This is a genomic window from Flavobacterium sp. 38, from assembly GCF_057799715.1.
Genome location: NZ_JBYNWZ010000005.1, coordinates 173015 through 230685, shown reverse-complemented (window position 1 = coordinate 230685; position 57671 = coordinate 173015). Strand labels below are relative to the sequence as shown.

At 36.2% G+C, this 57671-nt stretch carries 37 protein-coding genes (2 of these 37 running past the window's edge); 35 read left to right on the top strand and 2 right to left on the bottom strand.

Going from position 1 to position 57671, the window contains the following annotated elements; all coding sequences use genetic code 11:
* The 3 genes from infB to AC3E9W_RS14635 form a co-directional block, all read left to right on the top strand.
* Positions 1–1374 carry the final stretch of a translation initiation factor IF-2 gene (infB, locus tag AC3E9W_RS14645; protein ID WP_488768902.1) on the top strand. The gene continues 1500 nt to the left of window position 1, outside the view, so the window shows 1374 of its 2874 coding nt (coding positions 1501–2874); the start codon falls outside the window, past its left edge; its stop codon occupies positions 1372–1374.
* 263 nt (positions 1375–1637) lie between these two features.
* Complete coding sequence (locus AC3E9W_RS14640) at positions 1638–2420, top strand: acid phosphatase (RefSeq protein WP_488768901.1); 783 nt, start codon at positions 1638–1640, stop codon at positions 2418–2420.
* A gap of 72 nt (positions 2421–2492) precedes the next feature.
* Positions 2493–3002, top strand: a complete 510-nt coding sequence (locus tag AC3E9W_RS14635) for a DUF4920 domain-containing protein (RefSeq protein ID WP_488768900.1) — start codon at positions 2493–2495, stop codon at positions 3000–3002.
* Positions 3003–3125: 123 nt separating this feature from the next.
* Here AC3E9W_RS14635 and AC3E9W_RS14630 read toward each other — a convergent pair whose 3' ends face one another.
* Complete coding sequence (locus AC3E9W_RS14630; protein WP_306161294.1) at positions 3126–3515, bottom strand: SPOR domain-containing protein; 390 nt, start codon at positions 3513–3515, stop codon at positions 3126–3128.
* Between the two features lie 221 nt (positions 3516–3736).
* Here AC3E9W_RS14630 and AC3E9W_RS14625 point away from each other — a divergent pair, with 221 nt between their 5' ends.
* From AC3E9W_RS14625 to AC3E9W_RS14480, 30 genes are all read left to right on the top strand, one after another.
* Positions 3737–5071 (top strand): c-type cytochrome, encoded by a 1335-nt coding sequence (locus AC3E9W_RS14625; RefSeq protein WP_488769033.1) that lies wholly within the window; start codon positions 3737–3739, stop codon positions 5069–5071.
* Between the two features lie 32 nt (positions 5072–5103).
* Complete coding sequence (locus AC3E9W_RS14620; protein ID WP_488768899.1) at positions 5104–8160, top strand: TAT-variant-translocated molybdopterin oxidoreductase; 3057 nt, start codon at positions 5104–5106, stop codon at positions 8158–8160.
* Between the two features lie 32 nt (positions 8161–8192).
* A complete protein-coding gene (gene nrfD, locus AC3E9W_RS14615; protein WP_008466839.1) occupies positions 8193–9596 on the top strand; it encodes an NrfD/PsrC family molybdoenzyme membrane anchor subunit in 1404 nt (467 codons plus the stop codon).
* Complete coding sequence (locus AC3E9W_RS14610) at positions 9589–10113, top strand: DUF3341 domain-containing protein (protein ID WP_008466841.1); 525 nt, start codon at positions 9589–9591, stop codon at positions 10111–10113. Before nrfD ends, AC3E9W_RS14610 begins: the two co-directional genes overlap by 8 nt.
* Positions 10114–10121: 8 nt before the next feature.
* Positions 10122–10667 (top strand): c-type cytochrome, encoded by a 546-nt coding sequence (locus AC3E9W_RS14605; protein WP_057117453.1) that lies wholly within the window; start codon positions 10122–10124, stop codon positions 10665–10667.
* A 27-nt stretch (positions 10668–10694) separates the two neighbouring features.
* Positions 10695–12089 carry a quinol:cytochrome C oxidoreductase gene (locus AC3E9W_RS14600; RefSeq protein WP_488768898.1) on the top strand — a complete coding sequence of 465 codons (1395 nt, stop codon included), beginning with the start codon at positions 10695–10697 and terminating at the stop codon, positions 12087–12089.
* A 19-nt stretch (positions 12090–12108) separates the two neighbouring features.
* Positions 12109–13299: a cytochrome c oxidase subunit II gene (locus AC3E9W_RS14595; RefSeq protein ID WP_456890644.1), complete on the top strand. Its 1191-nt coding sequence runs from the start codon at positions 12109–12111 to the stop codon at positions 13297–13299.
* A gap of 29 nt (positions 13300–13328) precedes the next feature.
* A complete protein-coding gene (locus tag AC3E9W_RS14590) occupies positions 13329–15131 on the top strand; it encodes a cytochrome c oxidase subunit I (protein WP_306161305.1) in 1803 nt (600 codons plus the stop codon).
* Positions 15132–15311: 180 nt separating this feature from the next.
* Positions 15312–16337 carry a Holliday junction branch migration DNA helicase RuvB gene (gene ruvB / locus AC3E9W_RS14585; RefSeq protein ID WP_125722271.1) on the top strand — a complete coding sequence of 342 codons (1026 nt, stop codon included), beginning with the start codon at positions 15312–15314 and terminating at the stop codon, positions 16335–16337.
* An 8-nt stretch (positions 16338–16345) separates the two neighbouring features.
* Complete coding sequence (locus AC3E9W_RS14580) at positions 16346–17692, top strand: cytochrome P450 (protein WP_488768897.1); 1347 nt, start codon at positions 16346–16348, stop codon at positions 17690–17692.
* Positions 17692–18615, top strand: coding sequence for a tRNA epoxyqueuosine(34) reductase QueG (gene queG, locus AC3E9W_RS14575; protein ID WP_488768896.1), 924 nt, complete (start codon positions 17692–17694; stop codon positions 18613–18615). Before AC3E9W_RS14580 ends, queG begins: the two co-directional genes overlap by 1 nt.
* 517 nt (positions 18616–19132) lie before the next feature.
* On the top strand, positions 19133–31288 hold the full coding sequence (locus tag AC3E9W_RS14570) for an Ig-like domain-containing protein (protein ID WP_488768895.1): 12156 nt from the start codon (positions 19133–19135) through the stop codon (positions 31286–31288).
* Between the two features lie 47 nt (positions 31289–31335).
* Complete coding sequence (locus tag AC3E9W_RS14565) at positions 31336–32247, top strand: PorP/SprF family type IX secretion system membrane protein (protein WP_488768894.1); 912 nt, start codon at positions 31336–31338, stop codon at positions 32245–32247.
* Between the two features lie 13 nt (positions 32248–32260).
* Positions 32261–34348: an OmpA family protein gene (locus AC3E9W_RS14560; protein ID WP_488768892.1), complete on the top strand. Its 2088-nt coding sequence runs from the start codon at positions 32261–32263 to the stop codon at positions 34346–34348.
* A 284-nt stretch (positions 34349–34632) separates the two neighbouring features.
* Entirely contained in the window at positions 34633–35058 is a 426-nt protein-coding gene (locus AC3E9W_RS14555; protein WP_456893779.1) for a CBS domain-containing protein, read from the top strand.
* Between the two features lie 154 nt (positions 35059–35212).
* Positions 35213–37504: an NADP-dependent malic enzyme gene (locus AC3E9W_RS14550; protein WP_488768890.1), complete on the top strand. Its 2292-nt coding sequence runs from the start codon at positions 35213–35215 to the stop codon at positions 37502–37504.
* A 79-nt stretch (positions 37505–37583) separates the two neighbouring features.
* On the top strand, positions 37584–38165 hold the full coding sequence (gene ruvA, locus AC3E9W_RS14545) for a Holliday junction branch migration protein RuvA (protein ID WP_306159694.1): 582 nt from the start codon (positions 37584–37586) through the stop codon (positions 38163–38165).
* A gap of 25 nt (positions 38166–38190) precedes the next feature.
* A complete protein-coding gene (gene sov, locus AC3E9W_RS14540; RefSeq protein WP_488768888.1) occupies positions 38191–45405 on the top strand; it encodes a T9SS outer membrane translocon Sov/SprA in 7215 nt (2404 codons plus the stop codon).
* Positions 45406–45491: 86 nt separating this feature from the next.
* Positions 45492–45872: a glycine cleavage system protein GcvH gene (gene gcvH / locus AC3E9W_RS14535; protein ID WP_294782401.1), complete on the top strand. Its 381-nt coding sequence runs from the start codon at positions 45492–45494 to the stop codon at positions 45870–45872.
* A complete protein-coding gene (locus tag AC3E9W_RS14530) occupies positions 45865–46248 on the top strand; it encodes a VanZ family protein (protein ID WP_306159690.1) in 384 nt (127 codons plus the stop codon). Before gcvH ends, AC3E9W_RS14530 begins: the two co-directional genes overlap by 8 nt.
* A 112-nt stretch (positions 46249–46360) precedes the next feature.
* Complete coding sequence (deoC, locus tag AC3E9W_RS14525; RefSeq protein ID WP_488768887.1) at positions 46361–47104, top strand: deoxyribose-phosphate aldolase; 744 nt, start codon at positions 46361–46363, stop codon at positions 47102–47104.
* Between the two features lie 19 nt (positions 47105–47123).
* Entirely contained in the window at positions 47124–49247 is a 2124-nt protein-coding gene (locus tag AC3E9W_RS14520; protein WP_488768886.1) for an energy transducer TonB, read from the top strand.
* Positions 49248–49404: 157 nt separating this feature from the next.
* Positions 49405–50307: a heme o synthase gene (gene cyoE, locus AC3E9W_RS14515; protein ID WP_488768884.1), complete on the top strand. Its 903-nt coding sequence runs from the start codon at positions 49405–49407 to the stop codon at positions 50305–50307.
* A 2-nt stretch (positions 50308–50309) separates the two neighbouring features.
* Positions 50310–50894 carry a cytochrome c oxidase subunit 3 gene (locus AC3E9W_RS14510; protein WP_488768883.1) on the top strand — a complete coding sequence of 195 codons (585 nt, stop codon included), beginning with the start codon at positions 50310–50312 and terminating at the stop codon, positions 50892–50894.
* A gap of 42 nt (positions 50895–50936) precedes the next feature.
* Positions 50937–51920, top strand: coding sequence for a cytochrome c oxidase subunit 3 (locus AC3E9W_RS14505; protein WP_095927908.1), 984 nt, complete (start codon positions 50937–50939; stop codon positions 51918–51920).
* Positions 51921–51938: 18 nt separating this feature from the next.
* Positions 51939–52289 (top strand): cytochrome C oxidase subunit IV family protein, encoded by a 351-nt coding sequence (locus AC3E9W_RS14500; protein WP_306159682.1) that lies wholly within the window; start codon positions 51939–51941, stop codon positions 52287–52289.
* Positions 52290–52368: 79 nt separating this feature from the next.
* Positions 52369–53010: a hypothetical protein gene (locus AC3E9W_RS14495; RefSeq protein WP_488768882.1), complete on the top strand. Its 642-nt coding sequence runs from the start codon at positions 52369–52371 to the stop codon at positions 53008–53010.
* A gap of 11 nt (positions 53011–53021) precedes the next feature.
* Entirely contained in the window at positions 53022–53708 is a 687-nt protein-coding gene (locus AC3E9W_RS14490; protein WP_488768881.1) for an SCO family protein, read from the top strand.
* A 2-nt stretch (positions 53709–53710) separates the two neighbouring features.
* A complete protein-coding gene (locus tag AC3E9W_RS14485; protein ID WP_306159676.1) occupies positions 53711–54253 on the top strand; it encodes a DUF420 domain-containing protein in 543 nt (180 codons plus the stop codon).
* Positions 54243–54503, top strand: a complete 261-nt coding sequence (locus tag AC3E9W_RS14480; RefSeq protein WP_488768880.1) for a hypothetical protein — start codon at positions 54243–54245, stop codon at positions 54501–54503. Before AC3E9W_RS14485 ends, AC3E9W_RS14480 begins: the two co-directional genes overlap by 11 nt.
* A gap of 15 nt (positions 54504–54518) precedes the next feature.
* On the opposite strand, the gene AC3E9W_RS14475 is transcribed toward AC3E9W_RS14480, so the two are convergent.
* A complete protein-coding gene (locus AC3E9W_RS14475) occupies positions 54519–55925 on the bottom strand; it encodes a DUF4403 family protein (protein ID WP_488768879.1) in 1407 nt (468 codons plus the stop codon).
* Between the two features lie 178 nt (positions 55926–56103).
* Here AC3E9W_RS14475 and AC3E9W_RS14470 point away from each other — a divergent pair, with 178 nt between their 5' ends.
* On the top strand, positions 56104–56805 hold the full coding sequence (locus AC3E9W_RS14470; RefSeq protein WP_306159670.1) for an ABC transporter ATP-binding protein: 702 nt from the start codon (positions 56104–56106) through the stop codon (positions 56803–56805).
* Positions 56798–57671, top strand: partial view of an ABC transporter permease gene (locus AC3E9W_RS14465; protein WP_306159668.1) — the 5' portion only. It continues 371 nt past the right edge of the window; only the first 874 of its 1245 coding nucleotides appear in the window; its start codon is at positions 56798–56800; its stop codon lies beyond the right edge, outside the window. Before AC3E9W_RS14470 ends, AC3E9W_RS14465 begins: the two co-directional genes overlap by 8 nt.

The following is a 57671-nucleotide window of genomic DNA, read 5'->3' as shown; positions in this document are numbered from 1 at the left end:
TTAGATAACGGGCAAAAAATTGCATTCTTAGATACTCCGGGTCACGAGGCGTTTACCGCGATGCGTGCACGTGGAGCTCAAGTTACCGATATCGCAATTATTGTGGTAGCGGCGGATGATGATATCATGCCACAGACAAAAGAGGCAATTTCTCACGCACAAGCGGCAGGAGTTCCGATTATTTTCGCAATCAATAAAATTGATAAACCAAACGCAAATGTTGATAAAATCAAAGAACGTTTGGCTGGTATGAATTTACTTGTTGAAGATTGGGGTGGAAAAATTCAGTCACATGATATTTCTGCAAAAGTGGGAACAGGTGTAAAAGAATTGCTTGAAAAAGTTTTATTAGAAGCTGAAATCTTAGATTTAAAAGCAAATCCAAATAAAGCAGCGCAGGGAACTGTTGTTGAGGCTTTTCTAGATAAAGGAAAAGGTTATGTTTCTACAATTTTAGTACAGCAAGGTACTTTGAAAATTGGAGATTACATGTTAGCAGGTAAGCATCATGGAAAAGTGAAAGCGATGCATGATGAAAGAGGACATATTGTTCTTCAAGCTGGCCCTTCGACACCAGTATCTGTTTTAGGTTTAGACGGAGCTGCTACTGCGGGAGATAAGTTCAATGTATTTGAAGATGAAAAAGAAGCAAAACAAATTGCATCTAAACGTTCTCAATTAATGCGTGAGCAATCTGTACGTACACAAAGACATATTACACTTGATGAAATTGGACGTCGTATTGCACTTGGTCAGTTTAAAGAATTAAATGTAATCCTTAAAGGAGACGTGGATGGTTCTGTTGAAGCATTATCTGATTCGTTCTCTAAACTTTCTACAGAAGAAGTTCAAATCAATATCATTCATAAAGGAGTTGGTGCAATTACAGAAACTGACGTTAACTTGGCTTCTGCATCAGATGCAATCATTATCGGATTTAACGTTCGTCCGGCTGGAAATGCTAGACAGCTTGCTGATAAAGAAGAGATCGATATCCGTTACTATTCTATCATCTATGCTGCTATCGATGACTTGAAAGATGCGATGGAAGGAATGCTTGCTCCTGAGATGAAAGAAGAAATTTTAGGAACAGCTGAAATTCGTGAGATTTTCAAAATTTCTAAAGTGGGTTCTATTGCAGGATGTATGGTAACTGATGGTAAAATCCTTAGAACTTCTAAAATTAGAGTTATTAGAGATGGAGTTGTGGTTCATACTGGTGAGTTAGTGGCGCTGAAACGTTTCAAAGATGACGTAAAAGAAGTAACTAAAGGTTATGATTGCGGTATTCAGATAAAAGGATTTAATGATATCGAAATTAGCGATGTTATTGAAGCTTACCATGAAGTAGCAATCAAAAAGAAATTGAAATAATATTCAGTTATATATTCAAAAGTCCCAATGAAAATTGGGACTTTTTTTGTTCTGTGTGTTTTGAAATGTAAAACAAATTTGTTGCAATTTATAATATGAAACGTATTATTAAAAAACGGGTAGGTTTTGATTTGTGAATTATTTATTCCTTTGCTCAAATTTTTTGATGGTGACTAGGATTTGATGCTTTGGTTTATTTGGCGGAAATCCTATGGTTTAATTGTGATTTTTGAGAAGAAAAAGGAATTAGATGAAAGTTGGATATGAAGCTAAAAATAATTCAGATTATTAATTCGCTCGTTTATAAAAAAGATAGGCGCAATAATGTTATTTCTAAATTCACGACAGTTGAACAGCTAAGAGCGGTCATGCCGGGCTTATTATATGGCTATTTGTCAGAAGAAGAGATGCCAAATAGTTTAAAGCTGCTGTCGCCTCCTCCAGAGATAACTTCTTCCGCTTATCAAATTGATTTAGAACATGCAAAAAGGGCTGTTGAATCAGATAATGAAATTCGGTTTTTAAAAGCGGCCAGCGATGCAGATTTGTCATTTCCTACTGCAGCTAAATGTTTTGAAGCTGTTTTAGGAATTGAGATTAGTGAGCACAAAACGCCTAAATTTTATGTTTTCATGCGCAGAGTAATGACAGATGCAGGATTGTCTACGTATGCTGCTAAGAATTATTATAATCGTGTGCGTCCGTTTGTTGTTAACAATAAAAAAACCTGTACGCCAGATCAGGAAGCAGTTTTAAAGACTGTTGGTTCTTTTCCGTCTGGTCATGCAGCTGTTGGCAGTGCTTGGTCATTAATATTGATCGAAATTTTTCCGCATCATAAAGAAGCGATATTAAAACGAGGGCATGATTTTGGAGAAAGCCGCGTAATTTGTAATGCGCATTGGCATAGCGATGTAGAGATGGGGAGAATTATGGGTAAAGCAACTGTTGAAAGTCTTTTTGCTAACTCAGCTTTTTTGTTGGACTTTGAAGCGGTTAAAAAAGAAATGCTTGATATTGGGCTTGCTGCTACCGATAAGATCTAAGATTTTTGATGTATAAGAGTATGCTTGTTTTGAATTTTTCTTTACTTTAGATGAGATTTAAATATTGAAAATATGAAACTAGCACTATGCTCATTTGTTTTATTTCTAAGTTTTTCTTCTTTATCCTTTTCGCAGGAAGCTGTAGAAAAACCAGCACCGCCAGCAGGCAATGCCATGGTTGGGGATTATTATGGAGAAGATATTTCTAAGGATGTCGTAAGTAAGGCAATTTCTGTTGGCGAATTAGAAAAAGATCTGAAAACGGTAAATAAGATAGAAAACGTTGCGGTAAAAGGAGAAGTAACGGGTGTTTGTCCAAAAAGAGGATGTTGGGTCAGTGTGAAAACTGAAAATGGAGCATCTTTCTTTGTTAAGATGAAAGACTATGCTTTCTTTGTGCCGACAGCATTAAAAGGAAAAAATGTAGTTTTAGAAGGAGTTGTAGAAAGAAAGATTACGTCTGTTGATGAATTAAAGCATTATGCAAAAGATGCTAAAAAAACAAAGGCAGAAATAGATGCTATTACGGCGCCTAAAGAAGAAATTCGTTTTCTGGCGAGCGGAATTAAAGTAGTAAACTAACTAAAAAAAAGAAGTTTTTTTTCAAAGTGATAATTATTGTTTGATTGTTGGCAGAAAAATTTTAAAGTCATAAAAAAAGCGAGATTTTCATCTCGCTTTTTTTTATTTAATCATTTGAATGGATTATCTTCCAGGTTTAAGTAAAAAGACACTTTTGTATCTCTTTTTAATTTCTGCCAAATTCCTTTCGGCTTCAATGCGAGTTTTAAAATTACCAACGATTACCTTGTAATTTGGGGTGCTGAAAATAATGGTTCCGTCTATATCTGAATTTTCTCTTTTGAAATCCGTTAGCGTTTTTTTTGCCTCATCGCTTTTGCCACTAAAGATTTGAATTCTATAAGTATCGTTTGTATTTATTGACGTGTTAATTTTGCGCTTTTCATTTAGTAACTGCTCAAATTTAGGATCTTGATTCAATGTTAAATTTTGGTCTTGAGCGTTAATGTTGTGTGCGAAAGCAATCGTTGTAATTGTTAAGAAAAGGTTTTTTGAAGGACTTAAAATTCTCATAATGTGATGGTTTTTATGCAAAAATACTATTTAAAGTTTGAGTGTAAAATTTTAATATTATTTAGAATTGATATAAATTGATAATTAAGACTATTTTAAGGTTTTGAGAATAGCTCATAAGTCGTATTTTTGTGGCAAGTTTTAAAAAAGGGTATAGATTTATACTGGATTTAGTACAGAAAAAATCATACCAAAAATTAGTAGACAATTATTTATACTATATGAAAAAGGTGGGTAACCATAATTCGATCTCAAGAAAATTACTGCTTGGCTTATCGCTAACGTTAATTTTCTCCCTAACTTCATTTGCTCAAGATGCTGCTGCTCCGGCGGCGCCTGAAGCTGCTGCTGCTGCTCCAGCTGCAGGAGGCGGTGATCCAGTAAAAGGGAAAGAACTTTTTAATGCAAATTGCGCTGCATGTCACAAATTAGATGCTAAATCAACTGGTCCAGCCTTAAGAGGCGTGGCAGATAAGCATGATAAAGCTTGGCTTTACAAGTGGGTGCATAACAGTTCTGACATGATTAAGTCAGGTGATCCTGTTGCTGTTAAACTTTTTGAGGAAAACAACAAAGCTGTTATGACTTCGTTTCCTCAATTGTCTGAAGGAGATATTGATAACATTATAGCATATACTTCTCAGCCAAAAGCTGAGCCTGCTGCAGTTGTAGCGGGTGGTGCAACTCCTCCTGGAACAAATGCTCAGGATGGTGCTATATCAAATAATATTATTTTAGGGGCACTTGCTCTTGTAATGGCTATATTAGTTGTTATGTTGTTCATGGTGAACAAAGTATTGACTAAAGTAGCAAACAAAAATGGTATTGAAGTTGCTCCAAAAGAAGCAAGACTTCCAATTTGGAAAGCTTTCGCTAAAAACCAATTCTTGGTTTTGGTAACAGCAATCTTCTTACTTTTAGCTAGTGGATATTTTGTTTACGGATACTTAATGCAAGTAGGTGTAGATCAGAATTATGAGCCAATTCAGCCAATTCACTACTCTCACAAAATTCACGCTGGTGATAACGAAATCAATTGTAAATATTGCCACTCTGCTGCTCGTGTAAGTAAAACGGCTGGTATTCCTTCATTAAATGTTTGTATGAACTGTCATAAAAATATTTCTGAGGTTGCTGAAACTACTGCTACTCCTGAGTACAGCAAAGCTTTCTACGATGCGCAAATTCAAAAATTATATGATGCTGTTGGATGGGATAAGACGAAACAAGCTTATACTGGAAAAACACAGCCTGTAAAATGGGTTCGTATTCATAATTTGCCTGACTTTGTTTACTTCAATCACTCTCAACACGTTTCTGTTGCTGGTATCGAATGTCAAACTTGTCACGGACCAGTACAAGAATTTGAAATCATGAAGCAATACTCTAAATTAACAATGGGATGGTGTGTTGATTGCCATAGAAAAACTGATGTTAAGATGGAAGGTAATGCTTACTATGACAAAATTCATGCTGAACTTTCTAAAAAATACGGTGTAGAGAAATTAACTGCAGCGCAAATGGGAGGTTTAGAGTGTGGTAAATGCCACTATTAATCGATTTATTAAGATTTTAATATATATATACAATGTCATCAAACAAAAAATACTGGAAAAGTGTTGAAGAGCTAGAAAATAGCTCTATTGTTGAGGCGCTTAGAAATAACGAGTTTGTTGAAGAAATTCCTACTGATGAGTTTTTGGGTAACGCTGATGCTTTATCTACATCAGGAACTTCACGTCGTGACTTTTTAAAGTACGTAGGGTTTAGTACAGCGGCTGTAACATTAGCTGCTTGCGAAGGTCCTGTTCACAAGTCTATCCCTTATGTATTACAACCAGAACAAATCATTCCTGGTGTTGCAGATTATTATGCAACTACAGTTTTTGATGGATTTGATTTTGCTAATCTTTTGGTAAAAACTCGTGAGGGTCGTCCAATTAAAATTGAAAACAATACAATTGCTGGAGCTAAATTTGCAGCTAACGCAAGAATTCATGCATCTATTTTAGGATTGTATGATAGCGCTCGTTTGAAAGAACCAAAAGTAGACGGAAAAGATTCTTCTTGGTCTGCGGTTGATTTAAAAATCAAATCAAGCTTAGCTGATGCAAAAGCAAAAGGCGGACAAGTAGTATTATTAACAAATACTTTAGCGAGTCCATCTACTGAAAAATTAATTGCTGAGTTTATTGCAAAAAATCCAAACGCGAAGCATGTAGTATATGATGCGGTTTCTTCATCTGAAGCTTTAGATGCTTTTGAAGCTGCGTATGGTCAGAGAGCTTTAGTTGATTACGATTTCTCAAAAGCTTCTTTAATTGTATCTGTTGGTGCTGATTTTTTAGGAGACTGGCAAGGTGGTGGATACGATTCTGGATATGCAAAAGGGCGTATTCCTCAAAATGGAAAAATGTCTCGTCACTTCCAGTTTGAATCAAATATGACATTGTCTGGAGCTGCTGCTGATAAGCGTGTTCCAATGACTACAGCTGCTCAAAAACAAGCTTTAGTTCAAATTTATAATATCGTTGTAGGTGCTTCTGTTCCTGTTTCTTTGGAAGGTGCATTTAAGGCTGAAGTAGTAAAAGCTGCTCAGCAACTTAAAGCTGCTGGTTCAAAAGGAGTTTTAGTATCTGGAATTGAAGATAAAAATGCTCAATTATTAGTTTTAGCTATCAATCAAGCATTGGCTAGTGAAGCTTTTAATACTGCTGGAGCAAGACAAATTAGAAAAGGTTCTAATGCTGTAGTTGCACAGTTAATTAAAGATTTGAACGCAGGAAGTGTTCACACTTTAATTATGAGTGGAGTTAATCCTGTTTATACATTAGCTGATTCTGAAGCTTTTGTTTCTGGATTGAAAAAAGTTAAAACATCAGTTGCTTTTTCATTAAAAGAAGATGAAACTGCATCAATCGTTTCAGTTGCTGCACCGGCTCCTCACTATTTAGAGTCTTGGGGCGATCTTGAACTTACAAGTGGAACATATAGCTTAACTCAGCCAACAATCCGTCCTATCTTTAATACAAAACAATTTCAAGATGTTTTATTGTCTGTAAATGGTACAGCTGGTACTTTTTATGACTACTTAAAAGCAAATTCTGCAGCTTACACTATAGGAACTTCTTGGAATAAAGTATTACATGATGGTGTAGCTGTTCTTGGATCTTCTGCATTATCTGGAGGCGCTATTGATGCTGCTTCTGCTGCTAATGCTGTTGCAAAATCTAAATCTGCTGGTGAGTTTGAATTAGTATTATATACTAAAACTGGATTAGGAGATGGTCAGCATGCTAACAACCCTTGGTTGCAAGAGTTTCCAGATCCAATTACAAGAGTTTCTTGGGATAACTATGTTACAGTTTCTAATGCAGATGCTAAAAAACTTGGATTATCAAACGAAATTGTTGCTAATGGAGGTTTAGATGGTAGTTATGCTACGCTTACTGTTGATGGAGTTAAATTAGAGAATGTTCCAGTTATCGTTCAGCCAGGACAAGCAGTTGGAACTTTAGGTCTAGCTCTTGGATACGGTCGTAAAGCCGCTCTAAAAGAAGAAATGCAAGTAGGTTTAAATGCTTACGCTTTATATAAAGGTTTCAATAGTGTTCAATCTGTTTCTATTGCAAAGGCTGCTGGAGTACACGAGTTTGCTTGTGTTCAAGGTCAGAAAACTTTGATGGGTAGAGGAGATATTATTAAAGAAACTTCTTTAGAAATATTCAATACTAAAGATGCTGAACATTGGAATGAAAAACCAATGGTATCTTTAGATCACCAAGAAGTTGAAGCTACAACAGTAGATTTATGGGAATCATTTGATCGTACAACTGGTCACCACTTCAACCTTTCAATCGACTTAAATGCTTGTACTGGATGTGGAGCTTGCGTTATCGCTTGTCACGCTGAAAACAACGTTCCAGTTGTAGGTAAAGCAGAGGTAAGAAGAAGCCGTGATATGCACTGGTTACGTATCGATAGATACTATTCTTCTGAAAGCACTTTTGAAGGAGATAACGAAAGAAAAGAAGGAATTGCAGGTTTATCTAGCTCATTATCTACATTTAATGAAATGGAAAAACCAGGAGATAATCCACAAGTAGCATTCCAACCAGTAATGTGTCAGCACTGTAACCACGCACCTTGTGAAACAGTTTGTCCTGTTGCTGCAACTTCTCACGGTCGTCAAGGTCAAAACCACATGGCTTATAACAGATGTGTTGGTACTCGTTACTGTGCAAACAACTGTCCTTATAAAGTTCGTCGTTTCAACTGGTTCTTGTACAACAAAAACAGTGAATTCGATTATCATATGAATGACGATTTAGGTCGTATGGTATTAAACCCAGACGTAAACGTTCGTTCTCGTGGAGTTATGGAAAAATGTTCTTTCTGTATCCAAAGTACTCAAGCTGTAATTCTTCAAGCAAAACGTGAAGGTAGAGTAGTAGCGAAAGATGAGTTCAACAATGCTTGTGCTTGTTCTGCAGCTTGTTCTTCTGGAGCAATGGTCTTTGGAGACGTAAATGATAAAGAGAGTGAAGTTGCTAAATTAGCTGAAAGCGAAAGAGCTTATCACTTATTAGAGCATGTTGGTACAAAACCAAATGTTTTCTATCATGTAAAAGTTAGAAACACTTAGTAAATTATTAATAAGAAACAATATAAAGGATTATGTCGTCTCACTACGAAGCACCCATTAGAAAACCTTTAGTTATAGGTGATAAATCATATCACGATGTAACTGTAGATGTGGCAGCGCCTGTTGAAGGACCTGCAAATAAACAATGGTGGATTGTATTTTCAATCGCATTAATAGCCTTCCTTTGGGGGTTAGGTTGTATAATTTACACCGTATCTACCGGTATCGGAACATGGGGATTAAATAAAACAGTTGGCTGGGCTTGGGATATTACTAACTTCGTTTGGTGGGTTGGTATTGGTCACGCCGGTACATTAATTTCTGCGGTATTATTACTTTTCCGTCAGCGCTGGAGAATGGCGATTAACCGTTCTGCAGAAGCTATGACCATTTTCTCTGTTGTACAGGCAGGTTTATTTCCAATTATTCACATGGGACGTCCATGGTTAGCATACTGGGTATTACCTATTCCAAATCAATTTGGATCTTTATGGGTAAACTTTAACTCACCATTACTTTGGGACGTATTCGCGATTTCAACTTATCTTTCAGTATCATTAGTTTTCTGGTGGACTGGTTTATTGCCTGACTTTGCAATGCTACGTGATAGAGCTATAACTCCATTTAACAAAAGAGTTTATTCTATCTTAAGTTTTGGATGGAGCGGTAGAGCAAAAGATTGGCAGCGTTTTGAAGAAGTATCTTTAGTACTTGCTGGTTTAGCTACTCCTCTTGTACTTTCTGTACACACAATTGTATCTATGGACTTTGCTACTTCGGTAATTCCAGGATGGCATACAACAATTTTCCCTCCATACTTCGTTGCTGGAGCGGTTTTCTCTGGATTTGCGATGGTAAATACATTGTTGATCGTTATGAGAAAAGTTTCTAACCTTGAAGCATACATCACATTACAGCATATCGAGTTAATGAACATCATTATCATGATTACTGGATCTATCGTTGGTGTGGCTTACATCACTGAGTTATTCGTAGCTTGGTATTCAGGTGTAGAATACGAGCAATATGCATTCTTAAACAGAGCTACTGGACCTTACTGGTGGGCATATTGGTCAATGATGACTTGTAACGTGTTCTCTCCTCAGTTCATGTGGTTCAAAAAATTAAGAACAAGTATCATGTTCTCATTTATCATCTCGATTGTGGTAAACATCGGTATGTGGTTTGAAAGATTCGTAATTATTGTTACTTCTTTACATAGAGATTACCTTCCATCTTCTTGGACAATGTTCTCACCAACATTTGTTGATATTGGAATTTTCATTGGAACAATTGGTTTCTTCTTTGTATTGTTTTTATTATACTCTAGAACATTCCCTGTAATTGCTCAGGCAGAGGTTAAAACAATTTTGAAAGGAACTGGAGATAATTACATTAGAGAAAGAGCAAACAGTAAAGATTCACATCATGAGTAATAAAGTAATATACGCCATTTATAATGACGATGACGTTTTGATGAATGCAGTAAAGAAAACTAGAGCTGCTCATCATCATATTGAAGAGGTTTTTACTCCATTCCCAGTTCACGGATTGGATAAAGCCATGGGATTAGCACCAACAAGATTAGCAATATGTGCTTTTTTATATGGATGTGTTGGTATTTCTGTTGCAACGACTATGATGGGATACATCATGATTCATGACTGGCCACAGGATATTGGAGGTAAACCAAGTTTTAGTTTTATCCAAAATATGCCATCCTTCGTGCCAATTATGTTTGAGATGACTGTATTTTTTGCAGCTCACTTAATGGTAATTACTTTTTACATGAGAAGTAGATTATGGCCTTTTAAAGAAGCTGAAAACCCAGATGTAAGAACAACAGATGACCACTTTTTAATGGAGGTTGCTGTAAATGATAACGAGGCTGAATTGGTTTCTTTCTTTGAAGGAACTGGAGCTGTCGAAGTTAAAGTAATAGAAAAGAATTAATTGTAGCTATGAAAAGGATATATAAAATAACACTTTTAGTTGGTATAACTATTTTAGTTTCATCTTGCCACAATAATTCGGCACCGAACTATCAGTATTTCCCAAATATGTATGAGTCTGTTGCTTACGAGCCATATACAGAAGCTAAAATATTTAAGGGAGGAAAAGAAGGACAGCTTCCTGTTGCAGGAACTATCAATAGAGGTTTTGAACCTTATGAATATGAAAATTCAACAGCAGGTTATGAATTAGCAAAAGCTAATTTAAAATCTCCTTTGGATTCTATCGAAAGAAATTCTGGAAAAGGTAAAGAGCTTTTCGAGATTTACTGTATCAGCTGCCACGGTGCTACTGGTAATGGTAAAGGTAAATTGGTTGAAAGAGAGAAATTTCTTGGAGTACCTAGCTATAAAGACAGAGAAATCACAGAAGGAAGTATCTTTCATGTTGAGACTTATGGTTTAAATGCAATGGGTTCACATGCAAATCAATTAAGTGCTCACGAACGTTGGTTAGTTGCTGACTATGTTCTGAAACTAAAAAGCCAATTATAATTGTTGAACAAACTGATCGTAATAGATATGTATACATTTTCAAGTAAATTAAAAACTTTTTCTATCATCTTAATGGCCGTTGGTTTATTAGGAATTGGGTATGGTTTTTTAAGTGCACCAAAAGATATTCAAGAAGTTGAAAAAATACTAGCTGCAGATGAACATGGTTCTCATGGTGCTGCACATGAAGAAAAAGCGGAGGCATCTCACAAAGAAGCAGGACATCATGAAGCAGCTGAAGTAGCACATGATTCTCATAAGGGAGCTGCACATGCAGAAGTTTCTGGTGCAAATGAGCACGAAAAACATTTAGAGCACGTATTGCACCAATTGCAAAATAAGCCTTGGTCTGCTGTATATGTAGCTTGTATTTTCTTCTTATTGCTTTCAATGGGGGTTTTAGCGTTCTACGCTATTCAACAAGTTGCTCAGGCAGGTTGGTCTCCAGTTTTATTTAGAGTTATGCAAGGTATAACAGCTTACTTACCAGCTGGTTCTATCATCTTCTTTATACTTTTAGTATTATGCGGATTACACTTCAATCATATTTTTGTATGGTTAGGTGAAGGAGTTACTGATCCTAAAAGCCCAAATTATGATGCTATCATCGCTGGAAAATCAGGATACTTAAACTTTCCTTTCTGGATTGTAAGAGCTGCTATTTTCTTAGCAGGATGGAATTTATACCGTCATTTTTCTAGAAAAAACTGTTTAGCTCAAGATGAAGCTAATGATGATCTTTACTACAAAAAGAACTTCAAAGCTTCTGCAGGATTCTTAGTATTCTTCATTGTTTCTGAGTCTATCATGGCTTGGGACTGGATTATGTCTTTCGATCCTCACTGGTTTAGTACTTTATTTGCTTGGTATGTATTTGCTTCTTTCTTTGTAAGCGGTATTACAGCTATTGCATTAGTAACAATTTATCTAAAATCTAAAGGATATTTAGAGTATGTAAATACAAGTCATATCCATGATTTAGCTAAGTTCATGTTTGGTATTAGTGTATTCTGGACTTATTTATGGTTCTCTCAATTCATGTTGATTTGGTACGCTAACATTCCAGAAGAGGTAACTTATTTTGTAACAAGAATTCAATTATATAACCTTCCTTTCTTTGGAGCGGTTGTTATGAACTTTGTTTTCCCATTATTAATATTAATCAATACTGACTTTAAACGTCTTAACTGGGTTGTTGTTATGGCTGGTATTGTGATATTATTAGGTCATTATGTTGATTTCTTTAATATGATTATGCCTGGTACTGTAGGAGACAAATGGTTTATTGGAGTTCCTGAAATTGCATCGATTCTTTTCTTCTTAGGTCTATTTATATTTGTTGTATTTACTGCATTAACTAAATCTCCTTTGCTTGCAAAAAGAAATCCTTTCATCGAAGAAAGTAAACATTTTCATTATTAATATTTAAAGAAGTAAACAGATGACAAGTTTGTTGGTAATTATAGTTTTAGTTTTATTAGCGGTTGCATTATGGCAATTGACGAAGATATTTGATCTTACGCAGGTCGGAACTTCTTCGGATGATTCTCAGGTTGCATCGGATAATGATAATAACATTCAAGGATATATTATGTTTGGCTTTTTAGCTTTCATCTATATATTTACGATTTATGGTTTACTAAAATGGGGTAATTTGGCACTTCATACCCCTGCTTCTGAGCATGGTGGTTTAGTAGATAATTTAATGAATATTACTTGGGTTTTAATTTTTACAGTTCAAGTAATCACGCAAGGTTTATTATACTGGTTTTCTTTTAAATATAAAGGTAACAAAGATAAAAAAGCGTTGTTTTTTGCTGATAGTAATAAATTAGAAGCAATTTGGAGTATCATTCCTTCTGTTGTTTTAGCTTGTTTAATTCTTTATGGATTATATGCTTGGAATAACATTATGTTCGTTGATAAAGATGAAGATGTAATCGAGATTGAATTATATGCTCAGCAATTTAAATGGACTGCAAGATACGCTGGACAAGATAACGTATTAGGAAAAGCTAACGTACGTTTAATCGAAGGAGTTAATACATTAGGAGTTGATATGTCAGATCCTAACGCTCAAGATGATATCGTAGTTTCAGAATTACATATTCCTAAAGGAAAAAAAGTTCACTTTAAAATGCGTTCTCAGGATGTATTGCACTCTGCTTACTTCCCTCACTTTAGAGCACAAATGAACTGTGTTCCTGGTATGGTTACTGAATTTGCTTTCGTACCAACTTATACTACTTCAGAATACAGAGAGTTACCATTTATGGTTGAAAAAGTTGCAAATATCAACAAACTTAGAGCTGAAAAAAGTACTGAGTTAGTTGCAAAAGGAGGTACAGCTTTAGATCCTTATACATTTGATTACCTATTATTATGTAATAAAATTTGTGGAGCTTCTCACTACAATATGCAAATGAAAGTTGTAGTTGATACTCCAGAAGATTACAAAAAATGGTTAAGCGAGAAAACTACTTTAGCTCAAGATATTAAAGCGGCGGCTGCTGCTGAGAAACCAGCTGAAGGAGCTGCACCAACTGCAGACTCTGCTGCAAAAGTAATCGATACTGTAAAAGCAGTAGTTGATACAGTAAAAGCGGCTGTAGCTAAAGTTGCGATGAAATAATTAATTTAGAAAATTTAAAGTACACATATATGTCAGCAGAAGCGCACGATCACGATCACGGACACGATCACGAGCACGAACATCATCATAAAGACACGTTTATTACTAAATATATTTTTAGTATAGACCACAAAATGATTGCTAAACAATACTTGATTACTGGTATTATTATGGGAATCATTGGTATCGCAATGTCTTTATTATTTAGAATGCAGTTAGCGTGGCCAGAAGAGTCTTTCAAGATATTTAATGTTTTATTAGGAGATAAATTTGCACCAGATGGTGTAATGGCAAATGATATTTATCTGGCTTTAGTTACAATTCACGGTACCATCATGGTATTCTTTGTACTGACGGCAGGTTTGAGTGGAACGTTCAGTAACTTATTGATTCCGCTTCAAATTGGAGCTAGAGATATGGCATCTGGATTTATGAATATGATTTCATATTGGTTGTTTTTCTTATCAGCTGTTGTAATGTTATGTTCTTTATTTGTTGAAGCTGGACCAGCATCTGCAGGATGGACAATTTACCCTCCTTTGAGTGCTTTGCCACAAGCAATTCCGGGATCAGGAACAGGTATGACATTATGGTTAGTATCTATGGCTATTTTCATCGCATCTTCTTTGATGGGATCTTTAAATTACATTGTTACTGTACTTAACTTAAGAACTAAAGGAATGTCTATGACTAGACTTCCGCTTACAATCTGGACATTTTTCGTAACAGCTATTATTGGTGTTATTTCATTTCCAGTTTTATTATCTGCAGCTTTATTATTGATCTTCGATAGAAGTTTTGGTACTTCATTCTTCTTATCTGATATCTACATTGCTGGAGAAGTTTTACACTATCAAGGTGGTTCACCTGTATTGTTTGAGCACTTATTCTGGTTCTTAGGTCACCCTGAGGTTTACATCGTAATCTTACCAGCGATGGGTCTTGTTTCTGAAATTATGGCTACAAATGCTCGTAAACCTATTTTTGGTTACAGAGCGATGATTATGTCAGTTCTTGCAATTGCATTCTTATCAACTATCGTTTGGGGTCACCACATGTTTATTTCAGGTATGAATCCTTTCTTAGGATCTGTGTTTACTTTTACAACTTTATTGATTGCAATTCCATCTGCTGTAAAAGCATTTAACTGGATTACAACTTTATGGAAAGGTAACTTACAATTTAATCCTGCAATGTTGTTCTCTATCGGAATGGTTTCTACTTTCATCACTGGAGGTTTAACTGGAATCATTTTAGGGGATAGTACTTTAGATATTAACGTTCACGATACTTACTTCGTAATTGCTCACTTTCACTTAGTAATGGGTATTTCTGCACTTTACGGAATGTTTGCTGGTATTTACCACTGGTTCCCTAAAATGTACGGAAGAATGTTAAATAAAAACTTAGGTTATATCCACTTCTGGGTAACTGCAGTTTGTGCTTATGGAGTTTTCTTCCCAATGCACTTTATCGGATTAGCAGGTTTACCAAGACGTTATTATACTAATACAAACTTCCCATTATTTGATGATTTACAAAATGTGAATGTTTTAATTACAACATTTGCTCTTGTAGGAGGTGCGTTCCAATTAGTATTCTTATACAACTTCTTTAGCAGTATTTTCTACGGTAAGAAAGCAGTTCAAAACCCATGGAAATCTACTACTTTAGAGTGGACTACACCAGTTGAACATATTCATGGAAACTGGCCAGGAGAAATTCCTCATGTATACCGTTGGCCGTATGACTACAGTAACCCAAATCATGATGTAGATTTTGTTCCTCAAAATGTACCAATGAAAGAAGGTGAAGAAGTTTTACACCACTAAAAATATAAGAAAGGCCATCTGAAAAGATGGTCTTTTTGTTTTTATTAAAGTTCAAATATGAAAATCCTAAATTCCAAACCTAATAGATTTCTATCTATTGGAATTTGGAATTTTTTCTTTCTGATTTTAATTTAAAATTTATCCTTTTTCCAAACTAATTAGTTTATATATCTTTGTAGGATGAATGAAAATCTAGATCCTACTACTAAAGGATATAACTCAGAAGAGTTAGATCTTGAAAAAAGATTACGTCCGCTGTCATTTGATGATTTTGCTGGACAAGATCAAGTTTTGGAAAATTTGAAAGTCTTTGTTGCTGCCGCAAATCAGCGTGGAGAAGCACTCGATCATGCTCTTTTTCATGGACCTCCTGGTCTTGGAAAAACTACTCTGGCGAATATCTTAGCTAACGAATTGCAGGTTGGTATTAAAATTACTTCTGGTCCCGTTTTAGATAAGCCTGGTGATTTAGCTGGTTTGCTAACTAACTTAGATGAAAGAGATGTTTTGTTCATTGATGAGATTCACCGATTGAGTCCCGTTGTTGAAGAGTATTTATATTCGGCAATGGAGGATTTTAAGATTGATATTATGATTGAATCGGGCCCAAATGCGCGAACTGTTCAAATCAATTTGAATCCTTTTACTTTGATTGGAGCTACTACAAGATCGGGATTGTTAACCGCTCCAATGCGTGCTCGTTTCGGAATTTCTTCACGATTACAATATTATACCACTGAACTTTTAACGACTATTGTTGAAAGAAGCGCTTCTATATTAAAAATGCCTATTGACTTGGAAGCTGCTATAGAAATTGCAGGCAGAAGTCGTGGTACTCCTCGTATCGCAAACGCGTTGCTAAGACGTGTTCGAGATTTTGCTCAGATTAAAGGAAATGGAAGAATTGATATAGAAATTTCAAGATATGCCTTAAAAGCACTAAATGTAGATGCTCATGGTCTAGATGAAATGGATAATAAAATATTGTTAACCATTATCAATAAATTTAAAGGTGGGCCAGTTGGACTTTCAACACTAGCTACAGCAGTTAGTGAAAGCAGTGAAACAATCGAAGAAGTATATGAGCCTTTCTTAATTCAAGAAGGATTTATCATGAGAACTCCTCGTGGAAGAGAAGTTACCGATAAAGCTTATAAACATCTCGGTAAAATCAACACCAATATTCAAGGAGGTCTGTTTGAATAATTAATAAAATGCCTCAAAGTAAAACATACAATTATCCGCCTAGACTATCTATTTTTAGATTTTTTAAGGATGCTGAAGGCGTTCGTAGAAACCCTATACCGTATCATAAAAAATATTTTGAGCGTTTTGGAGATTCTTTTTCTATAAAAATTGGAAAATCGAGGGATATTATCCTATCAAGAGATAATGATGTTGCGCAATATATACTGCAGAAAAATCATAAGAATTATCATAAATCTAAGTTTCAGTCTGTTTATTTGTCTAAATATTTGGGTAAAGGATTATTGACTGTTGATGGAGAATTTTGGTTAAAGCAAAGAAGGCTTATTCAGCCAGCATTTCATAAACAGAAAATGAATCAGTTGGTTGAAAATATGAAAACAACAATTGATTCTGAGTTGGAAGGAATAATTCCAAATGAGAAAATCGAGCTTTTTCCTGTTATGAGTGAATTGGCCTTTAATGTTGTGGCGAAATCATTATTTCAATTTTCTATTGCAGATGAAAAGTTGAATAGAATTAAATATATTATTGAGGCAGTTCAGAATTTTTTAATTAAAGAAATTAGATTGCCGCATAAAGCTTGGTGGTTTTCTGTAACAGGTCAGGTAAAGAAGCACCTTCAATTGGCAGAAGAAAACAATGAAATCATTAGAGGAATTATTGAAGAAAGAACTGCTTCAAAAACTGAAGTCAATGATTTGCTTAATATGCTTTTGGAAACTCGTTATGAAGATACAGGCGAGGGAATGTCAATCGAGCAGTTAATAGATGAAATTAAGATTCTTTTTATTGCGGGTCATGAAACAACTGCCAACGCTCTAACTTTTACGTTGTATTTATTGGGGAATCATTTAGATGTACAACAAAAGATATTGGATGAAATCCTTAAAGTTGAATCTGAGAGTGATGATATTGTAGAGCAGTTGCAAAAAATGACTTATGTAAATGCAGTTTTGAATGAATCGATGCGATTGTATCCTCCGGCCTGGATTACCGACAGACAAAATGTAGAAGATGATACTTTAGGGGAATTCAATATAAAAAAAGATACCCTTATAGGTGTTTCTTTTTATGAATTGCACCGAAATCCAAAATATTGGGAAAACCCAGATGATTTTAATCCAGATCGTTTTTTAGGCGAACAGAAAAAGCATTCTATGCAATATTTTTATCCTTTTGGAGCGGGACCAAGAATGTGTATTGGTGCTGGATTTGCTATTTATGAAATGTGTTTGGCGGTTTCTCACATCGTCAAAAAATATAAAATTGTTTCAGTCGGAGATACTGTCAATTTTAATCCGTTAATTACCTTAAAGCCTGTTGGTATTGAAGTTGTTTTTTCTGAAAGATAATGATTAATTCCAAAGAAAAATATTCGAAATTTATAAAAGAGGAAGCAAAAAGGCTTGGCTTTCTTTCTTGTGGTATATCTAAAGCAGGTTTTTTGGAACAGGAAGCGCCTCGACTTGAAAATTGGTTAAAGAACAATCGTAATGGTCAGATGGCTTATATGGAAAACCATTTTGATAAACGTTTAGATCCCACTTTACTGGTAGATGACGGTAAAAGTGTCGTATCACTTTTGCTTAATTACTATCCCGATTCGATACAAAACGACGAGAGTTTTAAGATTTCAAAATATGCCTACGGACAAGACTACCATTTTGTAATTAAAGATAAGCTGAAAGAATTGCTCCACTCTATTCAAGAAAATATTGGAGACGTGTCTGGACGCGCCTTTGTTGATTCAGCACCTGTTTTAGATAAAGCGTGGGCAGCAAAAAGTGGTTTGGGATGGATTGGAAAAAACAGTAATCTAATTACTCAAAAAGTCGGTTCCTTTTACTTCATAGCCGAACTTATAATTGATTTAGAATTAGAATACGATAACGCAGTTACAGACCACTGCGGATCTTGTACAGCCTGCATAGATGCATGTCCAACACAAGCAATCGTGGCACCTTATATTGTTGATGGCAGTAAATGCATTTCTTATTATACTATTGAGTTAAAAGAAAACCTTCCAGAAGAAATGAAAGGAAAATTTGATGAATGGATGTTTGGCTGTGATACTTGTCAAGATGTTTGTCCGTGGAATCGATTTTCTAAACCACATTCAGAACCTTTATTCAATCCTAATCCAGAACTACTTTTTTTTACTAAAAAAGACTGGATGGAAATTACTGAAGAAACCTTTAAGCTAGTTTTTAAAAATTCTCCCATTAAAAGAACCAAATTTGATGGTCTAAAACGTAACATCAAGTTTCTTCAATAATTATATTAAAGTCTGTTTTTAAGTATGTTTTTGACTATCAGCTATTTGTTTTAAATAGCTTTTTTCTTTTTGTACAACTTTGAATTCTTACGTTGTTTTACTTATTTGTCATTAAATTCTGTAAGAATTTAAAATTAACTCAATTATTTAAGAAAATTCCACTTCTTTGCTGTCAAATATTCATGTTTTTTCAATTCTCAAGCGATAAACAATTGTTAAAAAAGGTTGTTTGACGAGTTTATGTGCATTTTGTCGAAATAATGAGGTGTGATTTCATTCCTCGATATACTTTCGCACTTCCAAATCTACTTAATTTAAAACTTAAAGGACTTTTATAGTCGTTTTTAATCTAATGTCATGGTCTGCATAATATCCTTTTTTTGTGTAAGTCTCAAAAAAACTTTTTTAAGTTTTTTAAAATCCAATATACTTTTTTTCACGTATCTCACCTATATGCTAAAAACGATCATCCGTTTTTTAGCAAATGAAATTTCTGTTCCACAAACCCAAGTTGTCTATGCGTAACTTTACTTTTAATCGGTCTAGATTTTCTAGACTAAATTTTCTTATTTTATTATTAACATTAACATCGCTTTCGTTATCTGCACAAGTCTGTGGAACTCCTGGAGTTGATGGTCCTATTGCTGTTTCTAGTTCTGTAAATACTTATTATCCAATTACTGGTAATGTTACAATGGGAGCGGGGGCGCAATCTGTATTTTTAGCTGCTGTGCCAGCAACTGATCAGCATTTAAATAGTTTTGGAACAGTTCCAATTGCTGCTGGAGATTTGATTTTGATTATTCAAATGCAGGATGCTACGATAGATTATTCAGATACAAGAGCTTATGGATCGGGAACAACCAGTAGTGGACCCGATCTTTTAGGTGGAACAGGTTTTACATCTCTTGGAAATACAGGTATATTTGAATATGTAATTGCTACAAATAACGTCCCCCTAAGTGGAGGGAATTTGACGTTTAAAGGAACAGGTACAAATGGAGGAATCCTAAATAGTTTTTTTAATGCTGATGCTACTGCATCAAGAGGGAAAAGGACATTTCAGGTTATTAGAGTGCCTCAGTACTCTAATTTAACACTGACAGGTAATATTAGCACGCCGCCTTTTAACGGCGTTGCGGGTGGTGTTATTGCCTTTAATGTTTCAGGAACATTCAATTTTGCTGGATACAGTATTAATGGAACTGCCAGAGGTTTTAGAGGAGGATATAGTCCAAGAGCAGGTTCGGGAGCAAATAATTCTTCAACTTACGTAGGAGAATACACTGACGATAAAATTTCAGGTAAAGGAGAAGGAATAGCGGGAACTCCAAAATATATGTGGGATGGTTTTAATCAGGTGGTAAATCCGACTGAAGGACTACCAGTTGGATCATCAGGAAGAGGAGCTGCAGCCAACGCTGGAGGAGGTGGAAATGACCACAACTCCGGTGGAGGAGGTGGTGGTAATGGAGGATTTGGTGGTCTCGGTGGTGCTGGATGGCAAGGCGGAGGTGGAGATGCTTTCTCTAATAATCTTACTGGAGGAGGAAGACCAGGTTCTAAATCTTTTATTACAACTACTGCGTTTCCAAGACTTATCATGGGTGGAGGAGGAGGAGCCGGTGATGCCAATGATGCTTCTAGTGGAGTAAAAGGTGGTGTTGGAGGAGCCATAATCCTTGTTAATGCAGGAAATGTTTTAGGAAATGGAGCTATATATGCTAATGGAGGAAATGGAGCACCTGGTACGTATTCTGGTTCACCAGATGGAGCTGGTGGTGGTGGTGCAGGAGGAACTGTTTTGTTGAATGTTTCTAATAACAGTACCTCAAATATTACCATTCAAGCAAATGGAGGAAACGGAGGAAATACAGAAAATGATGCCAATAATGAACACGGACCTGGTGGTGGTGGTGGTGGTGGAATCATCTGTCATAACTTGTCGGGGACAGTAACTATTACATCGAGTGTTCTTGGAGGTGCTGCTGGTAAATCTAACGCTGGAGCGGGAATTCCTCATGGTGCTCAAAATGGTACAGATGGATACACATCGACTTTTACAGTTGCAGATATACCAGCAAATTTGCAGGTTAATGCAAACTGTTTTCCTGTTTTAGAAACTAAAGTAAAAACATTAACAACGACATCAGTTTGTAATTCTATTGATGAAAAAATTTCTTATGAAATTCAAATAAATAACACTGGATCAGGAAATGCTGCAGGTGTGCTTTTGGATTTTAAATTTCCAACAGGAATTGAATTTGATTCAGCTACAGCAACTTACTCAGCAGATGCTTCAGGACCTGCAGGAGCTTTATCTAATACTTCTACAGGAAATAATCCATTATTTGGAGGATTTAATATTGCTAAGAATGGTGTTGTCACTATAACTTTGATTGGAAAAGTAGTGGCATCTATTAATGCAGGTACCTACAGTTCAGATGCACAGGCCTTATATTTAGATCCAACACGTACAACTACAAACTCAACTAGAAGAATTACTGCATATACGAATGGATATGGTACTGCTAATAGAACTTATGAAGGTGCGGCTCAGGCTCGTGTTCCTGGAGTAAATTTTGCTGGTAACAGTACTACTGCTGATGATATAACAGTTTTAGCATTACCAGCTGCTCCTACAGTAACAACTACCCAACCGAGTTGTGCAACACCAACAGGAACTATTAGAGTTACTAGTCCAGCTAACGGCCCAAATATAAGTTATACACTAACTGGAACAAATCCTGTAACAGCACCAATAACTAATACAACAGGTGCTTTTCCAAGCTTAGTACCGGGTACTTATAAAGTAACTACAACAAATGCACAAGGATGTACTTCGGCTGCAAGTACTGGTATTGTAATTAATCCAGTTACTGGTGCACCAACAACGACTGGAGTAACTATTTGTCAAGATGGCACAGGAACATTAACAGCTACATCAACTTGTACGGTTTCAATTACTTCTGAATCAAAAAAAGGAAAAGGAAGTACAAATGGTAGTGGAAATAATTGGTCGAATCCATCAAACATTGACAATGGTTCTGGTAATGCTACTGCGAGTATTAATAGTAATAGCAGTAGTACAACTAGATATCTAATAGCAAACAATTTTGGTTTTTTAATTCCGACAAATGCTACAATTAAAGGAATTTCAGTTACAATTGGTCGTTTTGGAAGTTCAAATATTGGTAATTATGTTACAGATAATGTTGTAAGTTTAATAAAAACTGGCACTAATATTACTGGCGATAATAAAAGAATAAATACTTCTTGGTCAGCTGATAACACAGCTTCATCTAATTATGGAGGAGAAACAGATTTGTGGGGTACTACTTTAACCCCTGCGAATGTTAATGCAGCAAGTTTCGGAGTTGCCTTATCCGCAACTTTAAATAGAATTGTTGGCACTATTACAGCATCGGTTTCTTATATACAGATGACAGTAAGTTATACACTTGAAGGAGTAGAATGGTATACAACATCAACAGGAGGTTCACCAATTTATACAGGTTATTCTTTTAGTCCAGTAGGAGTAACTAATTCTGGTTTGGTAAATACAAATACACCAGGTACAACAACATATTATGCTAGTTGTATTGCTAATTCTAGTTGTAGGACTGCGACAAATTTTGTTATTAATCCAAGACCGACAATTACAGGAAATACGCCTGCTTCACGATGTGGAACAGGGACAGTTACCTTAGGAGCTACTGCGTCTTCAGGAACTATAAACTGGTATGCTTCGTCAACTAGTACAACTTCTCTAGGAAGTGGAACAACTTTTACGACTCCAAGTATATCCACATCAACATCGTATTATGTTGATGCAACAGATAATGGTTGTACTTCTGCTAGAACAGAAGTTAGAGCAACTGTAAATACTATACCTACTATTACTTCAACTACTGAAGCTTCTAGATGTGGTACAGGATCTGTTACTTTATCGGCTTCTGCATCTTCAGGGGCGACTATTAATTGGTATGCATCTCCAACTAGTACGACTATATTAGGAACAGGCGGAAGCTTTGCAACACCAAGTTTATCAGCTACAACAACTTATTATGTCGATGTCATTTCAGCAGCTGGTTGTCCTGCATCATCTAGAATTGCAGTTACAGCAGTTATTAATAATGCTTCTACAATTGTACTGACAAGTGGCACACAAAATCCACCAGTTTGTAATGGATCGGCAATGCCAACTACTGTTTATACTTTTGGAGGAAGCGCAACAAATGCTATTGTTACAAATTTACCAGCAGGATTAAGTTCTAATGTTAATACTATTGCAAAAACAGTAACAATTTCAGGAACTCCTACAGCATCTGGAACTTATACCATAACAACAGCTGGACATACTGCTCCATGTACAGAAGCTACCATAACAGGGACGGTAACAGTGAACCTTCTTCCTGCGGCTCCGAACATCACAACAACAACTCCAAGAACCTTCTGCTCTGGCGGAAATGTGGTTCTTACTTCATCGGCTTCATCAGGAAACCAGTGGTTCAGAAACGGATCTGCCATTACGGGGGCAACCAATTCGACTTATACTGCTGCTGCAGACGGTTCATATACGGTTACGTTCAATAATGGAACATGCACAAGCGCAGCTTCGACAGCAACAGTGGTAACAGTTAATCCTCTTCCTGCTGCTCCGAGCATCAGTGCGGGAGGTGCGACAACTTTCTGCTCTGGCGGAAATGTGGTTCTTACTTCATCGGCTTCATCAGGAAACCAGTGGTTCAGAAACGGATCTGCCATTACGGGGGCAACCAATTCGACTTATACTGCTGCTACAGACGGTTCTTATACTGTTACATTCAATAATGGAACATGCACAAGCGCAGCTTCGACAGCAACAGTGGTAACAGTTAATCCTCTTCCTGCTGCTCCAAGCATCAGTGCGGGAGGTGCGACAACTTTCTGTTCTGGCGGAAATGTGGTTCTTACTTCATCTGCTTCATCAGGAAACCAGTGGTTCAGAAACGGATCTGCCATTACGGGCGCAACCAATTCGACTTATACTGCTGCTACAGACGGTTCATATACGGTTACGTTCAATAACGGAACGTGCACAAGCGCAGCTTCTGCGGCGGCTTCGGTAACAGTGAATCCTCTTCCTGCTGCTCCAAGCATCAGTGCGGGAGGCGCGACAACTTTCTGTTCTGGCGGAAGCGTGACTCTTACGTCAAACTATGCAACGGGCAACTTGTGGTCTACAGGGGCAACAACCCAGTCAATCACAGTTTCGACATCAGGAAGCTATACAGTTCGTGTAACGGATGGTAACGGATGCCAGAGCGTGGCTTCAACGCCAGCTTCGGTAACGGTAAACCCAATGCCAGATGTACCGACATTAGGTTCATTTACGCAGGCTACATGTTCTACACCAAATGGAAGTTTTGAGATAACAAATTATAACGCTTCATATAGTTACTCAATTACTCCATCGACAGATGTTACAATAGTTGGCTCAAAAGTTACAGCCCCGACAGGATCATATATTTTAACTGCTACTTTAGGTAGTTGTACTTCAGAATCATCAGCAAATGCAGTAATTAATTCTGTAATATGTGCCAAAGAAGATGACTTCAGCGCTCCTGCGGTAAGCGCAGGAAACAGCACTGCAAGCGTAACGGCAAACGACACCCTTGACGGAAAATCCTTTGCGATCGGAAACGGCGCAGGACAGGTTACCCTAACAGGCATCACCGTTCCATCGGGCTTGACCTTAAACACATCAGACGGGACTATTGCAGTAAATGCCAATACCCCTTCGGGAACCTATACGGTAGTGTACCGCATCTGCGAGAACGGCGCATCGCCATCGAATTGCGACCAGGCAAGCGCTACGGTTGTAGTTGCCAATGCGATTGATGCCAAAGAAGATGACTTCAGCGCTCCTGCGGTAAGCGCAGGAAACAGCACTGCAAGCGTAACGGCAAACGACACCCTTGACGGAAAATCCTTTGCGATCGGAAACGGCGCAGGGCAGGTTACCCTAACGGGAATCACTGTTCCATCAGGCTTGACCTTAAATACATCAGACGGGACCATTGCAGTAGATGCCAATACCCCTTCGGGAACCTATACGGTGGTGTACCAGATCTGCGAGAACGGCGCATCGCCATCGAACTGCGACCAGGCAAGCGCTACGGTTGTGGTGAAAAATGGAATTGATGCCAAAGACGACGACTTCAGCGCTCCTTCGGTAAGCGCAGGAAACAGCACTGCAAGCGTAACGGCAAACGACACCCTTGACGGAAAAGCCTTTGCGATCGGAAACGGCGCAGGGCAGGTTACCCTAACGGGAATCACCGTTCCATCAGGCTTGACCTTAAACACATCAGACGGTACTATTGCAGTAGATGTCAATACCCCTTCGGGAACCTATACGGTGGTGTACCGCATCTGCGAGAACGGCGCATCGCCATCGAATTGCGACCAGGCAAGCGCTACGGTTGTGGTGAAAAATGGAATTGATGCCAAAGACGACGACTTCAGCGCTCCTGCGGTAAGCGCAGGAAACAGCACTGCAAGCGTAACGGCAAACGACACCCTTGACGGAAAAGCCTTTGTGATCGGAAACGGCGCAGGGCAGGTTACCCTAACGGGAATCACCGTTCCATCAGGCTTGACCTTAAACACATCAGACGGTACTATTGCAGTAGATGCCAATACCCCTTCGGGAACCTATACGGTGGTGTACCGCATCTGCGAGAACGGCGCATCGCCATCGAACTGCGACCAGGCAAGCGCTACGGTTGTGGTGAAAAATGGAATTGATGCCAAAGAAGATGACTTCAGCGCTCCTGAGGTAAGCGCAGGAAACAGCACTGCAAGCGTAACGGCAAACGACACCCTTGACGGAAAAGCCTTTGTGATCGGAAACGACGCAGGACAGGTTACCCTAACAGGAATCACCGTTCCATCGGGCTTGACCTTAAACACATCGGACGGGACCATTGCAGTGAATGCCAATACCCCTTCTGGAACCTATACGGTGGTGTACCAGATCTGCGAGAACGGCGCATCGCCATCGAACTGCGACCAGGCAAGCGCTACGGTTGTGGTGAAAAATGAAATTAATGCATTAGTAGATACAATTGATCCAATCAATGGCAATATCGGAGGAACGACAATAGTATTGACAGACAACGATACATTAGGCGGAAAACCATTTGCTATCGGATCCGATCCAGGAGAAGTTACGATCAGCATTGTGGGAATATTGCCATCAGGATTGACACTGAACGGAAATGGAACAATTACAGTTGCTCCAAACACGCCAAAAGGAGATTATATTATAGAATATACAATATGTGAAGTTGGAGCTAATCCAACAAACTGTGATTCAGTGACCATTACGGTTCCTGTTACAGTTGGAGATCTGGTTGCCAATGCGGACACAATACCATCGGTTGCGGGTTCAAATGCGCCTCAGACTTTAGGTGTCAATGTTTTGGACAATGACACTAAAAACGGAGCGAAGCTTGATCCTGCAGATGTCACTCTGACGGAATCGACGCCAGATCCAAAAGGCTATCTGACGCTGAATCCTGACGGAACGGTAGCGCTAGGAGCTAACCCTCCAGCGGGAACTTACGAATTAACGTATACAATCTGCGAGAAGCTGAACCCAGACAACTGCAAATCAAATAAGGTTACCGTTACGGTGGATCTTCCTGCGATTGATGCAGTTGCCGATACGATTGATCCGATCAATGGAAATATCGGAGGAACGACATTAGCCCTAACTGGCAATGATACCTTAAACGGAAAAGCATTCACTATTGGAGCCGATCCGGGAGAAGTTACAATCAGCATTGTTGGGACATTGCCAGCAGGATTGACACTTAATACTACGGACGGAACAATCACAGTTGCTCCAAACACTCCAAAAGGAAATTATAGCGTGGAATACAGAATCTGCGACAATACAAATTCAGGCAACTGCGACTCGGTGACCATTACGGTTCCTGTTACAGTTGGAGATCTGGTTGCCAATGCGGACGCGATCCCATCTGTTGCGGGTTCAAATGCGCCTCAGACTTTAGGCGTCAATGTTTTGGACAATGACACTAAAAACGGAGCGAAGCTTGATCCTGCAGATGTCACTCTGACGGAATCGACGCCAGATCCAAAAGGATACCTGACGCTGAATCCTGACGGAACGGTAACGCTAGGAGCTAACCCTCCAGCGGGAACTTACGAATTAACGTACACAATCTGCGAGAAGCTGAACCCAGACAACTGCAAATCAAATACGGTTACCGTTACGGTGGATCTTCCTGCGATTGATGCAGTTGCCGATACGATTGATCCGATCAATGGCAATATCGGAGGAACGACAATCGCATTGACAGGAAACGATACATTAGGCGGAAAACCATTTGCTATCGGATCCGATCCGGGAGAAGTTACGATCAGCATTGTCGGGACACTGCCAGCAGGATTGACACTGAACGGAAATGGAACAATTACAGTTGCTCCAAACACTCCAAAAGGAGATTACAGCATAGAATACAGGATCTGCGACAATACAAATTCAGGCAACTGCGACTCGGTGACCATTACGGTTCCTGTTACAGTTGGAGATCTGGTTGCCAATGCAGACGCGATCCCATCTGTTGCGGGTTCAAATGCGCCTCAGGATTTAGGCGTTAATGTTTTGGACAATGACACTAAAAACGGAGCGAAGCTTGACCCTTCACATGTCACCTTGACGGAATCAACGCCAGATCCAAAAGGCTATCTGACGCTGAATCCTGACGGAACGGTAGCGCTAGGAGCTAACCCTCCAGCGGGAACTTACGAATTAACGTATACAATCTGCGAGAAGCTGAACCCAGACAACTGCAAATCAAATAAGGTTACCGTTACGGTGGATCTTCCTGCGATTGATGCAGTTGCCGATACGATTGATCCGATCAATGGAAATATCGGAGGAACGACATTAGCCCTAACTGGCAATGATACCTTAAACGGAAAAGCATTCACTATTGGAGCCGATCCGGGAGAAGTTACAATCAGCATTGTTGGGACATTGCCAGCAGGATTGACACTTAATACTACGGACGGAACAATCACAGTTGCTCCAAACACTCCAAAAGGAAATTATAGCGTGGAATACAGAATCTGCGACAATACAAATTCAGGCAACTGCGACTCGGTGACCATTACGGTTCCTGTTACAGTTGGAGATCTGGTTGCCAATGCAGACACGATCCCATCTGTTGCGGGTTCAAATGCGCCTCAGGATTTAGGCGTTAATGTTTTGGACAATGACACTAAAAACGGAGCGAAGCTTGACCCTTCAGATGTTACCTTGACGGAATCAACGCCAGATCCAAAAGGCTATCTGACGCTGAACCCTGACGGAACGGTAACGCTAGGAGCTAACCCTCCAGCTGGCGATTATGAACTTACGTATACAATCTGCGAGAAGCTGAACCCAGACAACTGCAAATCAAACACGGTTACCGTTACAGTAGGTACACCTATCATTGATGCGATTGCAGAAACGTTAACGCCATCTATAAACGGAAGCATTGGTGGAACGACTACAGTTTCAGTAATTGATAATGATACATTAAACGCCAATCCAGCTGTCATAGGACAACTTGGAGGTCAGGTTAAATTAACACCAGTAAACGTTCCAATGGGATTAACATTAAATGCAGACGGAACAGTAACTGTTGCTGTAAATACACCATCAGGGGTTTACGAGATTGAATATAGTATTTGTGAAATTACTAACCCTTCAAACTGTGATACTACGATTTCAAAAGTTGCGGTAAATAATGGTGTTTTGATTGCGAATTCAGATGATATTCCATCTGTTAAACCATCAGAGACAGCACAGAATTTAGGTGTGAATATTTTTACGAATGATACTAAAAATGGAGCACCGCTAAATCCATCAGATGTAAATCTAACTGTTACGCCAGATCCAAAGGGATACTTAACAATTAACCCAGATGGTAGTGTTACTTTAGGAGCTAATCCTCCAGCCGGAGATTATGAAGTTACTTACACGATCTGTGAGAAATTAAACGCAGGAAACTGTAGTTCAAATACAGTAAGAGTGACAGTAGATCTTTATGTAATTGATGCAGTAGAAGAAACTTTGACGCCATCAATCAACGGAAGCCTTGGAGGAACAACTACGACTTCAGTAATTGGTAATGATACATTAAATGGCAATCAGGCTGTTATTGGAACACTTGCAGGTCAGGTAAAACTAACAGCAGTAAACGTTCCAACAGGATTGACATTAAATGCAGACGGAACTGTAACTGTTGGAGCAAATACGCCATCAGGGATTTACGATGTGGAGTACAGTATTTGTGAGATTAGCAATCCTTCAAACTGTGATACAGCGATTTCAAAAGTGGCAGTAAATAACGGAACATTGATTGCAAACTCAGATGATATTGCATCGGTTAAAACATCAAGCACATCTAAGAATTTAGGAGTTAACATTTTTACAAATGATACTAAAAATGGAGTGGCATTAAATCCATCAGATGTAAATCTGAATGTTACACCAGATCCAAAGGGGTATTTAACGATTAACCCTGACGGTAGCGTAACTATAGGAGCCAATGCGCCAGCAGGAGATTATGAAGTTACTTACACAATCTGTGAGAAATTAAATGCAGGAAACTGTAGTTCAAATACAGTAAGAGTGACGGTTGAAAGCATTATTGTTGCAAATATAGATGCTGTGCCATCAGCAGTTGGAATAAACGTTCCACAGACATTAATCAATGTTTTTGCAAATGACACTAAAGACGGAAATGCTCTTGTTCCATCAGATGTAATTCTTAATGTGACGGTTGCTGATCCAAAAGGATATTTAACATTGGATGCAAACGGAAATGCAATTCTTGCGCCTAATGCACCTGCGGGTAATTATGAATTGACTTATTCAATTTGCGATAAGTTAAATACATCAAACTGCAGTTCAAATGTTGTAAACGTAAGTGTAGCAGAACCAACGATGACGGTAGAAGCAAACAGTTATTGCTCGAACAATGTTCCTTATGTGAATTATAAGGTAACACCAGATAATTTCGCAGCTAATAATCAATTGACAATTAAATGGATTGATAGTGCTAATAATGTTGTGGCAACACAAACTAATTTACCATTAAGCGGAAATGTTATTTGGCCTGGTGCGATAGTTGATGCAAACGGAAATGGAGTAGACTGGCCAGGTTGGATTTTAAATAATGGACAATGGACAGAAGGTGCTGACGGTTTTGAACTTACTAGAAATGGAGTGAAAATCGAATTCTCAGTAAATCCAACAGTAACCGTTTCTGTAGCGTATCCAGCTGCTACAGCAGGATGTAATGCACGTCCGACATTCTCAATTATTGCAAATAATGATGAGGATGGACCAATTGATGTGAAAAAAGGAGCGACTGCTTCAGTTAATATTTTCACTAATGACTTTTTAAACGGAGTAAAACCAAACCCATCAGATGTTGTTTTAACAACTGTTGTATCTAATCCAAATGTGACTTTGAATGCAGATGGATCAATAAGTATGGCTTCGAATACTCCAAATGGAGTTTATGAAGTTACTTATCAAATTTGTGATGCAACCAATACATCAAATTGCAGCGCAACAGCAGTAGTGAAAATTACAGTTGTAAACAGTGTTGATCCAGTTGAACCTTCAGTGCCAAATGAGATTACTTTAGGAAATGATACTAATATTAGCGTAGACGGAATCAACGGTTCTATAGAATTTGTAAATGTTTTAGATAATGATTTGATTAACGGACAGCCAATTAATCCGGCGGATGTTATTATTAAACCAGTAATTCCTGATGCTTATTTTGAGTGGAATGCAGACGGAACAGTGAGCGTAAAACCAAACACACCAGGAAATACGTATACGTTAACATATCAGGTTTGCGAAAAAGCAAATCCATTAAATTGTTCAACAGGGGTATTAACTGTTTTTGTTGAAGTTCCTGCGATTGCGATAGTTAAAACGGCGGTATTTAATGATGAAAATAAGAGTGGTTTTGCAAATGCAGGTGAAACAATCACATATAAATTTACAGTAACCAATACAGGAAATGTGCCACTTACTGGAGTAACAATAAGTGACCCTTTACCAGGAGTTGTAGTTTCGGGACAAGCAATTAATTTAGGAATAAATGAATCGAATGAATCGAATTTTACAGCAGTTTACAAAATAACTCAGGAAGATATTAATAAAGGTAGCGTAAGCAATCAAGCAACTGTAAAAGGAAGTAGTTTAAGAGGCGTAGAGGTAGAAGATCAGTCAGACGATTTGCACAATGATGGCGATAATCCTACAGTCTTAGATTTAAATGGATGTTCAATAAAAGTAATGAATGCTTTCTCTCCAAATGGAGACAGCAAAAACGCAAGATTCTATATCCGAGGAATTGAATGTTATCCAAATAATACAGTTGAGATTTACAATCGTTGGGGAGTTTTGGTTTTCAGTATCGATCAATATAACAATACAGACCGAGCTTTTGTTGGGTATTCTAACGGACGTTCGACAATTAAGCAAACAGAAGGGCTGCCTGTTGGAACGTATTTCTACATTTTGAAATACAATGATAGTGCTAACGCATCTCACCAAGAATCTGGTTACTTATACCTTAATAAATAAAATGGATTACGGCTTAGTTTAGGCTAAGCCGTTATAAAGCTTTAAAAATGAAAAAGTTAATTTTAGTTTTTGTGTTTTTTTCGATTGTGTCGCATGCGCAGCAGGACGCACAGTTTACGCAATATATGTACAATACAATCGAAGTCAATCCAGCCTACGCAGGTTCTAGAGGAGTCTTGAGCGTTTTCGGATTGTATCGCACCCAATGGGTTGGATTAGATGGTGCGCCTCAAACCAGCACATTTTCTGTAAATACACCTTTAAGTAATAGTGATTTAGGGCTTGGTGTTTCTTTGGTAAATGACAAAATCGGACCTACAACAGAGAATACCTTATCGGCAGATTTGTCTTATACAATCCCAACTTCACCAACATGGAATTTATCTTTCGGTATAAAAGGTACGGCTAACCTGTTTAATATCGATATTAATAAATTGAGCATGGAAGATCAAGACGATCAGCAGTTTCAAAATTTGAGAAACAAGTTTTCTCCGAATGTTGGAGCCGGAGTTTATTTTCATTCAGATCGTGCTTATGTTGGGTTATCTGTTCCAAACTTTATTGAAAGTAATCGTTATGACGCGGATGATGTAGCCATTTTTAAAGATAAAATCAATTACTATTTAATAGCGGGTTATGTATTTAACTTGGATCGTTTAGAATATATTAAGTTCAAACCAGCCACAATGATAAAAATGGTAGAAGGAGCTCCGTTGCAGGTTGACGTTTCTGGAAACTTTATGTTTAATGATAAATTTGTTTTAGGTCTTGCTTATCGCTGGAGTGCATCAGTTAGTGCCATGGCAGGATTTCAAGTGACCAAAGGAATGTATATAGGTTATGGTTATGATCATGAAACGACAAGATTGAGAAAATACAATTCTGGATCGCACGAAATTTTCCTTCGTTTTGAGTTTTTCAATAATTACAATAAAATGATATCGCCAAGATTCTTCTAAATAAATGCCCGGTATGAAAATTAAAAAAATAGGATACACCCTTTTATTGATAAGCTTTTTTTTCCAGATAAGCGCACAGACAAAAGCTGTTAGCAAAGAAGAGAAAGCTAAGAGCAGCAAGCAGGCAAAACTTGCAAAAAAAGAAGAGAAAGAAAAAAAAGAATACGAAAAACTAATAAGCAAAGCTGATAAAAAATACGATGATTATGAGTATGTAGATGCCATAAAGGCCTACAAACATGTAATGAAAAAAGCAAAATTTGATGAAAAGTTGCTTCAAAAACTGGGCAATTCATATTATTTTATTGGGGATTTAAGAAATGCCGAAAAATGGTATGGAGAATTGTATAGAATAAATAAAGAACAATCGCCAGAGTATTTATATCGATATGCACAAGCGCTAAAATCTGTTGGGCATTACGAAAGGGCAGACGAAGTTTTAGAAGCTTTCAATCAAAAGGCAGCATCACAGAATAGAGCGGCTTTGGTTAGAAATGAAAAAAATTACCTGGCAGAAATTAAATCAAATTCTGGTCGTTTTGAAATTGCAGATGCTGGTGTTAACTCTGAATTTTCAGATTATGGAGGAACCGTTTTTGACAATAAAATTATTTTTACATCTGCGAGAGATACAGGTACCATTACTAAAACTAATTTTAAATGGACCAACAAATCATTTTCTAAATTTTATACAGCAGATTTACTGCCAGATGGAAGCATCGGAAAAATAAAACCTTTCCGTAAAAAGGACCACGGGAAATACAATGAATCGTCTCCTATTTTTACAAAAGATGGGCGTACAATGTATTTTACTAGAAATAATTTTACAGATGGAAAAAGGGGAGAAAATAGTAAGAGCGTAACATTATTGAAACTGTACAAAGTAGAACTTGTAGATGGAGAATGGAAAAACGAAAAAGAATTGCCATTTAACAGCAATCAGTATAGTACAGCCCATCCTGCTTTAAGTCCAGATGAAAAAGTATTGTATTTTGCATCAGACATGCCTGGAACTTTAGGAGAATCGGATATTTATAAAGTGAATATAAATGCAGACGGAAACTTTGGCACTCCAGAAAATTTAGGAGCGATTATTAATACAGAAGGAAGAGAAACTTTTCCATTTGTTTCAGAAGAGAATGAATTATATTTTTCTTCAGACGGACGCCCAGGTTTAGGAGGTCTCGATATATATGTAACCAAAATAAATGAAGACGGAACATTTGATGATGTTCAAAATGTAGGACAACCTGTAAACGGGAAACAGGATGATTTTGCTTTTACAATTGACAGTAAAAATAGAAACGGATTTTTCTCTTCAAATCGTGAAAATGCACATGGATTAGACGACATTTATAGATTTACAGAAATAAAAAGACTAGTTTGCGAACAAGAGCTTTCGGGAATAATTACAGATGCAGAATCTAATGCAATTGTAGCAAATGCATCGCTTATTTTATTTGATGAAAACTTCAATACTTTGCAAAGTATCGAATCGGACGAAAAAGGAAATTATGTCTTTAATAAAGTAAAATGCGGAAAAAAATATGCTATAAGAGTTGTTAAAGAAGATTTTAACCGTAAAGATGTTTCCATTACATTAAAGAAAGAAAATGGAAAAACAGACTTGCCAATTGAACTTCAAAAAATCGTTAAACCAATTGTAGCTAAGCCAATCGCAGTAAATAAGGTTTATGTTAAACCAGTAAAAATTGCAAACATTAATATTGGATCAGATTTAGTAAAATTGCTTCATATCCCGATGAATTTTTTTGATTTAGGAAAGTCAACAATCAAAAAATCATCAGAGCCTCAATTATTAAAAGTTGTTGGAGCATTAAATCAATATCCAAAGCTAAAATTAGATATTCGTTCTCATACAGACAGCCGTTCTTCTTCTGAAAGCAATCAGGTTTTATCAGACAAAAGAGCACAATCGACAAGAGATTGGTTAATAAGCAAAGGAGTTGATCCAAACAGATTAACAGCTAAAGGATACGGAGAAACACAATTAACAAATAAATGTGCAGATGGTGTAAAATGTACTGAACAACAGCATCAGCAAAACAGACGAAGCGAGTTTATTGTGGTAGATATGTAACCAATAAAACTTTTTAATTTATAAAAACCCTTTTCTAGATTTTAGAAAAGGGTTTTTTATGTTTACAAAAATAACCCCGCTAGGAGTTACTTGTTGGTTGTTAAAAAATCTAATTTTTCTCAAAAAAGCATTCTAAACAAATTCATTCTTTACACTATAATGTTGAAAATTTGGTTTTTGTGTTATTATATTTAAAATGAATTAGTTATGTTTTTAAAAAATCGATTTCGCTGTAGATTGTGTTTCTTTTTGTTATAACTTTATTGATCTAAAAATTTTTCATTATGACTGTAGATCAAATACTTAAAGCAAAGGGAAGAAATGTATATTCTATTTTCTCCAATTTAACGGTTTATGATGCGTTAAAAGTTATGGGAGAAAAAAACATTGGGGCAATTTTGGTTATCGACGATAATAATCTAAAAGGAATATTGTCTGAAAGAGATTATGCCCGAAAAATTGTTCTAAAGGATAAATCTTCCAAAGAAACTTTTGTTCATGAGATTATGGAAAGTAATGTTTTTACAGTAAAACTTTCAAATAATATCGAAGATTGTATGGAACTTATGAGCGAAAAAAGAATCAGACACCTGCCTGTTTTGGAAGATGGAGTCGTGATTGGAATAATTTCAATCAGTGATGTGGTTAAGGCAATTATAGAAATTCAGAAAGACACAATCAACCATTTGAATTCTTATATTTCTCAATAAACGGTATCTAAAAAAGATAAAAATTCAAAACGAGTCCAATTTCTATTGGACTTTTTTTATTTATCCAAATAGATTTTCGGAAAAGAAAACGCTAAAAAGACGCCATTTTAAAACAAGACTTATATCTTTGTAAGCTAGAATAAAAGCTAAAAAAATGAACAAAGAGAGTAAAAAAAGAGAAGCGTTACTGTACCACGCAGAGCCAACTCCAGGAAAAATTCAGGTAGTTCCAACAAAAAAATACGCAACACAGAGAGACTTATCATTGGCCTATTCGCCAGGAGTTGCAGAGCCATGTTTAGCAATTGCAGAAAACGTAGAAGACGTTTATAAATATACAGCAAAAGGAAATTTAGTAGCCGTAATTTCAAACGGTACAGCTGTTTTAGGACTTGGAGATATTGGTCCAGAAGCAGGAAAACCAGTAATGGAAGGAAAAGGTTTATTGTTTAAAATATTCTCTGATATTGACGTTTTTGATATCGAAATTGATACTAAAAATGTAGAAGAATTTATTCAGACTGTAAAAAATATTGCACCTACTTTTGGAGGAATTAACCTTGAAGATATCAAAGCTCCAGAATCTTTTGAAATCGAAAGAAGACTTATTGAAGAATTGGACATTCCGGTAATGCACGACGATCAGCACGGAACGGCAATTATTTCTTCTGCAGCTTTAATCAACGCACTTGAATTAGCAGGAAAAAAAGCTGAAGATGTAAAAATGGTTGTTTCGGGAGCAGGTTCGGCTGCAATCGCTTGTACCGATTTATACGTTTCTTTAGGAGTAAAAGTAAAGAACATTTTAATGTTTAATAGTAAAGGACTTTTAACAAAAGATAATCCTGCACTTTCAGATTTACAGTTAAAATACGCTATCGACGGTGCAAAAATTTCTTTAGCAGATGCTGTAAAAGATGCCGATGTTTTCATCGGACTATCTTCTGGTGATATTCTTTCACCAGAAATGTTATTAACTATGAAAGAAAATCCGATTGTTTTTGCAATGGCAAATCCAAACCCGGAAATCGATTATAATTTGGCCGTAGAAACGAGAAAAGACGTTATTATGGCGACAGGACGTTCAGATTTTCCTAATCAGGTAAATAACGTATTAGGTTTCCCATATATCTTTAGAGGAGCGCTAGACGTAAGAGCGACAAAAATCAACGAAGAAATGAAAATGGCGGCTGTAAAAGCTTTAGCTATTTTGGCAAAAGAACCAGTTCCAGAACAAGTAAACGTAGCTTACGGTGCGACAAAACTTGGTTTCGGTCAAGAATATATCATTCCTAAACCATTCGATCCTAGATTGATTACGGTTGTAGCTCCGGCGGTTGCAAAAGCGGCAATGGAATCTGGAGTGGCAAAAAATCCTATTACAGACTGGGCAGCTTACGAAGAGAAGCTTATGGAACGTATGGGTAACGATAATAAAATGGTGCGTTTGATTACCAACCGCGCTAAAGTAAATCCTAAGCGTGTTGTTTTCGCAGAAGCAGATCAATTAAATGTTTTAAAAGCAGCTCAAATTGTTTACGAAGACGGAATCGGATTCCCAATCTTACTTGGAAATAAAGAAGCAATTTTAGATTTGAAAAAAGAACTTGGTTTTGATGCTGATTTAGAAATTATCGACCCAAAAACGGATGAGGAAGCCGCAAGACGTGATAAGTTTGCAAAATCATTCTGGGAGACAAGAGGAAGAAGAGGCGTTTCTAAATTGGATGCTGAAAAATTCATGCGCGAAAGAAACTATTTTGCTGCAATGATGGTGAACGAAGGAGAAGCTGATGCGGTAGTTACTGGACATTCAAGAAGTTATCCTTCGGTTGTAAAACCAATGATGCAATTGATTCCAAAAGCACAGAATGCATCTTTAATTGCAACTACTAACATGATGCTTACGTCTCGCGGACCAATGTTCTTATCAGACACGGCAATCAATATTAATCCGTCTGCTCAAGACCTTGTTAATATTGCCATTATGACGGCTAAGACTGCTAAAATGTTTGGTGTTGAGCCTGTTATTGCAATGGTTTCATTCTCAAACTTTGGTTCTTCAACAAGCGAAAGTGCATCAAAAGTGAGAGAAGCAGTGGCTTATCTGCATAAAAATCATCCAGAAATGATTGTTGACGGAGAAATTCAAGCAGATTTTGCTTTGAATCCAGAATTGCTTCAAGAGAAATTCCCATTCTCTAAATTAGCAGGAAAAAAAGTAAATACATTAGTTTTCCCTAATTTAGAATCAGCAAATATCACGTACAAATTGTTAAAAGAATTGTACAAAGTGAATTCAATTGGGCCAATTATGATGGGTATGGGCAAACCAGTTCACATTTTCCAATTGGGTGCAAGCGTTGAAGAAATGGTCAATATGGCGGCAATTGCTGTAATTGATGCACAGGAAAAAGAAATTAAAAAGAATAAAATAACACAATAAACGTTCTTAACAAGGATTGAACAAATTTGTCGTAGTTTTATGTCATTTTTGTTATATTTGATACTAATAAATTAGATCTATGATAGCACATTTGCAGGGAAGATTAGTAGAAAAGAATCCTACAGAAGTTGTAATTGATTGTGGAGGAGTTGGTTATCAGGTAAATATATCGCTGCATACCTTCTCTTTAATTCCAAATTCTGAAAATATAAAATTGTATACGCATCTTCAAATTAAAGAAGATGCGCATACTTTATACGGTTTTGCCGAGAAATCGGAACGTGAAATTTTTAGAATGCTGCTTTCTGTTTCAGGAATCGGAGCTGGAATCGCAAGAACAATGCTTTCGTCAATTGAACCAAAGCAAATTATAAATGCCATTGCATCTGGAGATGTTGGTGTAATCCAGTCTATCAAAGGGATTGGGAACAAAACAGCACAAAGGGTTATACTTGATTTAAAGGAAAAAGTTGTTAAATTGTACGATATAGATGAAGTTTTTGCTGTTCAAAACAATAGAAACCGAGATGAAGCGTTATCTGCTCTAGAAGTGTTAGGTTTTGTCCGAAAAGCTTCTGAAAAAGTAGTGGAAAAAATCGTAAAAGAAGATCCTGAAGCTACTGTTGAAACAATTATCAAAAAGGCTTTAAAAAGCTTATAAATTTCATTTTATATAAAAGAATTCTATGCGTAAAATTTGTATTTTGTTGCTGGTATTACTCTGCGGTAATGTTTTGCGGGCACAGGTCACACCGGCAGCACAAGATACAACTAAAACTCAGTTTTCTGTAGGTAAAATAGAGCTTGAAGATCCTCCAAGCGTACTCTCTGCCTATAGATACGATCCTATTACCGATCGTTATATTTACACCAATTCAGTTGATGGTTTTTCTATCAATTACCCTTTAATTTTAACTCCGCGAGAATACGAAGATCTAGTTCTAAAAGAATCCAGAAGGAATTATTTTAGACAAAAAATGGATGCCATTGACGGTAAAAAAGCCGGAGCAGAAGCAGCCAAAAAAGACCTATTGCCAAGATATTACATCAATTCTAGCTTATTCGAAAGTATTTTTGGTAGTAATACAATAGATGTAAAGCCCACAGGATCAGTTGAGATGGACTTGGGAATGCGCTACACCAAACAAGACAATCCATCATTTTCACCAAGAAACAGATCCAGCCTGACTTTTGATTTCGATCAGAGAATCAGTATGAGTTTAATGGGAAAAATTGGAACACGTTTAGAAGTAAACGCTAACTACGATACGCAATCTACATTTGCTTTTCAGAATTTATTTAAACTAGCTTACACTCCTTCAGAAGACGATATTGTTCAGAAAGTTGAGGTGGGTAACGTGAGCATGCCTTTAAACAGTACCTTAATTCGTGGGGCACAAAGTTTATTTGGAGTCAAAGCACAGCTGCAATTTGGTAAGACGACCGTTACCGGAGTTTTCTCAGAACAGAAGTCTCAAACCAAAAGTATAGTCGCAGAAGGTGGAGGAACCGTGCAAAACTTCGATTTGTTTGCATTAGATTACGATAATGACCGACATTTCTTCTTATCGCAATACTTTAGAAATAAATACGATGCTTCTCTTCGAAATTACCCATTAATTGACAGCCGTGTACAAGTTACAAGGATTGAAGTTTGGGTAACCAATAAACAGAATAGAGTTACAACATCAAATAATAACTTAAGAAATATTATTGCGCTTCAGGATTTAGGAGAAGGGCAGGTTTCTGGTGTGCCAGATAACGAAGTTGTGGTTATTACAGATCCAACAGGCTTCTTTAACAAACCGATCGATTCTCCAACTGACAATACCAATAACAAATACGATCCAGCGACAATTGGAAGAGCTGGAAGTTATTTAAATTCTAATATTAGAGAAATTGTAACTGCAAAATCAGGATTTAATAATACCAACGTAAATGAAGGTACAGATTACTCTGTTCTAGAAAATGCTAGAAAATTAACGACAAACGAGTTTACTTTTAATCCGCAGTTAGGTTATATCTCGTTGCAACAGCGTTTGGCTAATGACGAAATTTTAGCAGTTGCGTTTGAGTATACGGTTGGTGGACAAACATACCAAGTCGGAGAGTTCGGAAGTGATGGTGTAGATGCTACTGTAGTTACAGGAAACAACAATGCCAATCAGGCCATTGTAACACAAAGTTTGGTTTTGAAAATGCTGAAAAGCAGTTTAACAAATGTGCAAAATCCAGTTTGGAATTTGATGATGAAAAACGTGTACCAAATTCCACAAGCGTATCAAATCAAACAAGAAGATTTCAGACTTAACATTCTTTATACTGATCCTTCGCCAATAAATTATATTACGCCAGTGCAAGGAACTCTTTTCCCAGATGATGATCCTGTAAATCCAGATCCGAAAAATTATTATATTACTAAGACGCCATTATTGAACGTTTTTAACCTTGATCAGTTAAATTATAATAATGATCCACAAAAAGGCGGAGATGGTTTCTTTGATTATGTGCCAGGAGTAACTGTTGATGTGCAGAATGCTAGAATTATATTTACAACAAAAGAGCCTTTTGGGGAACTTTTATTTAAGAAGCTTCAAATTACTGGTTCAGCAGAAAGCTATAATGATCCAACTACCTATAACCCGAATCAGAGGAAATATGTATTTAGAAACATGTATAGAAATACTCAGGCCGGTGCATTACAGGATAGTGATAAAAACAAATTCTTATTAAGAGGAAAATATAAATCGTCTGGAAGTAACGGTATTCCAATCGGTGCATTCAACGTGCCGCAAGGATCTGTTGTGGTAACAGCCGCAGGAAGAGTTTTAGTAGAAGGTATCGATTATAGTGTAGATTACCAATTAGGAAGAGTACAGATATTAGATCCTTCACTTCAGGCTTCTAATACTCCAATTGAAGTATCGTTGGAGAATAATTCAATCTTTGGTCAGCAGACAAGAAGATTTATGGGATTCAATGTTGAGCATAAAATTTCTGAAAAATTTGTTGTAGGTGGTACTTTCTTAAAAATGACAGAACGTCCTTTTACTCAAAAATCAAGTTATGGACAAGAATCGGTAAATAATACTATTTTTGGTTTCAACGGAAACTATGCAACAGAAGTTCCATTCTTAACAAGGTTAGCCAATAAATTGCCGAATATTGATACAGATGTTCCTTCTAATCTTTCGATTCGTGGAGAAGTAGCATTTTTAAAACCAGATGCCCCAAAAGCAAGTGATTTTGAAGGAGAAGCAACTATTTATATTGATGATTTTGAAGGTACTCAGACTACGATCGATATGAGATCGGCTTATGCGTGGAGTTTGGCTTCAACACCGTTTATCACTTCTGCTACAGACAATACTTTCAATGCCAGTTCAAATACATTAGAATATGGCTTCAAACGTGCGAAGCTGTCTTGGTATACGATTGACCCAATTTTTTATACTTCAAAGCCGTCTGGAATTTCTAATGATGATTTATCTTTAAATACAACGAGAAGAATTTACAGTAGAGAGCTTTATCCGAATACAGATATTGCACAAGGGCAGATTCAAGTTATTAATACGTTGGATTTAACCTATTATCCATCAGATAGAGGGCCTTATAACAATAATCCTAATTTTGGAGCCAGCAGTCCTTCGTCTAATTTTGGTGGAATTATGCGTGCGCTGAACTCTACGAACTTTGAGCAAGGAAATGTTGAATACATTCAGTTCTGGGTACTGGATCCTTATGTAGGAAATGGGCAAGCTCCAGGAACTAATAGCGGAAAAATTTATTTCAATTTAGGAGAAGTTTCTGAAGACGTTCTGAAAGATGGAAGAAAACAATATGAAAATGGTTTAGGGCCAGATCAGATAATGGTAAATCCGCAGCCAATTTGGGGAGACGTGCCAGCATCTCAATCCTTAATTTATGCCTTTGATACCAATGCAGACAATCGTAAAAATCAGGATGTTGGTTTAGATGGTTTGCCTGATGCAAAAGAAGGATCAATTTATACGAACTATGCCGGCGAAGAAGATCCTGCAGCAGATAATTATAAGTATTTCTTAAATACAGATGGAGGGGTTTTAAATCGTTATAAAAAATACAATGGAACAGAAGGAAACTCTGCTGTAAGTGTAGACGATCCAAATCGAGGTTCTACAACGCTTCCAGATGTTGAGGACATCAATCGTGATAATACAATGAGTACAATCAATGCTTATTATGAGTACAGTATTGATGTAAGACCAGGTATGCAGGTTGGAGAAAATTATATTACAGATATTAGAGAAGTTCAAAATGTAGAACTTCCTAATGGAGGTTCAACCAATGCAAGATGGATTCAGTTTAAAATTCCTGTTTCAAAACCTCAAAATACTATCGGAAATATTAGCGATTTTAGATCAATCCGTTTCATGCGTATGTTCATGACAGGATTTAATGATCAAATGACAGTTCGTTTTGGAGCTTTAGATTTAGTAAGAGGAGAGTGGAGAAAATATACTGGAACATTAGATGCAAATGATACAGATCCAGATAATGACGGAACTCAATTTGATGTTGCAGCAGTAAACATTCAAGAAAACGGTACAAAATGTCCTGTAAATTATGTTATTCCACCAGGCGTTCAAAGAGAACAACTTTACAATAACAATACAATTATTAACCAAAATGAGCAGTCTTTAGCAGTACGAATTGGTGGTAGTGGATTAGAATATCAAGATTCTAGAGCGGTTTTCAAAAATGTAAGTGTTGATATGCGTCAGTACAAAAAACTGAAAATGTTCCTTCACGCAGAATCACTTCCTAATGAAATGCCTCTTTTAGACGATGAAATGATTGGATTTATTCGTTTTGGTAATGATTTTACGCAGAACTTCTATCAGATAGAAATTCCGTTAAAAGTAACAAGAACGGGCGGATCTTGTACGATTAGTCCAGATCAGGTTTGGCTTGAAGAAAACAAGATAGACGTTGCTTTAGAGTTGTTGACTAGAATGAAAATTTTGGGAATGAAAATTGATCCTAATGATCCAAGAAGAGATATAAATGGTATATATTATCCCGATCGAGATCCAAGTGTAGAAGGAGGAGATAAGGATAGTAAGCTGACGTTAGGTATTAAAGGAAATCCGAATTTTGGTTTGGTTCGAAATTTAATGGTCGGAGTAAAAAGTGCTGCAAACCATAAAGATATTATGGGAGAGGTTTGGTTTAACGAACTTCGTATGTCAGATTTAGAAAACAAAGGCGGTATGGCGGCATTATTAAATGTTGATACCAATATGGCCGATTTGATGACATTGTCTGCCTCTGGTAAAAAGAGTACAATTGGTTTTGGTTCTTTAGAACAAGGAGCCAACGAAAGAGATCGTGAAGATATTCAGCAGTACAACATTGTGACCAATATCAATCTAGGGAAACTGCTTCCTCCAAAATGGGGTATTAATCTACCATTCAATTATGCAATTGGCGAAGAAGTTATTACGCCAGAATATGATCCTTTTAATCAGGATATTAAATTGGATCAATTAATAGCAGAAACTACAGATCCAGCAGAAAAAGACAATATTAGAACTCGTGCAGTAGATTATACAAAGCGTAAAAGCATCAATTTTATTGGGGTAAGAAAAGATAGAGCACCAGAACAAAAGCCGCATGTTTATGATGTAGAAAACTTCACGTTCTCTCAATCGTACAATCAGGTAGAGCGACACGATTATGAAGTGGAGAGCTATGATGATGAGCAATCTAATACTTCTGTTAATTATGCTTATACTTTCCAGCCAAAAGAAGTAGTGCCATTTAAGCAGACCAAATTCATGAAAACAAGTGATTATTGGAAACTGTTGAGTGATTTTAATATCAATTATCTTCCTTCGAATGTTTCGTTTAACACTAACATTTTAAGACAAAGCAACCGCCAGCAATACAGACAAGTTGATGTTGAGGGTATTGGTCTTGATCCACTTTACAGAAGAAACTTTGCATTTAATTATCAATATGGTTTTGGATTTAATTTGACTAAATCATTAAAATTAAATTACACAGCTGCGTCTAACAATATCGTCAGAAACTTTTTGAACGACGATAACACGCCTAAAGAAGACTTTAATATTTGGGACGATTATTTTGATATTGGTATACCAAATCAGCATTTACAGCAATTGGTTTTAAACTATGATATTCCAATTAATAAAATTCCAATCTTTAGTTTTGTAAAAGCTACTTATTCGTATACGGCCGATTATAATTGGCAAAGGTCGTCTCTTGCAATGTCTAGATATGAAGAGAATGGGGTGACTTGGGATTTAGGAAATACGGTTCAAAATGCCAATTCGAATACGCTTTCGACTACATTAAATATGAATACGCTGTATAAATATTTAGGTCTCGTTCCGGGTGGAAAACCAGCAAAAGCAAAACCAGCAGCACCGCCAAAACCGGGAGAGAAAATTGTAAATACAGCTAAACCAGTTACAAGCAGTAATCCTTTTTATGATGGTTTGATTGGAGTTTTAACGAGCGTTAAAAATGTTCAGATTAACTACACAAAAAACAGTGGTACAGTTTTACCGGGTTATATTCCTGGAGTAGGATTCTTTGGTACGTCTAAACCTTCGTTAGGATTCGTTTTCGGTAGTCAGGACGATGTGCGTTTTGAAGCAGCTAAAAATGGCTGGCTGACCAGTTATCAGAATTTTAACCAAAACTTTACGCAAGTAAGCAACAAGCTTTTAAAAGTAACAGCAAATGTCGATTTATTGCCTGACTTGAAAATCGATTTGGCTATGGATAGAGCGTACTCTGAAAATTCATCAGAACAATATAGTGTAGACCAGAGTACAGGTGAGTATTTACCATTGTCACCATATACTTATGGAATGTTTTCTATTTCAACAGTATTGATTAAGACGTCTTTTTCAACAAGTACAGAAACGGTATCGTCAGCATTTGATGATTTCAGAAGTAACCGTTTGGTTATCGCAAACCGTTTGGCTGAACAGCATTATGGAGGAGGACCAATTCCGAGATATGGAGATGCAGAAAATCCGATTCCAGCTGAGACAGATCCAAATTATAAAATTTATGTAGCCAACGAAGGTTATCCTATTGGTTTCTCAAAAAGCAATCAAGCAGTGTTGTTGCCTTCTTTCATGGCAGCGTATACGGGAGCAAATGCTTCAAGCAGTTCAACAAGTATTTTTAGAAGTTTCCCTATTCCAAACTGGAATGTAAAATATAATGGTTTAATGCGTTATAAGTATTTTAAAGATCATTTTAGACGTTTTTCATTGCAGCATAATTATAGAGCTTCTTACACGATAAGTCAGTTTAGGTCTAATTTTGATTATTTAGAAAATCCGTTAGGACAGGATGTAAACACGAACTTCTTTAATAAAACGATTATGTCTAACGTTAACTTAGTAGAGCAGTTTAGTCCGCTTCTTCGAGTTGATTTTGAGCTGAAAAATTCATTCCGTTTATTAACAGAGGTTAAAAAAGACCGTGCACTGTCTATGAGTTTTGATAATAATTTATTGACAGAAGTTAGAGGAGTAGAATATGTTGTGGGAGTAGGATATCGTTTTAAAGACGTAATTATTTCGTCAAGATTGGCAGATAATCCAACTGGAATTATTAAAAGTGATATCAATATAAAAGCTGATTTTTCATATAGAAATAATGAGACGTTAGTTCGATATTTAGATTACGATAATAATCAGCTGGCAGCAGGACAGAATATCTGGACTTTAAAATTAACAGCTGATTATGCTTTCAGTAAAAACTTGACAGCCATATTCTATTATGATCATTCGTTCTCGAAAGCAGTTATTTCGACTTCTTTCCCTTTAACGAATATCAGATCAGGTTTCACGCTTCGTTATAATTTCGGAAATTAATTTTTAGTTTCTAAACTAGATTTCATTAGAAGATTATTACATTTGTGGCTATAATTTTAAACAATCAATTTTCAAACACAACGATTATGAGCATACCAGCAAATTTAAAGTACACAAAAGATCACGAATGGGTTAGCATCGAAGGAGATGTTGCGACTGTAGGAATTACTCATTTTGCACAAAAAGAGTTAGGAGATATCGTGTATGTTGAGGTAGAAACTTTAGATCAGACACTTTCAAAAGATGAAGTTTTTGGAACTGTTGAGGCTGTAAAAACAGTTTCTGATTTATTTTTACCATTAACAGGTGAGATCATTGCTTTTAATGAAGATTTAGAAAGTGCTCCTGAAACTGTAAATTCTGATCCTTATGGAGCTGGATGGATGATTAAAATAAAAATTGCTGATGCATCAGAAATCGATTCTTTATTGTCTGATGAAGCTTATAAAGAATTAATCGGTGCCTAAACAACTATTATTAATTTGGGCAATTATCTGCTCTGGAATCATTGCTTATTTTTGCCTGACGGATTCTAGTAATATACCAGCGGTTAGTTTTCCAAGCATTGATAAAATTGTACATTTCTGTTTTCATTTTGGATTTACAATTTCTTGGATTTTGTTTTTCAAAAAAGAATTAAAAGGAAAAGATGCAGATGATTATAAAGCGTATCTGATTTCGTTTATATTTTCTGTTTTTTTTGGAATTACAATCGAAATTCTCCAAAATGCTCTGACAGTAACGCGAACTGCAGATGTTACAGATATTCTAGCAAATGCGCTTGGAGCCTTTGTAGCAGTTTTTTCTGCAATAGGATTTAAAAAGCAAATCGATAAAATATAATTGAAACCCACTTCGGTGGGTTTTTTATTACAAGAAAATCAAGCCGTTAAAAAGCTTTATTTTATCAATATAAAATGTACTTTTGTGCTGGTTTTCTGCAACTTCAAACAAAATGAATGTAAAGCAATATTTAGATTCGACGTATTTAAAAACTGCATCTCAAGCTGGTCTTTCGGAAGCAGAAAATACTATTGTGGTCAAAAATGCAATTGCCGAAGCTATTCAAGAAGGCTTTAAACTAATTATGATTCGCCCAGAATATGTTGCGCTGGCTAAGAAAATGATTGTTGAGACCAATTCTGTTTTATTAGTAGGAACTGTAATCGATTTTCCAGAAGGGAAGTCAAGTCTTGAAAGCAAAATTAAAGAAGCAAATGAAGCTATTGCAAATGGAGCCGACGATTTGGATTTTGTTTGTAACTATGAAGCATTCAAAAATGGCGATCTTGATTTAGTAAAAAAAGAAATCTTAATTGGAACCCAGATAGGCTTGGCAAATGATAAAACAGTAAAATGGATTATTGAAGTTGCGGCCCTAACAGATAAAGAAATTATTCAGATATCTGCTTTAATAAAACATGTTGTAGTATCTAATTTTAAAGAAGATGATTTTGAATCTGTTTATGTAAAATCTTCTACAGGTTTTTATAAAACAGATGATAATGTCCCAAATGGAGCAACAGTTCCGTCTATAATTATGATGCTCGAAAATGCTTCGCCACTTTCTGTAAAAGCAGCCGGCGGAGTCCGTTCATTTGAAGAAGCAGCAGAAATGATTCGTTTAGGAGTGAAACGTATCGGTACTTCGGCTGCAAAAGCAATTGCAAACGGAGAAATTTCCCCAAATCAATATTAAATAAATACCCAAATCTTAAGTGAATAAGTTTTTTTTGCCCCTTGTTTTAACCTTTTCATTCTTCATTGTTTCTGCTCAGCAAAAGGGCAATTCTTCAGTCCAGCCCGGTTTTACAGCAGAAATGTTTCCCGTTTTTCCTAACTGCGAAAATTTAGAAAGCAAAAAATTAGAAAACTGTTTTTATAAAGAGGTTCAGGATTTTGTGTTTGCAAATTTTCAAGTTCCTCAAAAATTAAAAGAAAACAATTATAAGGGAGCAGTAAAATTGCTTTTTGAAGTAAATGCTGAAGGAGAATTTAAAGTAATTTATGTTTCTGCAGAAACCGAAGAGTTGTCTGAAGAAGCAAAAAGGGTATTTGGACAATTTCCAAAAATAAAACCTTCAACTTATAACGGAAAACCGACGTATTCTAAATATACTATTTCTATTGATATTCCGCTAAAAAGTGCGACACAGCTTGAGGCTGAGGCTTTGGCGGCGGCACAAATTTTAAAACCTGTTGAAAAACCAATGACGGAATTGGATAGCATTGTGTACAAAAAATACAATAATCCAGAATTTGAAAGTCATTTAAATATCCCATTTTCTCATAGTTATTACTCGCAATTTGATGCTGAAATGAATCAGGTGGGGATAAATAACCACACGGCATCTAAGCCTTACACGTATGCTGAGGTTTCCAAATATTATAATTTAAGAGCAGTTAACGAGTCATTGCAGAAAAAAGCTTCGACTTGGCTGGGCAGAAAATGGTGGAATGAAAATCTAGTGCAGATACAAGGAGAAGATTATTGGTTTGCTTTAAATCCGATTGTAGATTTACAATTAGGAAAAGCTTCAGATATTGATGCATCTTACACTTACGTGAATACTAGAGCGTTAAACTTTAGAGGAGGTTTAGGAAAGCAGATCAACTTTACGACTACATTTTTTGAAAGTCAGGGAAGATTTGCAGGATATTTTAATGATTACGCAGAATCTATTAAACCATCTGGGGGAAATCCAGCGATAATTCCAGGAGTTGGAATTGCCAAAAGATTCAAAACAGATGCTTATGATTTTCCTTTAGCAGATGCGAATATAACTTTTGCGCCGGGCAAAATTTTTGACTTTCAGTTAGGTTATGGACGAAATTTTATTGGTGATGGTTACCGTTCTTTATTGGAAAGCGATGGAGCAAGTCCGTATCCGTATTTTAAATTGAATACCAAATTTTGGAAAATTAAATATACCAATACCTATATGTGGATGAAAGACGTTCGTCCAGAAGTAACTGCCGAAAGAACCTACGCCACAAAATTTATGGCCAATCATTATTTGAGCTGGAATGTGTCTAATAGATTGAATTTAGGTTTTTTCGAATCTGTAGTTTGGACCAATACAAACAACAGAGGTTTTGATGCTAATTTTGTGAATCCGATTATTTTTTACAGAGCGGTAGAATTTGGTTCTTCATCTAGAAGCGGAAATGCTCTTTTAGGAATAACAGGTAAATACAAATGGAATAATAGCATAAATCTTTATTCGCAATTCTTGATTGATGAATTTTCTGTTTCTGATGTTGGAGCAGGAAATAAAAGCTGGAAGAATAAATTTGGATTTCAGCTTGGAGCAAAATATTTCAATGCGTTTAACGTAAAAGATCTTTTAGTACAGGTCGAATTGAATAGCGTGCGTCCTTATGTATACTCGCACAGTGCTGTTATTACAAATTACGGACATAATAATCAAAGCGTTGGGCACCAATGGGGCGGAAACTTCCAAGAGCTTATTGCTATTGCAAGATACCACAAAGGACGCTGGCTTGCCGATGCAAAGCTGACAATGGGAACGCGAGGTTTGGATTTTGACACAGCAGAGGACTCTTATAACTACGGAGGAAATATTTATAAAAGTTATGATGTAAACCGTCCGTATGATACAGGCGTAAAAATTGGACAGGGAAATAAAACCAATGTTTTTATTGCAGATATTCAAGGAGGGTATTTAATTAATCCGATGACAAATTTGAAGCTGTTTGGAAGTTTAATCTACAGAAATTTTGACCCAACACAAGAAACAGCAACAACTTTTAAGCAAAGTACCACTTGGTTTAGCATCGGATTACGTTCAGATATTTTCAATTGGTATTTTGATTACTAGTTTTTAATAAGATTTTTCGAAATAATAGTGTTAAAGAATGCTGAGATCTTAATTTGTAAAGGGTTTATTGAAAAAAATCTAATTTTATAGGATTATATTCTACAATCTAATTTGTACATTTGCACCACTCAAAAAAAATACACAAAATACAACGGTATTGAACGCTGCAAAAAATACATTATCAATCAAATCAATATTTCTAGATTTCAAAGAGATTACTAAAGCTGGTCTGGCGATTAGTGTATTGTTTTCTTCTATTGCTGGATATTTATTAGGAGTAGATTCTGATCATCCTTTTAAATGGAGTGTTCTTCTAGTTTTATCAATAGGAGGTTACTGTATGGTTGGAGCTTCAAATGCTTTTAATCAGGTAATCGAAAAAGACATTGATTCTTTAATGGATCGCACCAAAAACCGTCCGGTTCCCTCTGGACGTATGTCTCCTAAAGTGGCTTTGTTAGTAGCAAGTCTACTTACTATAATTGGTATTGCGCTTCTTTATACAATAAATGCTAAGTCGGCAATGTTTGCTGCAATTTCTATATTTTTATATACAAGCGTTTATACACCTTTAAAAACAGTTACATCATTATCTGTTTTTGTTGGAGCTTTTCCTGGGGCAATTCCGTTTATGCTGGGTTGGGTAGCTGCAACTGGCGAGTTTGGTATTGAGGCGGGAACTTTATTTTTAATTCAATTTTTTTGGCAGTTTCCTCATTTTTGGTCAATCGGATGGTTTTTGTATGAAGACTATGAGAAAGCAGGAATTTTTATGCTTCCGACAGGTAAAAAAGATAAAGGCACTGCATTACAGATTATATTGTACACAATTTGGCTTATAATAGCATCGTTATTACCTATGTTAGGTTTTACAGGGCAACTGTTTATTTCTCCAATTGCAGCGGTCTTAGTGTTTCTGTTAGGGATTTGGATGCTTTTTTATGCAGTTCGTCTGTATAAGCTAAGAACTGCAAAAGCAGCAAGAACATTAATGTTAGTGAGCGTTTCTTATATTTCGCTTTTACAAATTGTATTTATAGTAGATAAATTTTTAAGATAGTTATGGAAATGATATTGAAAACAGAAGAGCAAGTAAGGAAATCAAAATCAGCAAAACTGATTCTGCTTTTCGCGATGGTTAGTATGACCATGATGTTTGCTGGTTTAACAAGTGCATTTGTAGTAAGTAAATCAAGAGCAGACTGGTTGAAGAATTTTGAGCTTCCTTCGGCTTTCTATTGGAGTACAGCAGTAATTATTGCCTGCAGTGTTACTTTTCATCTGGCAAAAAAAGCCATTCAGAAAGACAATAGAAGCGCAGTTACAAGCTTGCTTCTTGGAACTTTGGCTTTAGGGATTTTATTTGTGGTATTACAATTTCAAGGATTTGGACAAATCGTTGCAGAAGGGTATTACTTTACAGGAGAAGGTAGCTCAATTACTACAACTTTTCTTTATGTGGTAACAGTTACACACTTGTTGCACTTAGCTGGCGGATTAATTTCACTTTTAATTATAATTTATAATCATTTTAAACAAAAATACAATTCGACTCAAACTCTTGGCATAGAGCTAGGTGCGATGTATTGGCACTTTTTGGATTTATTATGGGTATATTTATTTTTATTTTTATATTTCTTTAAATAAGAAAAAAACGTAAATTTGGGAACTTTTTAACGAATATCTTTTATGGGAGCGACAGTTACTACTGCAAACAACGACGAAAAAACTTGGGGAGGCGGTCACAATGAGCCTTTAGGAGCAAGTTATGGTAAAATGATGATGTGGTTTTTTATCGTATCAGACGCCTTAACATTCTCTGGATTTCTAGGAGCTTATGGTTTTTCTAGATTCAAATTTATTGAAACTTGGCCTTTGGCTGATGAAGTGTTCACTCACTTCCCATTTATGCATGGTGTTGCGGCTCCAATGTATTATGTAGCTTTAATGACTTTTATTTTGATCTTTTCTTCTGTAACAATGGTACTAGCTGTTGATGCAGGGCACCAATTGAAAAAGACAAAAGTTGCAGTTTATATGTTCTTAACTATTATTGGAGGTTTAATTTTCGTTGGTTCTCAAGCTTGGGAATGGAAAAACTTCATTAAAGGTGAGTACGGTGCAGTTGAAACAGCTGGAGGAAGTTTACTTCAGTTTGTGGATAAAGATGGTAAAAGAGTAGCTTTAGCTGATTTTGCTGTTAAATTGCCAGAACAAAGAGAAGCTTTAACAAGAAGCCATTCAACTTGGTTTATGGAAGATGCACAGTCTTTACCAACTTACACAGTTGCTGAAGTTCAGGCTGGTTTTAAAGCTCATCCAGAAGTTTTAATCAGAACAGAAAAACTTACAGATAAAAAGAAAAAAACAATCTTATCAAGAGAAGAGTCTGAAAAACATTTAGCAACTGCTAAATATGTTGTAGAAGGTGCTAACTTGATCAGAAACGAGTACGGTAATAAATTATTTGCTGATTTCTTCTTCTTTATTACAGGTTTCCACGGATTCCACGTATTCTCTGGAGTTATTATCAATATCATTATTTTCTTTAATGTATTATTAGGTACTTACGAGAAGAGAAGAAGCTACGAAATGGTTGAAAAAGTTGGATTATACTGGCACTTCGTAGATTTAGTTTGGGTATTTGTATTTACAGTTTTCTACCTAGTTTAATTTTAGAATTTAATTATTATGTCACACGAGCACGTATCAAATACAAAAAGAATCTGGTTTGTTTTCGGATTACTTTCATTAGTAACTACGGTTGAAGTTATCTTAGGTATCTACAAACCTGCGTCATTAGAATTTACACATTTTGTTGGTTTGAATTTGTTAAACTGGATTTTCTATATCCTAACAATTTTCAAAGCTTATTATATTGTATGGGCATTTATGCACATGGAAGGTGAAAAAAGCAGCCTTAGATGGTCTGTAGTTTCTCCTGTTATCTTCCTAGTTTTATATTTATTGTTTATTCTGTTAACAGAAGGACATTATATTTATGGGGTTTTTAAAGATTCTACTATTAAATGGAATTTTTAACATGATATTAATTCGAAAAGAGTCCCGATAACATCGGGATTTTTTTATTTTTGTACCTCAATAACTTTCCGTTACTACAATGAAAAAAAATATAGTTCTCTTTGTACTTTTTGTATTGCCAATTGTAGCATATTTGTTTTTTGCTTCTGGTGTAAATAGTTTTACAACTCTTCCTGTAATAACATCTAAAGTGCCTGATTTTGGAGATTGGAATTCATTAAATGGAAAAAAAATCTCCCTAGATAAAAAGATTACCGTATTAGGTTTTGCCGGCACCAATATTCTGGAAAATAGAGGGAATTATTTTAATCTAAATGAAAAGATCTATAAACGTTACAACGGGTTCGAAGATCTTCAGTTTGTGGTTCTGTGTCCGATAGGAACTGAAAAAGAAGCTCAAAAAATAGTTGATGCTTTATCTCCATTTACAGATGTTAAAAATTGGAATTTCGTATTTGCTTCAAAAGAAGAAATCCAGAAGTTTTATGATGGATTGCATTTGATAGGTAAATTAAATGAAAATCTTGGAACTTCTAATGTTTACATTATCGATAAAGAAAGAAATCTTAGAGGAAGAAAAGAACAAAAAGATTATAAAGAGGGATATGACACCTTTCACCCGTCTGAGTTGAGTAATGAAATGCTGGATGACTTCAAAATCATTTTATACGAATACCGCGCAGCTTTAAAGAAGAATCACAACGCTACAAAGCAACTTTAAAATCATTTATAATGTTTAAAAACAAATCATATATAGGAATCTCTTTTATCATTCTGATTTTTGGGATTTACGCCATTCCTAAAATTGTTGATCGAGTTAAAAACGGAGACGTTGTAAAAGGAAACCGTTTGGATAATGTGGGAGCCAAATCTTCAAAAGAAGCTAAACTTTTGACAATTGGACCAGCTCCAAAATTCGAATTGACGAATCAGGATAATGTCAAAATTTCAAATGAAACCTATAAAGGAAAAGTATATGTTTTAGAATTCTTCTTTACAACTTGTCCGTCTATTTGTCCAAAGATGAACATGAGCATGCTGGAGATTGAAAAGACTTTTTTTGGAAATCCGAATTTTGGAATTGTTTCTATTACAATCGATCCAAAACACGATACGCCTCAGGTTTTAAAAGATCATGCAAAACTGCTTGGGGTTAAATCTTCTAACTGGAATTTCTTGACTGGAGATAGAAACGTAATTATGGATTTATCTAATAAAGGATTTAATCTTTATGCTGGTGAAAATGATAAAGTAAGTGGCGGATTTGAACATTCTGGTTTGTTTGCTCTAATTGATAAAGATGGAAATATTCGTTGTAGAAAAGACGAATTTGGAAATCCGAGTATCTATTATGATGGTTTAGATAAAAAAGGAGTAAGAGATATTCAGCAAGACATTAAAATTTTATTAGAAGAATAAAAATGGAAGATAATACTTTAGAGAAAAAATATAATAAATTCATTATTGCGGTTTCAATTGTAATTCCGGTTGTTGTGGCAATTTTGTTTGGAGTTAAACTTAAAGATTTCGGTTATAATGTTGAGCCATTATCAATGTTGCCTCCAATTTATGCTACAATTAACGGTTTTACAGCTGTAGTTTTGGTTGTGGCTGTTTTGGCTATAAAGAATGGAAAACAAAAACTTCACGAGCGATTAATGACTTTGGCTATTGCATTGTCTGTTGCATTTTTGGTAATGTATGTTGCGTATCACATGACTTCAGATTCTACGAAGTTTGGTGGAGAAGGCGCAATTCGTTATATCTATTTCTTTATTCTTGTAACACATATTTTATTGTCAATTGCTATTATTCCTCTTGTTTTAATCACCTATGTAAGAGCGCTTGCACAGCGTTTTGATAGACACAGAAAAATAGCTAAAATCACTTTTCCGCTTTGGCTGTATGTGGCTGTAACGGGAGTAGTGGTTTACTTAATGATTTCGCCATATTATGTACACTAAAAATAAAATTCAAATCACAAAATCCAAATCACAAACTTTGTTTTTTGGAATTTGTATTTTCTTAATTGGAATTTCTGCAAACGCTCAATGCGCTATGTGCCGTGCGGCTTTAGGAGGAGATTCTAATACTAAAAAAGCTGAAGCAGTAAATGATGGAATTGTTTACTTAATGGTAATTCCGTATTTACTGGTATTAATAATCGGATATTTGATTTATCGAATGTATTCTAAAAAGAAAAAAGCAGTGTAATTACACTGCTTTTTTTTATTTAAGTCCGTTTACCGAAACATTCACCGTCCCGTTTATTTTGATGAAAGCAATTATGGCTTGATTGGTCAATTGAATTTTATCAAACTGAATATCTTCAATTTTTCCGTTTACAAATACACCAGGCATTGGGGAGTAATTCTTTAAATAAGAAGCCATGCTTTTTTTGCCTTCTTCCAGATTGGGCTGGATTGAATAACGACAGTTTTCTTCCATTTTTCTTAGAATGTAACCTTGTGCAAGCCAGTTTGCAGTTCGCATCAATTTGCTTTTAGTATCTAGAACATAATCTAGTTTTTCGAAATAGATTTCTTTTGTCTGCGGATTATATTGCGGAAAACCATTTAAATAAAGCGTTCCGTTTATAGATCCTAACACGTCTAATGCAATAACCATTTTTCCGTCTTTATGCCAGATCGAAACATTTTTAACGGTTACTTTTTTGCTTCCTGAGCCAAATTCTTGGCCTGCAAAATTCTTGGTCATAATTTTAGAAGCATCAACATAACTCGAAATCGCGGCAATATTGGCAGAAATCTGATTAGGAATTTTAGCAACAGGTTTTAGAACAATTTTGCTAGCATTATATTTAGATTCTGGCTGTTTGCCAACGATGGTTTCCATATTGCATTTCATACCCATATCGAGCAGGAAAGAATCGTTTTTAAGTTTTGCATTTGTAGAATAAATTTCGACAGGAACAATGCGAAGCCAACTTTCATAAGTGTCGCTCATTTGAAATGGCGTGCAGATTTTTTCGACCGCCTGAAGAACATTCGGTTTAAAATCCATTGATTTTTCTATTGCTTCGTCTATTGTCTTTTCTAGTTTATTTTTAAAAATAGAAATCGCAGGATTTATTAAATACGTAATCGGCATGTTTTTGCCAAAAACGTTCATAGTCGGTGTTTCACTCCAATCGATCGATTTAAATTCAGTTTTTGTGCTGAGCTTCCAGTTGGTCAAAGCTGTTTCGCTGGATAAAGTAATAGTTCCGTTCAAATTAAATTCTCTCACATCGTACAATTCGACTCCTAATTTCTTTGTGCCGATTCTGTATTTGATATTCGCTTTAAGCGGCAAAATGGTTTTAATTCGTTTATCAGGATTAGCAGGGTCATTTTGAATTTTGATCGGAGCTTGTTTCCAGATTTTCATTTCAATATCGTCGTCTTCGATATTAGAATCTTCATAAATTAATCCGTTAAGAAAAGCATTGGTCTGATTTTCAATGTCATTTAATTTTATTGTAATAGGGAGATTGATGAATGAAGGGTTGCTGTCATAAACTAGCGGACTCGCATCATCTGGTTCTGGTTTTAAGGTTTCTAATTTTTGTGTCGAAGAACAGCTTGTGAGTACGGCAAGCACCGAAAACATTGAAATAATAGAAGTAAGCTTCATTTAGTATGAATTTTTAAGACAAGGTAAAATTACGAAAACTATGATATTTTATTAAAAAAGTGTAACAATAAGTAAAAAAGCAAGTCTAATACAAAATAGGTAACAAAATTATTAACTTTTTATTATCATAAATTACTTAATAAAAACGTTATTATTGTCTAAAAAATTTAACAATACCATGATCGAAATTAAAGATTTACACAAATCCTATAAGATGGGAAGTTCAGAATTACACGTGTTAAAAGGAATTAATTTTAATATAGAAGAAGGAGAATTAGTTGCGATCATGGGTTCATCGGGTTCGGGTAAGTCGACACTTCTTAATATTTTAGGGATTTTGGACGAAGCCGATTCTGGAAGTTATATTTTAGATAAAACACCGATTAAAAAATTAAACGAAACAATTGCTTCAAAATATCGTAACAAATTTTTAGGCTTTGTTTTTCAGTCTTTTAACTTAATAAATTACAAAACCGCATTAGACAATGTTGCTATGCCATTGTATTATCAAGGTGTAAAAAGAAAGGAACGTTACGAGATAGCAATGAAATATTTGGAAAAAGTTGGCTTAGGAACACACGTTCATCACTTGCCAAATGAACTTTCTGGAGGTCAGAAACAGCGTGTTGCTATTGCAAGAGCATTGGCTTCGAATCCGAAAGTATTGCTTGCCGATGAGCCGACTGGAGCTTTGGATACTAAAACTTCTTATGAAGTTATGGAATTGATTCAAGGGATTAATGACGAAGGAAAAACAATTTTGATTGTTACACACGAACCTGATATTGCTGCAATGTGCAAAAGAAATGTAGTCCTAAAAGATGGATTAATTATCGATGATAAAAAAGTAGAACAAGTTAGAGCTTCGTCTTATGTTTAATATTGAACGCTGGCAGGAAATATTTGAGGCCATTTCTAAAAACCGTTTAAGAACATTCTTAACGGGAATTTCTGTGGCTTCGGGAATTTTTATTTTGGTAATTCTTCTCGGTGCAGGTAAAGGTCTGCAAAACGGAATTGAAAAACAATTTGAACGTGATGCTGCAGGAATCATTGAGGTTTGGTCTGGAACCACGACTAAAGAATATAAAGGATTAAACCCAGGCAGACAAATTCAATTTCGCAATAGCGATTACAATCAATCGGTACAAAAATTTGAAGATAAATTAGATTTGAGAGCTTCAACCAATAATTATTGGGGGCAACCTTTTGCTTACGGCAAAGAGTCAGGAAGTTACCAGTTTAGAGGTGTAAATCCAGATTATGGCGGAATAGAAAACTTAACCATAGTTCAAGGCCGTTATGTAAATGCTAAGGATATAGAAAGTAATGCAAAAGTGGCGGTTATTGGAATGAAATTGAAAAACGATCTGCTGAAAGACAAGGATGCAATCGGAGAGGAAATTCTAATTAACAACATTAATTTTAAAGTAGTTGGAGTCTTTACAGATCCGGGAGGAGAAAGAGAAGAGACTCGTGCTTATCTTCCATTAACTACAGTTCAGAAAACTTTTGGTGGAGGAGACAAAATTAGCAACTTGTTTTTTACTTTAAAAAAGACAGACAATTATGATGAAGCGCTGGCGCAGTCAGAAAAATTTACGCAAGATTTAAAAGATTTGTTAAAGAGTAAAAATGTGGTGGCTCCTGAAGATGATGGAGGTGTGGGAGTTTATAATTCTGTTAAAGATGCCAAACAATTTTACGATTTAAACTTATATATCAGAATCTTTTTCTGGTGGGTTG

Coding starts and splice junctions, on each gene's coding strand:
- AC3E9W_RS14550 (WP_488768890.1), top strand. CDS start 35,213: ATGAACAAAGAGAGTAAAAAAAGAGAAGCGTTACTGTACCACGCAGAG.
- AC3E9W_RS14565 (WP_488768894.1), top strand. CDS start 31,336: ATGAAAAAGTTAATTTTAGTTTTTGTGTTTTTTTCGATTGTGTCGCAT.
- AC3E9W_RS14570 (WP_488768895.1), top strand. CDS start 19,133: ATGCGTAACTTTACTTTTAATCGGTCTAGATTTTCTAGACTAAATTTT.
- AC3E9W_RS14490 (WP_488768881.1), top strand. CDS start 53,022: ATGTTTAAAAACAAATCATATATAGGAATCTCTTTTATCATTCTGATT.
- AC3E9W_RS14475 (WP_488768879.1), bottom strand. CDS start 55,925: ATGAAGCTTACTTCTATTATTTCAATGTTTTCGGTGCTTGCCGTACTC.
- sov (WP_488768888.1), top strand. CDS start 38,191: ATGCGTAAAATTTGTATTTTGTTGCTGGTATTACTCTGCGGTAATGTT.
- AC3E9W_RS14555 (WP_456893779.1), top strand. CDS start 34,633: ATGACTGTAGATCAAATACTTAAAGCAAAGGGAAGAAATGTATATTCT.
- AC3E9W_RS14620 (WP_488768899.1), top strand. CDS start 5,104: ATGTCATCAAACAAAAAATACTGGAAAAGTGTTGAAGAGCTAGAAAAT.
- ruvB (WP_125722271.1), top strand. CDS start 15,312: ATGAATGAAAATCTAGATCCTACTACTAAAGGATATAACTCAGAAGAG.
- AC3E9W_RS14560 (WP_488768892.1), top strand. CDS start 32,261: ATGAAAATTAAAAAAATAGGATACACCCTTTTATTGATAAGCTTTTTT.
- AC3E9W_RS14610 (WP_008466841.1), top strand. CDS start 9,589: ATGAGTAATAAAGTAATATACGCCATTTATAATGACGATGACGTTTTG.
- AC3E9W_RS14495 (WP_488768882.1), top strand. CDS start 52,369: ATGAAAAAAAATATAGTTCTCTTTGTACTTTTTGTATTGCCAATTGTA.
- nrfD (WP_008466839.1), top strand. CDS start 8,193: ATGTCGTCTCACTACGAAGCACCCATTAGAAAACCTTTAGTTATAGGT.
- deoC (WP_488768887.1), top strand. CDS start 46,361: ATGAATGTAAAGCAATATTTAGATTCGACGTATTTAAAAACTGCATCT.
- queG (WP_488768896.1), top strand. CDS start 17,692: ATGATTAATTCCAAAGAAAAATATTCGAAATTTATAAAAGAGGAAGCA.
- AC3E9W_RS14605 (WP_057117453.1), top strand. CDS start 10,122: ATGAAAAGGATATATAAAATAACACTTTTAGTTGGTATAACTATTTTA.
- AC3E9W_RS14485 (WP_306159676.1), top strand. CDS start 53,711: ATGGAAGATAATACTTTAGAGAAAAAATATAATAAATTCATTATTGCG.
- AC3E9W_RS14505 (WP_095927908.1), top strand. CDS start 50,937: ATGGGAGCGACAGTTACTACTGCAAACAACGACGAAAAAACTTGGGGA.
- AC3E9W_RS14480 (WP_488768880.1), top strand. CDS start 54,243: ATGTACACTAAAAATAAAATTCAAATCACAAAATCCAAATCACAAACT.
- gcvH (WP_294782401.1), top strand. CDS start 45,492: ATGAGCATACCAGCAAATTTAAAGTACACAAAAGATCACGAATGGGTT.
- AC3E9W_RS14640 (WP_488768901.1), top strand. CDS start 1,638: ATGAAGCTAAAAATAATTCAGATTATTAATTCGCTCGTTTATAAAAAA.
- AC3E9W_RS14580 (WP_488768897.1), top strand. CDS start 16,346: ATGCCTCAAAGTAAAACATACAATTATCCGCCTAGACTATCTATTTTT.
- AC3E9W_RS14600 (WP_488768898.1), top strand. CDS start 10,695: ATGTATACATTTTCAAGTAAATTAAAAACTTTTTCTATCATCTTAATG.
- AC3E9W_RS14510 (WP_488768883.1), top strand. CDS start 50,310: ATGGAAATGATATTGAAAACAGAAGAGCAAGTAAGGAAATCAAAATCA.
- ruvA (WP_306159694.1), top strand. CDS start 37,584: ATGATAGCACATTTGCAGGGAAGATTAGTAGAAAAGAATCCTACAGAA.
- AC3E9W_RS14500 (WP_306159682.1), top strand. CDS start 51,939: ATGTCACACGAGCACGTATCAAATACAAAAAGAATCTGGTTTGTTTTC.
- AC3E9W_RS14590 (WP_306161305.1), top strand. CDS start 13,329: ATGTCAGCAGAAGCGCACGATCACGATCACGGACACGATCACGAGCAC.
- AC3E9W_RS14635 (WP_488768900.1), top strand. CDS start 2,493: ATGAAACTAGCACTATGCTCATTTGTTTTATTTCTAAGTTTTTCTTCT.
- AC3E9W_RS14470 (WP_306159670.1), top strand. CDS start 56,104: ATGATCGAAATTAAAGATTTACACAAATCCTATAAGATGGGAAGTTCA.
- AC3E9W_RS14625 (WP_488769033.1), top strand. CDS start 3,737: ATGAAAAAGGTGGGTAACCATAATTCGATCTCAAGAAAATTACTGCTT.
- AC3E9W_RS14630 (WP_306161294.1), bottom strand. CDS start 3,515: ATGAGAATTTTAAGTCCTTCAAAAAACCTTTTCTTAACAATTACAACG.
- AC3E9W_RS14595 (WP_456890644.1), top strand. CDS start 12,109: ATGACAAGTTTGTTGGTAATTATAGTTTTAGTTTTATTAGCGGTTGCA.